The organism is Streptomyces sp. NPDC004031 (assembly GCF_053604375.1).
The window spans coordinates 1-49,615 of the sequence record NZ_JBSGHL010000065.1; the positions used below are offsets into that span (position 1 = coordinate 1).

Annotated in this window: 43 protein-coding genes; 33 read left to right on the plus strand and 10 right to left on the minus strand. The window is 73.2% G+C overall.

Annotation, left to right across the window (positions count from 1 at the left end; translation table 11 throughout):
- On the minus strand, positions 1-599 hold a 599-nt coding region (locus ACWERV_RS30720; protein ID WP_452939265.1), incomplete at its 3' end, for a hypothetical protein.
- A gap of 164 nt (positions 600-763) precedes the next feature.
- On the opposite strand from ACWERV_RS30720, the gene dnaE reads away from it, so the two are divergent.
- Positions 764-4,315, plus strand: a complete 3,552-nt coding sequence (gene dnaE, locus ACWERV_RS30725) for a DNA polymerase III subunit alpha (protein ID WP_452939268.1) — start codon at positions 764-766, stop codon at positions 4,313-4,315.
- A 116-nt stretch (positions 4,316-4,431) separates the two neighbouring features.
- Here dnaE and ACWERV_RS30730 read toward each other — a convergent pair whose 3' ends face one another.
- On the minus strand, positions 4,432-4,605 hold the full coding sequence (locus ACWERV_RS30730) for a hypothetical protein (protein WP_398187118.1): 174 nt from the start codon (positions 4,603-4,605) through the stop codon (positions 4,432-4,434).
- 281 nt (positions 4,606-4,886) lie between these two features.
- Here ACWERV_RS30730 and ACWERV_RS30735 point away from each other — a divergent pair, with 281 nt between their 5' ends.
- The 4 genes from ACWERV_RS30735 to ACWERV_RS30750 all read left to right on the plus strand — a co-directional run bounded on the left by ACWERV_RS30735 (position 4,887) and on the right by ACWERV_RS30750 (position 9,161).
- Positions 4,887-6,140, plus strand: a complete 1,254-nt coding sequence (locus ACWERV_RS30735) for an NYN domain-containing protein (RefSeq protein WP_452939271.1) — start codon at positions 4,887-4,889, stop codon at positions 6,138-6,140.
- A gap of 391 nt (positions 6,141-6,531) precedes the next feature.
- Complete coding sequence (locus ACWERV_RS30740; protein WP_452939274.1) at positions 6,532-7,566, plus strand: ABC transporter ATP-binding protein; 1,035 nt, start codon at positions 6,532-6,534, stop codon at positions 7,564-7,566.
- A gap of 58 nt (positions 7,567-7,624) precedes the next feature.
- Positions 7,625-8,440: an ABC transporter permease gene (locus ACWERV_RS30745; RefSeq protein WP_398187127.1), complete on the plus strand. Its 816-nt coding sequence runs from the start codon at positions 7,625-7,627 to the stop codon at positions 8,438-8,440.
- 34 nt (positions 8,441-8,474) lie between these two features.
- Complete coding sequence (locus tag ACWERV_RS30750; RefSeq protein ID WP_452939277.1) at positions 8,475-9,161, plus strand: hypothetical protein; 687 nt, start codon at positions 8,475-8,477, stop codon at positions 9,159-9,161.
- 288 nt (positions 9,162-9,449) lie between these two features.
- On the opposite strand, the gene ybaK is transcribed toward ACWERV_RS30750, so the two are convergent.
- Together ybaK and ACWERV_RS30760 are read right to left on the minus strand one after the other, a co-directional pair.
- Entirely contained in the window at positions 9,450-9,953 is a 504-nt protein-coding gene (ybaK, locus tag ACWERV_RS30755; protein WP_452939280.1) for a Cys-tRNA(Pro) deacylase, read from the minus strand.
- Between the two features lie 7 nt (positions 9,954-9,960).
- Entirely contained in the window at positions 9,961-10,683 is a 723-nt protein-coding gene (locus tag ACWERV_RS30760) for an LON peptidase substrate-binding domain-containing protein (protein ID WP_398187626.1), read from the minus strand.
- Positions 10,684-11,008: 325 nt separating this feature from the next.
- Here ACWERV_RS30760 and ACWERV_RS30765 point away from each other — a divergent pair, with 325 nt between their 5' ends.
- A complete protein-coding gene (locus ACWERV_RS30765) occupies positions 11,009-13,558 on the plus strand; it encodes an ATP-dependent Clp protease ATP-binding subunit (protein WP_452939283.1) in 2,550 nt (849 codons plus the stop codon).
- A 26-nt stretch (positions 13,559-13,584) separates the two neighbouring features.
- Here the strand turns inward: ACWERV_RS30765 and ACWERV_RS30770 are convergent, their stop codons facing one another.
- Positions 13,585-15,108, minus strand: a complete 1,524-nt coding sequence (locus ACWERV_RS30770; protein ID WP_452939337.1) for an oxidoreductase — start codon at positions 15,106-15,108, stop codon at positions 13,585-13,587.
- A 254-nt stretch (positions 15,109-15,362) separates the two neighbouring features.
- Between ACWERV_RS30770 and hisD the strand changes: the two genes are divergently transcribed.
- The 8 genes from hisD to hisF all read left to right on the plus strand — a co-directional run bounded on the left by hisD (position 15,363) and on the right by hisF (position 21,183).
- Entirely contained in the window at positions 15,363-16,676 is a 1,314-nt protein-coding gene (gene hisD, locus ACWERV_RS30775) for a histidinol dehydrogenase (protein WP_398187139.1), read from the plus strand.
- The gene (locus ACWERV_RS30780; protein WP_398187142.1) at positions 16,673-17,779 is read left to right on the plus strand and encodes a histidinol-phosphate transaminase; all 1,107 of its coding nucleotides are present in this window, start codon (positions 16,673-16,675) and stop codon (positions 17,777-17,779) included. Before hisD ends, ACWERV_RS30780 begins: the two co-directional genes overlap by 4 nt.
- A gap of 14 nt (positions 17,780-17,793) precedes the next feature.
- On the plus strand, positions 17,794-18,387 hold the full coding sequence (gene hisB / locus ACWERV_RS30785) for an imidazoleglycerol-phosphate dehydratase HisB (protein WP_398187632.1): 594 nt from the start codon (positions 17,794-17,796) through the stop codon (positions 18,385-18,387).
- A gap of 2 nt (positions 18,388-18,389) precedes the next feature.
- Positions 18,390-18,542 (plus strand): hypothetical protein, encoded by a 153-nt coding sequence (locus ACWERV_RS30790; protein ID WP_398187145.1) that lies wholly within the window; start codon positions 18,390-18,392, stop codon positions 18,540-18,542.
- Positions 18,543-18,553: 11 nt separating this feature from the next.
- Positions 18,554-19,189, plus strand: coding sequence for an imidazole glycerol phosphate synthase subunit HisH (hisH, locus tag ACWERV_RS30795; protein WP_452939287.1), 636 nt, complete (start codon positions 18,554-18,556; stop codon positions 19,187-19,189).
- 67 nt (positions 19,190-19,256) lie between these two features.
- Positions 19,257-19,991: a bifunctional 1-(5-phosphoribosyl)-5-((5-phosphoribosylamino)methylideneamino)imidazole-4-carboxamide isomerase/phosphoribosylanthranilate isomerase PriA gene (gene priA / locus ACWERV_RS30800; RefSeq protein ID WP_398187151.1), complete on the plus strand. Its 735-nt coding sequence runs from the start codon at positions 19,257-19,259 to the stop codon at positions 19,989-19,991.
- A complete protein-coding gene (locus tag ACWERV_RS30805) occupies positions 19,988-20,428 on the plus strand; it encodes a Rid family hydrolase (protein ID WP_452939290.1) in 441 nt (146 codons plus the stop codon). The genes priA and ACWERV_RS30805 overlap by 4 nt, the downstream gene beginning before the upstream one ends.
- The gene (hisF, locus tag ACWERV_RS30810; protein WP_398187157.1) at positions 20,425-21,183 is read left to right on the plus strand and encodes an imidazole glycerol phosphate synthase subunit HisF; all 759 of its coding nucleotides are present in this window, start codon (positions 20,425-20,427) and stop codon (positions 21,181-21,183) included. Before ACWERV_RS30805 ends, hisF begins: the two co-directional genes overlap by 4 nt.
- 6 nt (positions 21,184-21,189) lie before the next feature.
- Here hisF and ACWERV_RS30815 read toward each other — a convergent pair whose 3' ends face one another.
- The gene (locus tag ACWERV_RS30815) at positions 21,190-21,780 is read right to left on the minus strand and encodes an O-methyltransferase (protein WP_452939293.1); all 591 of its coding nucleotides are present in this window, start codon (positions 21,778-21,780) and stop codon (positions 21,190-21,192) included.
- A 150-nt stretch (positions 21,781-21,930) separates the two neighbouring features.
- Here ACWERV_RS30815 and ACWERV_RS30820 point away from each other — a divergent pair, with 150 nt between their 5' ends.
- Both ACWERV_RS30820 and ACWERV_RS30825 read left to right on the plus strand, forming a co-directional pair.
- Positions 21,931-22,506: a helix-turn-helix domain-containing protein gene (locus ACWERV_RS30820; protein ID WP_452939340.1), complete on the plus strand. Its 576-nt coding sequence runs from the start codon at positions 21,931-21,933 to the stop codon at positions 22,504-22,506.
- 42 nt (positions 22,507-22,548) lie between these two features.
- On the plus strand, positions 22,549-23,790 hold the full coding sequence (locus tag ACWERV_RS30825) for an MFS transporter (RefSeq protein ID WP_452939295.1): 1,242 nt from the start codon (positions 22,549-22,551) through the stop codon (positions 23,788-23,790).
- Positions 23,791-23,802: 12 nt separating this feature from the next.
- Here ACWERV_RS30825 and ACWERV_RS30830 read toward each other — a convergent pair whose 3' ends face one another.
- Positions 23,803-24,435 carry a TIGR03085 family metal-binding protein gene (locus ACWERV_RS30830; protein WP_398187166.1) on the minus strand — a complete coding sequence of 211 codons (633 nt, stop codon included), beginning with the start codon at positions 24,433-24,435 and terminating at the stop codon, positions 23,803-23,805.
- Between the two features lie 75 nt (positions 24,436-24,510).
- Positions 24,511-25,473, minus strand: coding sequence for a hypothetical protein (locus ACWERV_RS30835; protein ID WP_452939297.1), 963 nt, complete (start codon positions 25,471-25,473; stop codon positions 24,511-24,513).
- 259 nt (positions 25,474-25,732) lie between these two features.
- On the opposite strand from ACWERV_RS30835, the gene hisI reads away from it, so the two are divergent.
- Together hisI and ACWERV_RS30845 are read left to right on the plus strand one after the other, a co-directional pair.
- Positions 25,733-26,086: a phosphoribosyl-AMP cyclohydrolase gene (gene hisI, locus ACWERV_RS30840; RefSeq protein ID WP_398187172.1), complete on the plus strand. Its 354-nt coding sequence runs from the start codon at positions 25,733-25,735 to the stop codon at positions 26,084-26,086.
- An 11-nt stretch (positions 26,087-26,097) separates the two neighbouring features.
- Positions 26,098-27,618, plus strand: a complete 1,521-nt coding sequence (locus tag ACWERV_RS30845; RefSeq protein ID WP_398187175.1) for an anthranilate synthase component I — start codon at positions 26,098-26,100, stop codon at positions 27,616-27,618.
- 95 nt (positions 27,619-27,713) lie between these two features.
- Here the strand turns inward: ACWERV_RS30845 and ACWERV_RS30850 are convergent, their stop codons facing one another.
- Complete coding sequence (locus ACWERV_RS30850) at positions 27,714-28,961, minus strand: S53 family peptidase (protein WP_452939301.1); 1,248 nt, start codon at positions 28,959-28,961, stop codon at positions 27,714-27,716.
- Between the two features lie 297 nt (positions 28,962-29,258).
- Between ACWERV_RS30850 and ACWERV_RS30855 the strand changes: the two genes are divergently transcribed.
- The 14 genes from ACWERV_RS30855 (at position 29,259) to ACWERV_RS30920 (ending at position 45,722) form a co-directional block, all read left to right on the plus strand.
- Positions 29,259-30,011, plus strand: coding sequence for a TIGR02234 family membrane protein (locus tag ACWERV_RS30855; protein ID WP_452939304.1), 753 nt, complete (start codon positions 29,259-29,261; stop codon positions 30,009-30,011).
- 120 nt (positions 30,012-30,131) lie between these two features.
- Positions 30,132-30,398, plus strand: a complete 267-nt coding sequence (locus ACWERV_RS30860; protein ID WP_452939343.1) for an HGxxPAAW family protein — start codon at positions 30,132-30,134, stop codon at positions 30,396-30,398.
- Positions 30,399-30,760: 362 nt separating this feature from the next.
- Positions 30,761-31,186, plus strand: a complete 426-nt coding sequence (locus tag ACWERV_RS30865; RefSeq protein ID WP_452939307.1) for a DUF2752 domain-containing protein — start codon at positions 30,761-30,763, stop codon at positions 31,184-31,186.
- Positions 31,187-31,353: 167 nt separating this feature from the next.
- The gene (trpC, locus tag ACWERV_RS30870; protein ID WP_398187187.1) at positions 31,354-32,163 is read left to right on the plus strand and encodes an indole-3-glycerol phosphate synthase TrpC; all 810 of its coding nucleotides are present in this window, start codon (positions 31,354-31,356) and stop codon (positions 32,161-32,163) included.
- 71 nt (positions 32,164-32,234) lie between these two features.
- The gene (gene trpM, locus ACWERV_RS30875; protein WP_398187192.1) at positions 32,235-32,396 is read left to right on the plus strand and encodes a tryptophan biosynthesis modulator TrpM; all 162 of its coding nucleotides are present in this window, start codon (positions 32,235-32,237) and stop codon (positions 32,394-32,396) included.
- Between the two features lie 119 nt (positions 32,397-32,515).
- Entirely contained in the window at positions 32,516-33,772 is a 1,257-nt protein-coding gene (gene trpB, locus ACWERV_RS30880; protein ID WP_452939310.1) for a tryptophan synthase subunit beta, read from the plus strand.
- Positions 33,769-34,587, plus strand: coding sequence for a tryptophan synthase subunit alpha (trpA, locus tag ACWERV_RS30885; RefSeq protein WP_452939312.1), 819 nt, complete (start codon positions 33,769-33,771; stop codon positions 34,585-34,587). Before trpB ends, trpA begins: the two co-directional genes overlap by 4 nt.
- 91 nt (positions 34,588-34,678) lie before the next feature.
- Complete coding sequence (locus ACWERV_RS30890) at positions 34,679-35,512, plus strand: DsbA family protein (protein ID WP_452939315.1); 834 nt, start codon at positions 34,679-34,681, stop codon at positions 35,510-35,512.
- Positions 35,513-35,650: 138 nt separating this feature from the next.
- Positions 35,651-36,658 (plus strand): prolipoprotein diacylglyceryl transferase, encoded by a 1,008-nt coding sequence (gene lgt / locus ACWERV_RS30895; protein WP_452939317.1) that lies wholly within the window; start codon positions 35,651-35,653, stop codon positions 36,656-36,658.
- 116 nt (positions 36,659-36,774) lie between these two features.
- Positions 36,775-37,518 carry a VIT1/CCC1 transporter family protein gene (locus tag ACWERV_RS30900; protein WP_452939320.1) on the plus strand — a complete coding sequence of 248 codons (744 nt, stop codon included), beginning with the start codon at positions 36,775-36,777 and terminating at the stop codon, positions 37,516-37,518.
- Positions 37,519-37,844: 326 nt separating this feature from the next.
- On the plus strand, positions 37,845-42,392 hold the full coding sequence (gene gltB, locus ACWERV_RS30905; protein WP_452939323.1) for a glutamate synthase large subunit: 4,548 nt from the start codon (positions 37,845-37,847) through the stop codon (positions 42,390-42,392).
- The gene (locus ACWERV_RS30910) at positions 42,385-43,848 is read left to right on the plus strand and encodes a glutamate synthase subunit beta (protein ID WP_398187218.1); all 1,464 of its coding nucleotides are present in this window, start codon (positions 42,385-42,387) and stop codon (positions 43,846-43,848) included. Before gltB ends, ACWERV_RS30910 begins: the two co-directional genes overlap by 8 nt.
- Positions 43,849-44,034: 186 nt before the next feature.
- Positions 44,035-44,583: a sigma factor gene (locus ACWERV_RS30915; protein WP_452939326.1), complete on the plus strand. Its 549-nt coding sequence runs from the start codon at positions 44,035-44,037 to the stop codon at positions 44,581-44,583.
- A complete protein-coding gene (locus ACWERV_RS30920; RefSeq protein ID WP_452939329.1) occupies positions 44,580-45,722 on the plus strand; it encodes a zf-HC2 domain-containing protein in 1,143 nt (380 codons plus the stop codon). The genes ACWERV_RS30915 and ACWERV_RS30920 overlap by 4 nt, the downstream gene beginning before the upstream one ends.
- A gap of 28 nt (positions 45,723-45,750) precedes the next feature.
- Here the strand turns inward: ACWERV_RS30920 and ACWERV_RS30925 are convergent, their stop codons facing one another.
- Positions 45,751-46,674: a hypothetical protein gene (locus tag ACWERV_RS30925; RefSeq protein WP_452939332.1), complete on the minus strand. Its 924-nt coding sequence runs from the start codon at positions 46,672-46,674 to the stop codon at positions 45,751-45,753.
- 87 nt (positions 46,675-46,761) lie between these two features.
- On the opposite strand from ACWERV_RS30925, the gene pepN reads away from it, so the two are divergent.
- A complete protein-coding gene (gene pepN / locus ACWERV_RS30930) occupies positions 46,762-49,269 on the plus strand; it encodes an aminopeptidase N (RefSeq protein WP_452939335.1) in 2,508 nt (835 codons plus the stop codon).
- The last annotated feature ends 346 nt before the right edge of the window (positions 49,270-49,615 follow it).

Below are 49,615 nucleotides of genomic sequence, written 5' to 3' on the forward strand. Positions count from 1 at the left end.
ACGGCCGCCTTCGCGTCCGCGCCCGACACGTCGGCCTGCACCGCGTCGGCCAGCACGTCGGTGGGGAAGGCGAGCGAGGCCGTCGCCTCGCCGCGCCGCAGCCAGAACGAGGCGAGCAGCCCCGCCGCGACGTGCAGGGCCAGCAGCAGCCAGGGCAGCGCCCCGGCCGAGGCGACGGCCACGGTGCCCTGGGCACCGCCCGGGACGGCCGCGACCGAGGAGGCGAAGGTGGCGGCGTGCTCGGGACCCACGTGGCCGTGGCAGAGCACCGCCTCGTTGAAGGAGCGCCACGAGCCGGTCACGGGCCCGCCGGCCGGCCCGTAGCAGGCCTGCTGCCCGGTGGTCAGCAGGGTGTCCAGGGCCAGTTCCATCGGCACCATCAGGCCGGCCAGGGCCCAGAAACCGCACTCCGGGCGGGCCGTGACGAGATAGGCGAGGCCGAAGGCGGTGGCGAAGGCCCCGGCGACCGCGGGCAGCGGCAGCGGTTCCTTGGCCATCAGGACGTGCGAGGTGGAGGAGAGGGTGACGCACAGTGCGGCGAAGACGGCAGCGCGCAGCGCTCTCAGCGCCCGCAGCGCTTGCGGCCGTATCTCCTCCATGGGAGCAGAGTGTGCCACGGGAACCTGTATGCGTGACCTAAGGTGCCGGACTTCCGTGGAGACCCGGCGGCGGGCCCCGGATTGTCGGTGCCGGGTCGTAGACTCACCGACGCCGCCGGACAACCGTTTCCCGGTGGTCCGTTCCCCGCCGGAGGTGTCGCGCCTTGACCGATCAGCCCTTCGCTCACCTGCACGTCCACACCCAGTACTCGCTGCTGGACGGAGCGGCGCGACTGAAGGACATGTTCAAGGCGTGCAACGAGATGGGGATGAGCCATGTGGCCATCACCGACCACGGGAACCTGCACGGCGCCTACGACTTCTTCCACCAGGCCAAGGACGCCGGGGTCACGCCGGTGCTGGGCATCGAGGCGTATCTGGCGCCCGAGTCGCGCCGCTATGCCAAGCCGGTCAAGTGGGGCGCCCCGCACCAGAAGAACGACGACGTGTCCGGCGCGGGCGCGTACACCCACATGACGATCTGGGCGCGCAACAACACCGGCCTGCACAACCTCTTCCGCGCTCAGTCCCGCGCCTCCTTCGAGGGCTACTTCCGCAAGCCCCGGATGGACCGCGAGCTGCTCAGCGAATACGCCGAGGGCCTCATGGGCACCACCGGCTGCCCGTCCGGCGAGATCTCCACCCGCATCCGGCTCGGGCAGATGGACGAGGCGGTCAAGGCCGCCGGGGAGTACCAGGACATCTTCGGCAAGGAGAACTTCTTCGTCGAGATCATGGACCACGGCATCGACATCGACCGCCGGGCCCGTGCCGGTCTGGAGGAGATCGCCAAGAAGCTGCAGGCGCCCTTCGTCGTCACCAACGACTCGCATTACACGTACGCGCAGGAGTCCGCGGCGCACGACACGCTGCTGTGCATCCAGACCGGCTCGAACATGTCGGATCCGGACCGCTTCAAGTTCGACGGCTCCGGCTACTACCTGAAGTCGGCCGCCGAGATGTACGCGATCGACTCGTCCGACGCCTGGCAGGAGGGCTGCCGCAACAGCCAGCTGCTGATCGCCGAGCGCGTCGACACCGAGGGCATGTTCAAGTTCCAGAACCTGATGCCCAAGTTCGACGTGCCCGAGGGCTACACCGAGGTGACCTGGTTCCGTGAGGAGGTCGCCCGCGGCATGGCCCGGCGCTTCCCCGGCGGCATCCCCGAGGACCGGCAGAAGCTCGCCGAGTACGAGATGGACACCATCATCCAGATGGGGTTCCCCGGCTACTTCCTCGTCGTCGCCGACTTCATCATGTGGGCGAAGAACAACGGCATCGCCGTGGGCCCCGGCCGAGGCTCCGCGGCCGGCTCGATCGTCGCCTACGCGATGGGCATCACCGACCTCGACCCCGTCCCGCACGGCCTGATCTTCGAGCGGTTCCTGAACCCCGAACGCATCTCCATGCCCGACGTCGACATCGACTTCGACGAGCGTCGGCGCGGCGAGGTCATCCGCTACGTGACCGAGAAGTACGGCTCCGACAAGGTCGCCCAGATCGCCACCTACGGCACCATCAAGGCCAAGGCCGCGATCAAGGACTCCGCCCGGGTGCTGGGCTACCCCTTCTCGATGGGCGACCGGATCACCAAGGCGATGCCCGCCGACGTGCTCGGCAAGGGCATCCCGCTGTCCGGCATCACCGACAAGGACCACCCGCGCTACAGCGAGGCCGGCGAGGTCCGCTCGATGTACGAGAACGAGCCGGACGTGACGAAGGTCATCGACTCCGCGCGCGGCATCGAGGGCCTGGTCCGGCAGATGGGTGTGCACGCCGCCGGCGTCATCATGTCCGCCGAGCCGCTCATCGACCACGTGCCGATCTTCTCGCCGAAGAACGACGGCGCGGTCGTCACGCAGTGGGACTACCCGAGCTGCGAGTCGCTCGGCCTGCTGAAGATGGACTTCCTGGGCCTGCGCAACCTCACGATCATGGACGACGCGGTCAAGTCGATCAAGGCCAACAAGGGCATCGACATCGACCTGCTCGCCCTGCCCCTCGACGACCCCAACACGTACGCGCTGCTCTCCCGCGGTGACACCCTCGGCGTCTTCCAGTTCGACGGCGGACCCATGCGCGCCCTGCTGCGCATGATGAAGCCCGACAACTTCGAGGACATCTCCGCCGTCTCGGCCCTCTACCGGCCGGGCCCGATGGGCATGAACTCGCACATCAACTACGCCCTGCGGAAGAACAAGCAGCAGGAGATCACCCCCATCCACCCGGAGCTGGAGGAGCCGCTGCGGGAGGTCCTGGAGGTCACCTACGGGCTGATCGTCTACCAGGAGCAGGTGCAGAAGGCCGCCCAGGTGCTCGCCGGGTACTCCCTCGGCCAGGCCGACCTGCTGCGCCGCGCGATGGGCAAGAAGAAGAAGGAGGTCCTGGACAAGGAGTTCATCCCCTTCCAGGCGGGCATGCGCGAGCGCGGCTACTCCGACCAGGCCATCCAGTCCGTGTGGGACGTGCTGGTGCCCTTCGCCGGATACGCCTTCAACAAGGCGCACTCCGCCGCGTACGGCCTGGTGTCCTACTGGACGGCCTACCTGAAGGCGAACTACCCGGCCGAGTACATGGCGGGCCTGCTCACCTCGGTCAAGGACGACAAGGACAAGATGGCGCTCTACCTCAACGAGTGCCGCCGGATGGGCATCAAGGTGCTGCCGCCGGACGTCAACGAGTCCAACGCCAACTTCACCCCGCGCGGCGACGACACGATCGTCTTCGGCCTCACCGCGGTCCGCAACGTCGGCCAGAACGTCGTCGACTCCATCGTCAAGTGCCGCAAGTCCAAGGGCCGTTACGCGACCTTCCCGGACTTCCTCGACAAGGTCGAGGCGGTCGTCTGCAACAAGCGGACGGTCGAGTCGCTCATCAAGGCGGGCGCGTTCGACGCCATGGAGCACACCCGGCGCGGCCTGACCGAGCACTTCGAGCCGATGATCGACAACGTGGTGCAGGTCAAACGCAAGGAGGCCGAGGGGCAGTTCGACCTCTTCGGCGGCATGGACGAGGGCGGCGACGACGGACCCGCCTTCGGGATGGACGTGGTCTTCTCCGACATCGAGTGGGACAAGACCTACCTGCTCGCGCAGGAGCGCGAGATGCTCGGCCTCTACGTCTCCGACCACCCGCTGTTCGGCATCGAGCACATCCTCGGCGACAAGGCCGACGCGGCGATCTCCGCGCTCGCCGGCGACTACGCGGACGGTGCGATCGTCACCATCGGCGGCATCATCTCCGGCCTCCAGCGCAAGATGACCAAACAGGGCAACGCGTGGGCCATCGCCACCGTCGAGGACCTCGGCGGCTCGGTGGACTGCATGTTCTTCCCCGCCACCTACCAGCTGGTGTCCACCCAACTCGTCGAGGACACCGTCGTCTTCGTCAAGGGACGGCTCGACAAGCGCGAGGACATCCCGCGGCTGGTCGCGATGGAACTGGCCGTCCCCGACCTCACCGACGTCGGCGCCAACGCCCCCGTGCACATCTCCATCCCGACGGTCAAGGTCACCCCGCCGCTGGTGGCCCGGCTCGGCGAGGTGCTGGAGAGCCACAAGGGCAACACCGAGGTACGGGTGCGGTTGCAGGGCGCCCGCACCACCACGGTGCTGCGGCTGGACCGGCACCGTGTGACGGCCGACCCCTCGCTCTTCGGCGACCTCAAGGCGCTGCTGGGCCCGGCGTGCCTGGGGTCCGGCCAGCAGGCGGGCTGAACCCCGCCCGTCCCGGGCCCCGTCCCCGCCTTCCCGGGCCGGGCCGGACGCACGACGGGGGTGCCCCTCGGGTGAGGGGCACCCCCGCGTCATGCCGTACTACCGGCGCGGCAGGTTCAGTTGTGGCCGAACCGCTTCTGCTGGTGCTTGCGCGACACCTGGGTCGTCCCCGGCATCACGTGCTCCTCCGACTGCGGGCTCCGGCCCTGCTCCTGGGCCTCCGCGGAGGACCGCTGCGGGTCCTGCTGCGGGGAGCGGCGGTTCGGGTTCTGGTTGCGGTTCTTCGCCACTGTCGTGCCTTCCTCTGAGGGGAATGACGGCCGAAGGGCCTGCCTCCCTGCGGGCTTGCCGCCCCGGGGGCTCGTGGCCGAGCGGCCGAGATCAGACTTGCACGCCGGGACGAAGCGCGCATTTCGGGCAGTTGGCGCTTCGGGGTGCACCGCGTGTGACGGAAAACGGCCCACCGCCACGCCGAAGATCGCGTTCGGGCTCATAACGCCCCGGCATTCGGGCAGACTCGGGGGGACCTGGGGGGATTCACTGCCGAGGGGGCGACCGGAAGAGGAGCGATATGGACCGCTGCGTCGTCCTGGTGGACGCCGGTTATCTGCTGGGTGCAGCAGCGAGCCTCCTGGCCGGTGAACCCTCACGTTCCCGGATCGTCGTCGATCATGCCGCCGTCGTCGCTGGCCTGCGGGAAAGAGCCGAACGCGAGACCGGCCAGCCGCTGCTGCGGATCTACTGGTTCGACGGGGCGCCCGACCGCGTTCCGCAACCCGAGCACCGCAGGCTGCGCGTCATGCCCCGGGTGACCGTACGGCTCGGCGCGCTCACCCGTACGGACGGCCGCTGGGCGCAGAAGGGCGTCGACGCCGCCATGCACGCCGAACTGTCCGAGCTGGCCCGCAACCGGGCCTGCTCCGACATCGTGCTCGTCACCGGCGACGGCGACCTGCTGCCCGGCATGATGTCCGCGAAGGAGCACGGCGTCGCCGTGCACCTGTGGGCCGTGCAGGCCGCCGACGGCGACTACAACCAGTCCGAGGACCTCGTCGCCGAGGCCGACGAGCGCCGCGTCCTCGACCGCGAATGGATCACCGCGGCCATCCACGCCCGCGACGGCGTGTGTCCGCCGGTCGGCGCCAGCCACGGCGGGCTCGGCGCCGACATCGGCCCCGAGATCGCCGCGATCCTCTCCGCGCCGCTGCCCGACCCCGCCGCTTCCCCCGCGCGCCCCTCCGAACCGCGCCCCGCGCCGCCCGAGCACCCGGACGACGAGGACCCGCGGGCCGCACCCGCGGGGGCCGGCGGCAGCAACGGCACCGGCAAGGGTGTCCCCACGCCCAAGGACCTCGCGGGCTTCGGCAAGCACCACCCGCCCGCGGCCCACACCGGACCGCCCCCGCCCGCGCCCAGCGCGACCCTGCGGTGGTCCTCCGACAAGGGCTGGACCGACCGCGGCACCGCCGACGTCCCCGACACCAGCGGCCTGCCCACGCTCGCCCAGCTCACCACCGCGGAGCAGCGGTGGGCCGACCGGGAAGCCGACATCACCGCGGTGAGCGGCGACCCCTACGAGGTCGGCCAGGTCTTCGCACGGCGGTGGACCGCGCGGATCAGCGAGCCCGGACAGCTTCAGCAGCTGTCCGCGCACTATCCGCGGGTGCCGCACCGCATCGACGGCGAGCTGCTGCGGTACGCGGCGCGGTTCGGGCTGCTGGCGCACAAGGACGACCAGATCGACGAGCATGATCGCTACGCGATCAGGGCGGGGTTCTGGCGGGAGGTCGACGCGCGTACGGGGACGCCGCGGGCTGAGGCTTGAGCTTGAGCTGGCGCTCTGGGGCGCCTCTTGCGGTTCGCCGCGCGACCTTCTGCTGGTGGGGGCTGGTCGCGCAGTTCCTCGCGCCCCTTGCGCGGCGCCGCCGCTGGGTCGGGTGCCGCCACGGGGCACCTCCTCGGAATGCGCCTTCACCCCCCTACCTGGTCGGTGAGCCACCGACAGCGCATTCCTGCGGGGGCACCCCGCACCGTCCCCCTTCGGGACGGTTCGGCGGCTGCCTGCCGGTGGGGGTGAGCGTTTTTTGGGGGCGCGGGGAACTGCGCGGCAAGTTCGCCACCGGCGGAAGGGGGCGGGGCTCATCGCAAGTGGCAGCCTGAGGGGTGGGTGGGGACAACCCCGTTGCGGCGGTTGTCGCTCGCGCCGCGTAATCTCGATGTTCGTGAAGACGGGCACGGAGGACGAGGCGCCCCCCGCGGCAGCCGCGGTCCGCGACGCGGTGTGTACCGTGCGCGGTCTGGTCAGGACTTACCCGGCGGGTTCCGGGGCGCGCCGTCGTGCCGCCACGGCCGCCGTACGGGCGAGTGACGGGATCGATCTCGACGTGCGCCGCGGCGAGCTGTTCGGGATCCTCGGCCCCAACGGGGCGGGCAAGACCACGCTGGTGCGGCAGCTGACGGGGCTGCTGCGGCCGGACGCGGGGAGTATCGACGTCCTCGGCCACGATCTGGTGCGGCACCCGGACCGTGCCTCCCGGCTCATCGGCTACCTCGGCCAGGAGTCGACCGCGCTCGACGAGCTGACCGTCTCGCTCGCCGCCGAGACGACCGGGCGGCTGCGCGGCCTGGACGCGGCCGCGGCCCGTGCGGCCCGCGACGCCGTGCTGGACGAGCTGGAGCTCGGTCCGATCGCCGACCGCCCGCTCAAGCGGCTGTCCGGCGGTCAGCGCCGCCTCGCCTGCTTCGCCGCGACGCTCGTGGGGGAGCGGCCGGTGCTGATCCTCGACGAGCCGACCACCGGCATGGACCCGGTCGCCCGCCGCGCGGTGTGGGCCGCGGTCGGCCGCCGCAGGACCGAGCGCGGCACCACCGTGCTGCTGGTCACGCACAACGTCATCGAGGCCGAGACCGTCCTGGACCGGGTCGCGGTTCTCGACCGCGGCCGGGTCATCGCCTGCGACACCCCGGCGGGCCTGCGCGCGCTGGTCGCGGACGAGGCGCGGCTCGACCTGGTGTGGCGCACCGAGCCGCCGCTCGACCTGCCCGCGGTCGCCGCGCTCCAGCCGCTCGCCGACGTCTCCGGCCGCCGCTGGACGCTGCGCCTCCCGCACGCCCGCGCCCGCGCGACCATGGCCGACCTCACCGCGGGCCCCGCCTACGCGGCCCTCGACGACATCACCTTGGCGGCCCCGAGCCTCGAAGACGTCTACCTGGCCCTGGGCGGCCGCGCGAAGGGCCTGGTGAAGTCATGACCCGCCATGACGGCGCGACCTCCTGCGAGGGACCGTGCGCGGGGACGGGAGGGCGGGCGTGAGCGTCATCGCGCGGGACGAGGCCGGGACCGTGGTCGCGGAGGCCGCGGCGCCGCTCGCGCCGCGGGCGCGGCTGTGGCCCGCCTTCGCGGCCGTCTACCGGGCGCAGCTGTCGCGGGCGCGCGTCGCCCGCATCCCGCTGCTGTTCGTCGCCACCTTCCAGTCCGTCGGCATCATGGTCATGATGCGCGGGGTCGTGGACGCGGGCGACGGCGAGGCGGCCCGCGCGGTCGTCGCCGGGTCCAGCGTGCTGGTCGTGGCCTTCGTCGCGCTCAACCTGCTCGCCCAGTACTTCGGCCAGCTCCGCGCGTCCGGCGGGCTCGACCACTACGCGACACTGCCGGTACCGCCCGCGTCCGTGGTGCTCGGCGCCGCCGGGGCGTACGCGTCCTTCACCGTGCCCGGCACCGTGCTCACCGCGGTGATCGGCTGCGTGCTCTTCCACCTCACCCTCACCACCGTGTGGGTGCTCGCCGTCGTCATCCCGCTCGCGGGCGCCGCCCTGTCCGGGCTCGGCGCCGCGCTCGGGCTGCTCGCGCCCCGGCAGGAGATCGCCACGCTGCTCGGCCAGCTCGGCATGTCCGCCGCGCTGCTGCTCGGCGTGCTGCCCGCCTCGCACCTGCCCGAGGTCATCCGCTGGGTGCGCGACCTGCTGCCGTCCACGTACGGCGTGCAGGCCTTCGCCCGTACCCTCGGCGGCGCCGGCGGTACGGACTGGGCCGCGGTCGCCGGTGACCTCTCGGTCTGCGCCGGGGTCGGTGTGGTCTCGCTGGCCGTCGCCACCTGGGCCTACCGCAGGGCTGCCTGCCGGTGAGGCGTCCCGGTGACGGACCTGGCACGATGGGCAGGTGACCGCTCCGCTGACTCCCCACGACCACTCGTCGCCGCTGCCGCACCCCCCGGGCGCGGACGGCGGCTCGGGCAAGGGCGGCGACCTCAGGAAAGAGGTGCTCGCCGAGGCGGGAAGGGGCGCGCTCACGGCCGTACTCGTCGCCGTCTGCGGTGTCGCGCTCGGCCTGCTGTGGCTGTGGCTGTCGCCACGCGTGCCGCTGATCTCCGACGGCAAGGCGGTCTACCTCAAGGACACCGAGGGCGAGGAGGCGATCGGCGGCGACGGCACGTTCGCGCTCATCGCCGCGGGCCTCGGCGTGCTCACCGCCGCCGCGGTCTTCTGGCGGCGGCGGCAGGGCGGGATCGGCGTCGTCCTCGGCCTCGCGGCGGGCGGCGTGCTCGCGTCCGTCATCGGCTGGCGCATCGGCGTATGGCTCGGGCCCGACACGGATATTGCTGCGCATGCGATGCGGGTGGGGCCGAAGGTGGTCTTCGACGCGCCGCTGGAGTTGCGGGCCAAGTCCGCGCTCGTTGCCTGGCCGGCGGCTGCGATGGTCGTCCATCTCCTCCTGACCTCGGCGTTCGGTCCACGGGAGGACCCGCACCCCCCGGAGAAACCCTTCACCCCGTACTGGGCCCCGCCCGCGGGCCCGCCCGCCGCCACCGGCCCCGCCGCCCCACCCTCCCCGCCGGACGAGGAGTAGGCCCCTTCCCCCTGCGGGGGGCCGTGCCCCGCTGGGCACCCGTTTTTAGGGGCGCGGGGAACTGCGCGAGCAACCCACCACCGGCCGGTGGTCCGGTACGGACCGAACTGCCCCTTCGGGCCGGTGACGACCCGCGCCACGTATGTGGCTGAGCGCGCAGTTCCCCGCGCCCCTGAAAAACGGGTGCTGCGCGCCGCAGCCGTACCCGGGAAGCGGGCGGCTGCCCCACCGCAGCCGTACCGGAAAAACGGGTGCCCCGCGGCGCAGGCGCACCGGAAAGACGGGGGGTCAGGCGCGGGCGACCGGGGCGGGGGTCGCGGAGGTCAGCGCGAGGAGGACGGCGGGCGCAAGCTCGACCTCGAGGCCGCGCTTGCCCGCGGAGACGAAGACCGTGGGGAAGGCCAGCGCGGAAGCGTCCAGCACTGTGCGGAGGGGGCGGCGCTGGCCCAGCGGCGAGATCCCGCCGCGTACGTAGCCGGTCGTACGTTCCGCGGCGGCGGGGTCCGCCATCGCCGCGCGCTTGCCGCCGACCGCCGTGGCGAGTGCCTTGAGGTCGAGCGCCCCGGCGACAGGCACCACGGCGACGGTGAGCGTGCCGTCGACCTCGGCGACCAGGGTCTTGAAGACGCGTTCCGGGCTGGTCCCGAGCGCGTGCGCGGCTTCCTCGCCGTAGGACAGGCCCGACTCGGGGTCGTGCGCGTAGGCGTGCAGCGTGAAGTCCGCCCCGGCGTTCTCCAGCGCGACGGTCGCGGGGGTCCCGCCGCCGGGACCGCCCTTGCGTTTCTTCGCCATTGTCCCCTCAGTTCGCGCTGATCGGCTGGCTGGTCAGGTCGACCGCGGGCAGCGAGGGCAGTTTCTCGATCACCGCGGTCTCGCGGCGCAGCAGCTTCAGCTCGGCGGCCAGCCGGGCGGCGGAGTCCGGCTCCTCCAGCAGCGTCTGCTTGACGGGGGTCTCGGCGATGAGCGCGGCGGCCACCAGGTAGGAGAGCACGGTCGGATCGTCGGGGAATTCCTGGCCCGGCGCGAGGGTGCGTTCGCGGGCGCCCGCGAGGCGCTTCTGGTAGGTGGCGAAGACCCGGGTGACCTCGGAGGCGAGGGCGCCCGCGCCGCTGCCCGTGGTCTCGGGGATCTCCTCGATCTCCGCGGAGAGGTAGGGCCCGCTCAGGTCGAGGGAGAGGAGCTTGAAGCGGATGAGGCCGGTGGCGACCAGTTCGTAGCCGCCGCCGTCGCGCTCGGCGACGCCGGTCGCGTCGGCGATGCAGCCGATGCCGTGCAGTGCGGCGAGGGGTTCGGCGCCGAGCCCGGCGGCCGGGCCGGTCGCGCGGCCTTCCTGGCCGGTGGGCGCGACCTCCTGGCCGTTCCTGATCGCGACGACGCCGAACCTCCGCGGGGTGCCTTCCGGCAGGGCCAGCAGATCGGCGACGAGGGCGCGGTAGCGGTCCTCGAAGACGTTCAGCGGGAGGACGAGGCCCGGGAAGAGGGTGGTGCCCAGGGGGAAGAGCGGAATCCTGTCGGTCACAATGAGCCAGCGTACGGCGGCGGGCCGCCCCCGCGCGCCCCTGTTCGGCGGGACCGTCGTCCCGGCGGCGCGCGTGCGGCGGCGGTGGACGGACGGGGCGGGTGTGGCGCCGGGGGCCGTACGCCGGGCCGGTGGACCCGACCGTACCGGACGCCGCCGCGGGCCCGTGCCCGATATGCCGGGAAGGCCCCGGAGTGTCATCGTGGCATGAGGACGCCCCGCCCGGGTACGCGGCGGGAAGTCAGGTGCCGGCCGGATGCGGCACGCGCAGCCGCACCGGTCGGTCACGGCGGCGAGGGCCCGTGACGGGCCAGCGAGGGAAGCCACGATGACCAACGGATTCATGGGACCCGAGGACGACCCGTTCGGCGACTTCTTCGCCCGTTTTTTCGGCGGCCGTCCGCCCGCCCCCCGGCAGGTCGACATCGGCCGGCTGCTCAGCCGGCCCGCCCGGGAACTGGTGGAGGGCGCCGCGCAGTACGCCGCCGACCACGGGCGGCACGACCTCGACACCGAGCACCTGCTGCGGGCGGCGCTCGCCGCCGAACCCACCCGGGACCTGCTCAGCCGGGCGGGCGCCGACCCGGACGCGCTGGCCTCGCAGATCGACGAGCGCTCCGGGCCCGCGCACGAGCCCGACGACTCGGGGCCCGCGGCGCTGTCGCTGACCCCCGCGGCCAAGCGCGCACTGCTGGACGCCCACGAGCTGGCGCGGACCTCCGGCGCCGGGTACATCGGCCCCGAGCACCTGCTCGGCGCGCTCGCGGCGAACCCGGAGTCGGCCGCCGGGCACATGCTGAACGCCGCCCGGCTCGCCGCCTCCGGGCTGCCCTCCGAGCAGGGCGGCGGCGGACCCGCGGGCGGGGTGCGGACGCAGGGGCGGCCCGGCGGCGGCTCCTCCGGCACGCCCACCCTCGACCAGTACGGGCGGGACCTCACCGACCAGGCGCGGCAGGGCCGTATCGACCCGGTCATCGGCCGGGACCAGGAGATCGAGCAGACCATCGAGGTGCTGTCGCGGCGCGGCAAGAACAACCCGGTGCTGATCGGCGACGCGGGCGTCGGCAAGACCGCCGTCGTCGAGGGCCTCGCGCAGCACATCGCGGACGGGGACGTGCCCGACACCCTCACCGGCCGCCGGGTCGTGGCGCTGGACCTGACCGCGGTCGTCGCGGGCACCCGCTACCGCGGCGACTTCGAGGAGCGGATGAACGCCATCGTGGGCGAGATCCGCGCGCATTCCGACGAGCTGGTCATCTTCATCGACGAGCTGCACACCGTCGTGGGCGCGGGCGGCGGCGGGGGCGGCGAAGGCGGCGGCATGGACGCCGGGAACATCCTCAAGCCCGCGCTCGCCCGCGGCGAACTGCACATCGTGGGCGCCACCACGCTGGAGGAGTACCGGCGGATCGAGAAGGACGCGGCGCTCGCCCGCCGCTTCCAGCCGATCCTGATCCCCGAACCGTCCGTCGCCGACACGCTGGAGATCCTGCGCGGGCTGCGCGACCGCTACGAGGCGCACCACCAGGTCCGCTACACCGACGAGGCCCTCGACGCGGCCGTCGAGCTGTCCGACCGCTACCTGACCGACCGGCGGCTGCCGGACAAGGCCATCGACCTCGTCGACCAGGCGGGCGCCCGCGTCCGGCTGCGCTCGCGCACCAAGGGCACCGGTGTGCGGGCGATGGAACGCGAGGCCGAGCAGCTCGCCCGCGACAAGGACCAGGCCGTCGCCGCCGAGCAGTACGAGCGCGCCACGCAGCTGCGCGACCGGGTCGCCGAACTCCGCAAACGGATCGACGACGCCGGCGAGGAGGGGCGGGCCGACGACGGGCAGGACCTGGAGGTCACCTCCGAGGCGATCGCCGAGGTCGTCTCACGGCAGACCGGCATCCCCGTGAGCAGCATCACGCAGGAGGAGAAGGACCGGCTGCTCGGCCTGGAACAGCACCTGCACCAGCGGGTCGTCGGCCAGGACGAGGCGGTCGCCGTCGTCGCCGACGCGGTGCTGCGCTCGCGCGCCGGACTCGGCAGCCCGCACCGCCCCATCGGCAGCTTCCTCTTCCTCGGCCCGACCGGCGTCGGCAAGACCGAGCTGGCCCGCGCGCTCGCCGAGGCGCTGTTCGGCGAGGAGGACCGGATGGTGCGGCTCGACATGAGCGAGTACCAGGAGCGGCACACCGTCAGCCGGCTGGTCGGCGCCCCGCCCGGATACGTCGGCCACGAGGAGGCCGGGCAGCTCACCGAGGTCGTACGGCGGCACCCGTACTCGCTGCTGCTGCTCGACGAGGTCGAGAAGGCGCACCCGGACGTCTTCAACATCCTGCTCCAGGTCCTCGACGACGGGCGGCTCACCGACTCCCAGGGCCGCACGGTGGACTTCACCAACACCGTCATCGTCATGACCAGCAACCTCGGCTCCGACGCGATCGCCCGGCGGGGCGCGGGCATCGGCTTCGGCTCCGGTGGCGCCGACGCCGACGAGGAGGCCCGCCGCGAGCAGATCCTGCGGCCGCTGCGGGAGCACTTCCGGCCCGAGTTCCTCAACCGGATCGACGAGATCGTCGTCTTCCGGCAGCTCGACGAGCCGCAGCTGCGGCGGATCACCGACCTGCTGCTGGAGCAGACCCGGCGGCTCATGCGGGCGCAGGGCGTGGAGGTGGACTTCACCGTGGCCGCGGTGGACTGGCTCGCGCGGCACGGCTACCAGCCGGAGTACGGGGCGAGGCCGCTGCGCCGCACGATCCAGCGGGAGGTGGACAACCAGTTGTCCCGTCTCCTCCTCGACGGTCGCGTCCGCGAAGGTGGCCGCGTCACGGTCGACGCGCCCGACGACCGCCTGACCTTCACCCCCCAGCAGACCCCCGCCCCCTCCTGACCCTCAGACCGCGCCCCGCGGAGCGGTCATGCGCTGCGGCGCAGGAGGCGGGTGGCGCCCGCGGCGGCGGTCGTGGCGAGCATCCAGCCGAGAAGGGTGAGGCCGGACGCCACCCACTGGGCGAAGCCCACTTCGCGCCAGGCGTTGTCCTGGCCGAGGTCGATGACGGGGAGGAGGAGGTCCAGGGCGTAGAGCGCGGGGCTCCAGTGAGGGCGGTAGCCGCCCGCGTCGGCGGGCTGCGGGGTGGGGTGGAGGGCGAAGTACACCGCGCCGAGGGCCCACAGCAGGGCCATCCAGACCGCGGCGCGGCCGGGCCGGTAGCCGTAGCCGACCGTCACGTCCTGGACCCAGCCCCAGACGCGTCCGGCGAGCGGCAGCGTCTCGCGGCGGCGGCGCTGGCGGGCCAGCAGCACCTCGCGGGCCTCGGCGTCCTCGCCGGCGGCGCGCAGGGCGGTGGCGAGCCGTTCGTAGGGTTCGGGGCGGAATTCGGGGGTGGCGGCCTGGAGCCATTCCAGCCGGTCGGCCAGCGGGAATTCGGCGAGCGGGGTGAGGGTGTCGTACGTGAAGCTCGTCATACGCACCCGGCCGGGGCCGGGCCAGGCGCGGGGGATGTCGTTGAGCTTGCCGACGGTGCCGGAGACGACGACGGTGCAGTTCGGGGCCCGGTGCAGCCGCCAGCACAGTTCGGGGGTCTGGATGCGGCGCAGCGAGACCTGCTGCTCCGCGGTGGTGGTCAGGAAGCGGGCGCGGGAGATGACGAGGGCGTTGCCGAACCGTCCGTCGTCCAGGCGCAGGCCGCCGTGGCAGGTGAAGTCGCGGATCTCGGCGTCCGGGGCGGGCGGGGCCGAGGGGGCGGAGCCGGGGACGGTGTGGCGGCCGCCGGACAGGTAGAGGGTGTGCTCGACGGTGATGCGGGCGGCGTTGAGGGCCTGCCGTCCGCCGGGGTTGCGCAGGGTGGCGCCGCGCAGGCTGAGCCGGCCGCCGACGCGGGCGCTGCGCAGGCTCAGTTCGCCGGTGACGTCGATGAGTTCGGCGTCCAGGTCCTGTCCGACGATGAGCCCGTCGGCGGCGACGGCCCGCGCGGCGCGGCCGGGGCGGACGGTGACGTCGTTGAGCAGCAGGTCGGTGCCGATGTGCGCGTCGGTGAGCCGCACGCCCCCGGCGATGCGGCACTGCGGCAGGTGCAGGTCGCCGGTGATCTGCAGCCGGGCGGCCTCCAGGCGGGGTATGAGGCAGCGCACCAGCCGCATGCTGCCGGCCTGGCACTCCTGGAGCATCAGGTGCTCGTCGAAGCGGCAGTCGTCGAGCTGGACGTACGGGGTGACGGTGGCGCCCGACAGCATCAGCCGCCCGCTGATCCGTACCCCGGCGAGCTTGAGCGCGGCGACCCGCCCGGGAGCGGCGGGCGGCCCGGCGAGCAGCAGCTCGGCGACGACCTGGCCGCGTACCGTCCGGTCGGCGCCCCACGCGGGGCCGTCCAGCGGGTCGTCCTCGGCGGTGTCGCCGGTGCGCAGGTCCAGGGTGCGGCCGTGCCGGAAGGCCTCCCACATGCGCTGCTCGACCGCCGTCCAGTCCGACGGCGCCGCCGCCCCGCGCGCAGCGTCACTCACCGGCGTCCCCTCCCCGTAGCCCGATGCCGCTCACGCTAGCGCCGCGGGCCGGAAGGTTCACCGTTTCGCGAGGTCCGGCCGGGCGGACCGGCCGGGCCGCGGTGCGGGTTTCCGCCGGGCCGGGGCGGGACGGCTCGTATCACGGAGTGGATGGCGCGACCGGGGCGCGTGTCCGGGTCTCTACACTTGGCAGCGTGATCTCCCGAATCGATCTGCGCGGCGCCGCCTTCCCCGAGGGCGGGATCGACCGCGACCTGCTGCCCCGTGCCGACTTCGACGTCGAGGCCGCCCTTGAGGCTGTGCGGCCCATCTGCGACGACGTGCGGCATCGTGGCTCGGCGGCGGTGCTCGACTTCGGGGAGCGCTTCGACGGGGTGCGCCCCGCCTCGCTGCGGGTGCCGGGGCAGGCGCTCGCGGACGCCCTCACGGAGCTGGACCCGGCGGTGCGCGCGGCCCTGGAGGAGTCGATCCGGCGGGCCCGGCTGGTGCACCGCGAGCAGCGCCGTACGGACGTCATGACGCAGGTCGTGCCCGGCGGCACGGTCACCGAGCGGTGGGTGCCGGTGCGGCGGGTCGGGCTGTACGTGCCCGGTGGTCTGGCCGTCTATCCGTCCTCCGTGGTCATGAACGTGGTGCCGGCGCAGGAGGCCGGGGTCGAGGGCATCGCGGTGGCCTCGCCCGCGCAGAAGGAGTTCGGCGGTCTGCCGCACCCCACGATCCTGGCGGCGTGCGCGCTGCTCGGCGTCACCGAGGTGTACGCGGCCGGTGGCGCCCAGGCCGTCGCGATGTTCGCGTACGGCACCGAGGACTGCCGCCCGGTGGACCTGGTCACCGGCCCCGGCAACATCTACGTGGCCGCCGCCAAGCGCCTGCTCAAGGGCCGGATCGGCATCGACGCCGAGGCCGGGCCCACCGAGATCGCGGTCCTCGCCGACGACTCCGCGGACCCCGCCTTCGTCGCCGCCGACCTGATCAGCCAGGCCGAGCACGACCCGCTGGCCGCCGCGGTGCTGGTCAGCACCTCCGCGGAGCTGGCCGACGCGGTCGACAAGGAGCTGGACGTCCAGGTCGCGGCCGCCAGGCACCGCGAGCGGATCACCGCGGCGCTGTCCGGGCGGCAGTCCGCCACCGTGCTCGTCGACACCCTCGACCAGGGCCTGGAGGTGGTCGACGCGTACGCCGCCGAGCACCTGGAGATCCAGACCCGGGACGCGGCCGCCGTCGCCGCCCGGGTGCGCAACGCGGGCGCGGTCTTCGTCGGCCCGCACGCCCCCGTCTCGCTCGGCGACTACTGCGCGGGCTCCAACCACGTGCTGCCCACCGGCGGCTGCGCCTGCCACTCCTCGGGCCTGTCCGTGCAGTCCTTCCTGCGCGGCATCCACGTCGTCGACTACTCCCGCGAGGCCCTCGCCGAGGTCGCCGGGCACGTCGTGACGCTCGCCGAAGCCGAGGACCTGCCGGCGCACGGCGCCGCGGTGCAGATCAGGTTCGGAGGGGCCGAGCAGTGACCCGCATCGACGACCTGCCCATCCGCGAGGAGCTGCGCGGCAAGTCCCCGTACGGCGCCCCGCAGCTCGACGTGCCCGTGCGGCTCAACACCAACGAGAACCCGTATCCGCTGCCGGACGCCCTCGTGGCCCGGATCGCCGAGCGGGTCGCCGAGGCCGCGCGCGGCCTCAACCGCTACCCGGACCGGGACGCGGTCGAGCTGCGCACCGCGCTCGCCGCCTACCTCACCCGGACCGCGGGCCACCCGGTCACCGCGGAGCAGGTGTGGGCGGCCAACGGCTCCAACGAGATCATCCAGCAGCTGCTGCAGACCTTCGGCGGCCCCGGCCGCCGGGCGATCGGCTTCGAGCCGTCGTACTCGATGCACGCGCTGATCTCCCGCGGCACCGGCACCGGCTGGATCTCCGGGCCGCGGCACGACGACTTCACGATCGACCTGGCCGCCGCCGTCGCGGAGATCACCGAGCGCCGCCCCGAGGTGGTGTTCGTGTGCTCGCCCAACAACCCGACCGGCACGGCCGTCTCCGCCGACACCGTCGTCGCGCTGTACGACGCGGCGCAAGGCCAGGGCCCGTCGCTGGTCGTGATCGACGAGGCGTACGGCGAGTTCTCGCACCAGCCGTCGCTGCTGCCGCTCGTCGAGGGCCGCCCGAACCTGGTGCTGACCCGCACCATGTCCAAGGCCTTCGGTGCCGCCGGGCTGCGCCTGGGCTACCTCGCCGCCGACCCGGCGGTGGTGGACGCGGTGCAGCTGGTCCGGCTGCCCTACCACCTGTCGGCCGTCACCCAGGCCACCGCGCTGGCGGCGCTGGAGCACACCGACACCCTGCTCGGCTACGTCGAGCAGCTCAAGACCGAGCGCGACCGGATCGTCCGCGAGCTGGTCGCGACCGGATACGACGTGACCGCGTCGGACGCGAACTTCGTGCAGTTCGGCGTCTTCGCCGACAACCGCGCCGCGTGGGAGGCGATCCTCGCGCACGGCGTGCTGGTCCGGGACCTCTCGGTGCCGGGGCGGCTGCGCGTGTCGGTCGGCACCCCCGCGGAGAACGACGCGTTCCTGGACGCGGCGCGCGCGGTCTTCAAGGAGCACACAGCATGACGGAGGAGACGCGCATGAGCCGCGTGGGCCGTATCGAGCGCACCACCAAGGAGACCTCGGTGGTCGTCGAGATCGACCTGGACGGCACCGGGCAGGTGTCCGTGTCCACCGGCGTCGGTTTCTACGACCACATGCTCGACCAGCTCGGCCGGCACGGGCTGTTCGACCTGTCGGTCAAGACCGAGGGCGATCTGCACATCGACACCCACCACACCATCGAGGACACCGCCCTCGCGCTCGGCGCCGCCTTCAAGCAGGCGCTCGGCGACAAGGTGGGCATCTACCGCTTCGGCAACTGCACCGTCCCGCTCGACGAGTCGCTCGCGCAGGTCACGGTGGACCTCTCCGGCCGCCCGTACCTGGTGCACACCGAGCCGGAGCACATGGCGCCGATGATCGGCTCGTACGACACCACGATGACCCGGCACATCCTGGAGTCGTTCGTCGCCCAGGCGCAGATCGCGCTGCACGTCCACGTGCCGTACGGGCGCAACGCGCACCACATCGTCGAGTGCCAGTTCAAGGCCCTCGCCCGCGCCCTGCGGTACGCCAGCGAGCGTGACCCGCGGGCGGCGGGAATCCTGCCGTCGACGAAGGGCGCGCTGTAGCCGTGAACAAGGGATCGACCCTCTTCATCCTGCTGGGACTCTTCCTCGCCGGCGGGGTGTACTCGTTCTGGCAGCAGAAGCAGTCCAAGTCGCTGATCGCGCTGCTGGCCATCGGATCGGTGATGGCTCTCGTCACCGGTCTGCTCCAGCTCTAGGGGAGGCGGACATGAGCAAGAGCGTGGTCGTACTGGACTACGGCTTCGGCAACATCCGTTCCGCCGAGCGCGCCCTCGCGCACGCCGGGGCCGATGTCGAGATCACCGCCGACTACGACAAGGCGATGGCCGCCGACGGGCTGCTGGTGCCCGGTGTGGGCGCCTTCGCGGCGTGCATGGCCGGGCTGAAGGCGGTGCGCGGCGACTGGATAGTGGGCCGTCGGCTGGCCGGCGGGCGGCCCGTCATGGGCATCTGCGTCGGCATGCAGATCCTCTTCGCCCGCGGCATCGAGCACGGCGTGGAGACCGAGGGCCTGGACGAGTGGCCCGGCACGGTCGAGCCGCTGCGGGCGCCCGTCGTCCCGCACATGGGCTGGAACACGGTCAAGCCCCCCGCGGACTCCCGGCTCTTCGCCGGGATGGACGCCGACGCCCGCTTCTACTTCGTGCACTCCTACGCGGTGCGCCGCTGGGAGATGGACGAGCACAACGACCGCATCCGCAGCCCGCAGGTGACCTGGTCCACGCACGGCGAGCCGTTCGTCGCCGCGGTGGAGAACGGCCCGCTGTGGGCCACGCAGTTCCACCCGGAGAAGTCCGGCGAAGCCGGCGCGCTGCTGCTGCGCAACTGGCTCGGCACCTTCTAGGCCCGCGCGAGCCCGCCCGGTCCCTTTTCGACGCCCCACCGCTCACCGATCACCGAGGACGCCCCCGATGAACGCGCTGACCACGCTCGAACTGCTCCCCGCCGTCGATGTCCGCGACGGCCAGGCCGTACGCCTGGTGCACGGCGAGTCCGGCTCCGAGACGTCGTACGGCGACCCGATGGCCGCCGCGCTCGCCTGGCAGAGCGCGGGCGCCGAGTGGCTGCACCTGGTCGATCTGGACGCGGCCTTCGGCACCGGCGACAACCGGGCGCAGATCGCCGAGGTCGCCCGCAGCATGGACATCAAGGTCGAGCTGTCCGGCGGCATCCGCGACGACGACACGCTCGCCGCCGCGCTCGCCACCGGCTGCACCCGGGTCAACCTCGGCACCGCGGCGCTGGAGACCCCGGAGTGGGTCGCCAAGGTCATCGCGCAGCACGGCGACAAGATCGCGGTGGGCCTCGACGTGCGCGGCACCACGCTGCGCGGCCGCGGCTGGACGCGCGACGGCGGCGACCTCTACGAGACGCTGGCCCGGCTGGACTCCGAGGGCTGCGCCCGCTACGTCGTGACCGACATCAACAAGGACGGCACGCTCCAGGGCCCCAACCTGGAGCTGCTGTCCGGTGTGTGCGCGGCGACCGACCGCCCGGTGGTCGCGTCCGGCGGGGTGAGCAGCCTGGACGACCTGCGCGCCCTCGCCACTCTCGTCCCGCAGGGAGTGGAGGGGGCGATCGTGGGAAAGGCGCTCTACGCGAAGGCGTTCACGCTCGAAGAGGCCCTGGAGGCTGTGTCGCGATGACCCCGAACCCCGCAGTACGGCGTGAGCAGTCCGGCGACCCGCTGGAGGAGGCCTACGGTTTCGCGCACGCCGTCGCCGCGGGGGACAGGGTCCTGGTGTCCGGCACCCTGCCCGTCGTGGACGGCGAGGTGCGCGGCGAAGGCAGCCCGTACGAGCAGGCGCTGCTGGCGCTGCGCAACGCGCTCGCCGCGCTGGAGCCGTTCGGCCTGGGCGCGGACAGCGTCGTCCGCACCCGGCTGTACCTGAGCCACGCCCGGGACGCCGACGACGTGGGCCGTGCCCACGCCGAGGTGCTCGGCGCGGTCCGCCCGGCGGCCACCATGCTCGTGGTGGCCGGCTTCACGGACTCCCGGGTGCTGGTGGAAGTGGAGATCGAAGCGTTCCGCGCCCCGGCAGGGGACACGGGGGACGCAGAAGACAGAGGAGACCCCGCATGACACTCGCCGTACGCGTCATCCCGTGCCTCGACGTGGACGGCGGACGGGTCGTCAAGGGCGTCAACTTCCAGAACCTGCGCGACGCCGGCGACCCGGTCGAGATGGCCCGCCTGTACGACGCCCAGGGCGCCGACGAGCTGACCTTCCTCGACATCACCGCCTCCTCCGGCGACCGCGAGACCACCTACGACGTGGTCCGCCGCACCGCCGAGCAGGTCTTCATCCCGCTCACCGTCGGCGGCGGGGTGCGCAGCGCCGACGACGTCGACAAGCTGCTGCGGGCCGGTGCCGACAAGGTCGGCGTCAACACCGCGGCCATCGCCCGGCCCGAGCTGCTGCGGGAGATCGCCGAGCGCTTCGGGCGCCAGGTGCTCGTGCTGTCGGTCGACGCCCGGCGCGCCGCCTCCGGCGAGGGCTTCGAGGTCACCACGCACGGCGGCCGCCGCGGCACCGGGATCGACGCGATCGAGTGGGCCGAGCGGGCCGCGGAGCTGGGCGCGGGCGAGATCCTGCTCAACTCGATGGACGCCGACGGCACCAAGGACGGCTACGACACCGAGATGATCGCCGCGGTCCGCGCCCGGGTGTCGGTGCCGGTGATCGCCTCCGGCGGCGCGGGCCGCCTCGACGACTTCGCGCCGGCCGTCGCGGCGGGCGCGGACGCGGTGCTGGCCGCGTCCGTCTTCCACTTCGGCGATCTGCGCATCCCCGAGGTCAAGTCCGCGCTGCGGGAGGCGGGCCACCCCGTCCGGTAGCCGCCGCTAGCGGGCGGTCCGCGTGCAGACCAGGGTGGACAGGTCGGGCGCGAGCGGGATCTCCACCGTCCGCAGCGCCGGGTGGTCGAGCCAGTGGTGGCGCGGCGGGTCGTCGACCGGGGCGCCGCCCGACGGCGTGAAGTCGTCGATGACCAGGACGCCGCCGGGGCGCAGCAGGGTCAGCGGGTCGGCGGCGGGGCCGCCGTCCTTGCCCTGGCCGCCGCCGTCGAGGACCAGCAGGTCGAAGGGGCCGTGCTCGGCGATCGCCGTCCAGTCGTCCTGCCGCACGGTGATCCGGGGCGCGAGCGGCGCGAACAGCTCCGCCGCGGCCCGCGCGCGTCCCGCGTCCCGCTCGACGCTCACCGCGGTGGCGCCGCCGCGCATGCCGGAGACCAGCCAGGCGAGGCCGACCCCGCAGCCGGTGCCGGTCTCGCCGATGTGCTGCGCGCCCGCGGCGAGCGCGTGCAGCAGCCGGCCCTGCTCGGGGCGGCAGGAGTAGGGGAAGCCGAGCCGGGTCGCCGTCTGTGCCGCGCGCTCCACGAGGGGCGGCAGGTCACCGGGTCCGCTGAGGTGCGCGCGGGTGCCGTCGAGAGACATGGCGGCATCCTGCCCTCCCGCCGGGGGCGGAGGGGCGCGATCAGGTGAGAAAGAAAAGTTGCGCAAATATAGTTGTGCAATATTTCTTTCGTATCTAGTCTCGACAGGGTGAGCGACCAGGACAGCACCACCCCCGGCACGACCGGCGGCATGTACCAGATCACCGACCTCGACGCGCTCAAGGTCTTCACCCACCCCTTGCGCATCCGCCTCTACCGGGCCCTCCTCACCGCCCGCAGCGCCACCGCCTCCCACCTCGCCGACCAGGTCGACGAGGCCGTCTCGCTGGTCAGCTACCACCTGCGGAAGATGGCCGCGCACGGCTTCATCACCGAGGACCCGGGCCACGGCACGGACGGCCGCGAGCGCTGGTGGAAGGTCTCCACCGACCGCGGCTGGTCCTTCCGCAGCGCCGACTTCGCCGACCGCCCGGAAGGCGCCGCCGTCCTCGCCCAGGTCACCCGGCAGCTGCTCGCCACCCGCGCCGAGCGCTACGAGCAGTTCCTCGACCAGCAGGCGGCCTGGCCGCGGGAGTGGACGGACGCCTCCTTCTCCTCGGAGTTCATGCCGCTGCTCACCGCCGCCGAACTCCAGCAGATGGCCGACGAGGTCACCGCGCTGATGCAGCGCTGGGTCGACCGCGGCCAGGCCGCCGAGGCGGCCGGGGAGACCGCGGGCCGCGAGCACGTCGCGGTGCAGATGTACGGCTTCCCCTTCCGCCCCTGAGCCACCCGGGCCCCGGGCCCCCACGACGTCAGGAGACCGGCCATGGCCCAGACCGCGACACCCGGCACGACGCCCGCCGTCGCCGCCCGGCCCGCGTACCGAGACGGCAACGTGCTGCGCTGGCTCACCGCCTACACCGCCTCGATGCTCGGCGACTCGGTCTACTTCGTCGCCCTCGGGTTCGCCGCCGCCAGAGCCGTACCGCCCGCGCAGGTCGGCCTCGTCATGGCGGCGGGCGCGGTGCCGCGGGCGCTGCTCATGCTCGGCGGGGGCGTGCTCGCCGACCGCCTCGGGCCGCGCCGGGTGGTCATCGGCAGCGACGCGGTGCGCTGCGTGCTGATCCTCGCCGCCGCGGCCGGGCTCGCGACGGCCTCGCCCGGACTGTGGCTGCTGGTCGCGCTGGCGCTGGCCTTCGGCGTGGTGGACGCGCTGTTCATGCCCGCCGTCGGCGCGCTGCCGCCGCGGATCACCACCACCGACCAGCTCGTCCGCGTCCAGGGCCTGCGCGCGCTGGCGGTGCGGCTCGGGCAGGTCGCCGGGCCGCCCGCCGGAGGGCTCGCCATGGGCCTGGGCGGCGGGGCCACGGCCTTCCTGGTCGCCGGGCTGCTGTTCGCGGTCTCCGTGCCGCTGCTGCTCGGCACCCGGATCGCCCCCGGCCCGTCCGCCGCCGCCCGCGCGCCCGCGGGCAGGGAGCTGCGCGACGGGCTCGGCTACATCCGGCGGCACCCGCTGGTCGGCCCGCTGGTGCTGTCCGGCGCGCTGTGCGAGCTGGGCCTGGCCGGTCCGATGAACGTCGGCATGGTGCTGCTCGCCGAGCGGCGCGGCTGGGGCGCGAGCGGCTACGGCTGGGTGATCGCCGCGTTCGGCGCCGGCGCCGCCGCCGGGGCGGCCCTGCTGGCCACCCGCGGACGGATACGGCGGGCCGGGGCCGTGCAGATCGTCACCCTGCTGGCGGGGAGCGCGGCGCTCGGCGTCGTCGGGATCGTGCCGTCGCTCGCCGCCGCCGCGGCCACCGCGTGCGTCGCCGGGCTGGTCTGCGGGGTGTGCGGGGGGCTCGCGACCGCGCTCATCCAGTCCGCGACCGAGCCCGGCTACCTCGGCCGCGTCACCTCGGTCATGGGCCTGACCGGTTTCGGCCTGGCCCCGCTGGTCTACCCGCTCTTCGCCGCGGCCTCGGGCGCGCTGGGGCCCTCGCCGGTCTTCCTGGCGAGCGCCCTGCTGGCGGCCGTCGGCGGCGCGTTCACGGCCTTCCTGCCGGCCGTGCGCACCGCCGAACTCCGCTGACCCCGGGGGCCGTCAGACGCCCAGCTCGGCGACCGCGGCCTTGCCCACCGCCTCCGCCTCGCCCTCCGCGGTGACGTCCGCGACGGCCTGCCGCCCGAAGGCGTACATCGTCAGCTCGGCCGGTTCGCCGGTGACGGTCACGACGGGCGAGCCGCGGTGCGCCACCACCGTCTGGCCGTCCGGGCGGCGCAGCACCAGGCCGACGGGGGAGCGGCGGCCGAAGAGGCGGGCGGCGCGCTCCAGCCGCTTCCACAGGGCGTCCGCGAAGACCGGGTCGATCTCCCGCGGGGTCCACTCCGGCAGCGCGCGCCGCACGTCCTCGGTGTGGACGTAGAACTCCACGGTGTTGGACGCCTCGTCCAGCTGCTTGAGGGCGAACGGCGACAGCCGCGGCGGTCCCGTCCTGATGAGCCGGATCAGCTCGGCGTAGGGGCGCTCCGCGTACTCGCGGCGCACCCTTTCGAGCCGGTCCGCGAGCCGCGGTACGACCAGGCCGGCCGCCGCGTCGCCGCGGCGTTCGCGCACGACGACGTGGGCGGCCAGGTCCCGGGTCGTCCAGCTCCCGCAGAGGGTGGGCGCGTCGGGCCCGGACGCCTCCAGGAGGTCGGCGAGGAGCAGACGTTCACGCTGCGCATGGGTCGTCATGGCGCCAGGTTAGAACCCCGGCGCCGCTCCCGCCCGCTCCTCGCGCCCGGGGACGCGTTGTTCACCCGCTCCGCGTCACTTCAGCTTCTTGGTGAGCTTCTTGCCGTTGGTCCCGTCGTTGATGCTGAGCGCGCAGGTGACCGTCTTGCGGCCCTGGATCTCGTACGTCACCAACTGCGGGTAGAGCACGTACTCGTAGTACTCCTTGCCGTCCGCCGGGGCGTGCGCCTTGGCGTCGGCCTTGCACAGGTCGAACGCCTTGTCCTGGATGTCCTGCTCGGAGGCGAAGGTCCCGGACAGCGTCTTGGTGGCGACCGACTGGGCGTCGTGCGGCGTCGTGCAGGACACCACCTGGACCTCGTCGATGGTGTGCGTCATCGACGGGGCGTTGAAGCACTTGCCCGGGTCCACCACGATGTACGCGATGTCCTGGGAGTCCGAGGCCGACGGGTCCGGCTCGTCGGACGAGGTGTCGGTCGGGAAGTCGGTGGGCAGGTCCAGGCTGGGGAAGTCCGTCGGCAGGCTGAACGTCGGTGACGGGATGTCGGTCGGCAGACGCGTCGTGGTCGGCATCGATATCGACGTCGTGTCCTTGGCGCTCGGCTTCTTGTCGCCGTCACCGCCGCTCGCGGAGACCGCGATGCCGATGATCGCGCCGACGACCACGACCGCGCCGACGGCTATCCAGACGTTGCGCTTCTTGTTGTTCGGCGGCGGGGGCGGCGGCGGGAAGCCGCCCGGCCCGTAACCGCCCTGGCCGAAACCGCCGCCCTGCGGAGGGCCGCCGTAGCCGCCGCCCTGCGGGGGGCCGCCGTAACCGCCGTCACCGGGGTAGCCGTAGCCGCCGCCGGGAGGGGCCGGGGGTCCGGGAGGTCCGGGCGGTCCAAAACCGCCGCCCTGCTGCGGATAGCCGTAACCGTCGTTCGGAGGAGGGGGCGGGGGCGGGGGCGGGCCGAAACCCTGAGGCGGGCCAAAGCCGCCGCCCTGGTCGGGGGGCGGCTGCGGGCCGTTGTGCGGAGGCGGTGGTGGAAAACCCATGCACGAAGGATGCCCCATACGGGTGAGGGTCGCGAGTAACAACCCCGCGACAGCTTGGCTACAGTCAATCCGCTTATCCCCTTTGCCGGTTATTGGTATCGGTGTGCGCATTCCCGGCCCGTCCGGGAGCACGGATCCGGCCGCGCCCGGTGTGCCCCGGCCGCCGCGGAGGGACCCGGGCGCGTACCACGGAAGGAGCCGGTCCGGCATCCGGACACGTCATTTCCGCGCACACCCCGACCGGCGGCATCATGGACCCATGTCCCAGCTCGACCCCGCCATCGCCGCCCGCCTCAAGCGCACCGCCGACGGCCTGGTGCCCGCCATCGCCCAGCAGTACGACACCGGTGAGGTGCTGATGCTCGGCTGGATGGACGACGAGGCGCTGCACCGCACCCTCACCACCGGCCGCTGCACGTACTGGAGCCGCAGCCGCGGCGAGTACTGGACCAAGGGTGACACCTCGGGGCACGTGCAGCACGTCAGGTCGGTCGCGCTGGACTGCGACGGCGACACCGTGCTGGTGCGGGTCGACCAGGTCGGCGCCGCCTGCCACACCGGGGACCGCACATGCTTCGACGCGGACGTCCTGCTGCCCGCACCGGGCCAGTAAGGTCTGCGGCCATGGACCTGGACACGTTCCGCAAGCTCGCGGTCGACCGCCGCGTCATCCCGGTCAGCCGCCGCCTCCTCGCGGACGGCGACACCCCGGTCGGGCTCTACCGCAAGCTCGCCGCCGAGCGGGTCGGCACCTTCCTGCTGGAATCCGCCGACACCAGCTCCAACAGCGGCGCCGGCGGCGGCTCCTGGTCCCGCTACAGCTTCGTCGGGGTGCGGTCCGCGGCGACGCTGACCGTACGCGACGGGCAGACGCACTGGCTCGGCACCCCGCCGGTCGGCGTGCCCGTCGACGGCGACCCGCTCCAGGCGCTGCGCGCCACCGTCGAGGCCCTGCACACCCCGCGCGACCTCACCGCCGGCATGCCGCCCTTCACCGGCGGCATGGTCGGCTACCTCGGCTACGACATCGTGCGCCGCCTGGAGCGCATCGGCGACAGCACCCACGACCCGCTGGGCCTGCCCGAGCTGACCATGCTGCTCACCTCCGACCTCGCGGTGCTCGACCACTGGGACGGCACGGTGCTGCTGATCGCCAACGCGATCAACCACAACGACCGGGACACCGGCGTCGACGAGGCCTACGCCGACGCCGTCGCCCGCCTCGACGCGATGCAGGCCGACCTCGGCCGGGCGCTGCCGCAGCCGCCCGCCGAACTGCCCGCCTCCGTCGACTTCCCCGTCAGCTGGGGCTTCGGCGGCCCGGAGTACCAGGGCGCGGTCGTCGAGATCAAGGAGCGCATCCACGCGGGCGAGGCCTTCCAGGTCGTCGTCTCGCAGCGGATGACGACCGACTGCGAGGCGAGCGCCCTCGACGTCTACCGCGTGCTGCGCACCACCAACCCCTCGCCGTACATGTACCTGCTGCGGCTGGAGGGCTTCGACGTCGTCGGCTCCAGCCCCGAGGCACTGGTCAAGGTCGAGGACGGGCAGGCCATGGTGCACCCCATCGCGGGCACCCGGCCGCGCGGCGCCACCCCGCAGGCCGACGCGGCGCTCGCCGAGGAACTGCTCGCCGACCCCAAGGAGCGCGCCGAGCACCTGATGCTCGTCGACCTCGGGCGCAACGACCTGGGGCGGGTGTGCGAGCCGGGCAGCGTCGAGGTCGTCGACTTCATGTCGGTCGAGCGCTACTCGCACGTCATGCACATCGTCTCGACCGTCACCGGCCGGGTCGCCGAGGACCGCACCGCCTTCGACGTGCTCACCGCGTGCTTCCCGGCCGGCACGCTGTCGGGCGCGCCCAAGCCGCGCGCCATGCAGATCATCGAGGAGCTGGAGCCCGTCCGCCGCGGCGTCTACGGCGGCTGCGTCGGCTACCTGGACTTCGCCGGGGACTCCGACACCGCGATCGCCATCCGCACCGCCGTGCTGCGCGACGGCGTCGCGTACGTGCAGGCGGGCGCGGGCGTCGTCGCCGACTCCGACCCGCAGGCGGAGGACACCGAGTGCCGCAACAAGGCGGCGGCGGTACTGCGGGCGGTCGCGATCGCCAACCACATGACGCGGGCGGCGCGTTCCTCGTAGCGGATCGCGTGCAAGCGCCGGACGGATCTCGTGCGGGTGCCGGGGGCGGTGCGGGTCGTCACACCCGCGCCGCCCCCGGCCGTTCCTGCGGCCGGTCAGCCGGTGAAGGCGGCCAGGCCGTTCGGGGTGCCGACGCCGGTCGGGCCGTCGTAGCCGGCCGCGCCCGTGCACAGGTAGGAGCCCGCGCACTCACCGTTCGTGCCGCTCTGCACGTCGTTGAGCGCGTCGCCGTGCGCGTACGGGAAGGACGCCGGGTAGGAGCCCTCGGACGGCGGCCCGGCCAGCGCGTACGCCGACGCGATGAGCGGGGCCGCGGCGCTGGTGCCGCCGAAGACCTCCCAGCCGGTGTCGTTGCCGTAGGTGTCGTAGACCGCGACACCGGTCGCCGGGTCGGACACCGCGGAGACGTCGGCCACGGTACGGCCGGCGCACTCGGTGTCCTGCTGCCACGCCGGCTTCGGGTCGTACGCCGAGCAGCCCGAGCCCGCGCCGCCCCAGACCGACTCCGTCCAGCCGCGCGCGCTGTCGTCGGGCCGCAGCGAGCTGCCGCCCACCGCCGTCACGTACGGCGAGGCCGCCGGGTACAGCACGCCGTACCCGCCGTCCCCGGAGCTGGCCGTGATGGCGACGCCCGGGTGGTCGAAGTAGTCGCTGTCGTACGTCGTGTCCGCGGCCGACTCGGCGCCGCCGTAGCTGTTGGAGACGTACCGGGCGCCCAGCGCGACCGCGGTGTCGACGGCCTCGCCCAGATCGGTCAGGAACGAGGTGTCCGCCTCGACCAGCAGGATGTGGCAGGCCGGGCAGATCGCGCTGACCATGTCGAGGTCGAGCGATATCTCCTCGGCCCAGCCGGTGTTGGGCACCGGCACGGTGGCGCCGCCGCGCTGGTCGACCTTGCGGAAGCAGCCGTTGTCGGTGGTGCAGGGCGGCAGGCCGTACTGGGCGCGGTACGTGGCCAGGTCCGCCTCCGCGTTGGGGTTGTCGTAGGCGTCCACGATCGCGACGGTGGCGCCCTCGCCGCCGGTGTCGGGCAGCGCGTACGCCGCACGCAGCTCGGACGGTCCGTAACCCGACGGGATGGCCGCCGGGTGCGCGGAACGCGCCGCGGGCGCGAGGGTGTCGCTGCCGCTGGTGACCCGCAGCGCCTTGCAGGCCATCGCGTCCGGGGCGGTGGCGACCGCGCAGGAGCGCGCGGTGGTCAGCCGATGGGCCGGGGCGGCGTCCTGCGCGGCCCCCGCGGGCTGCGCGAGGCCCACCAGCCCGGCCGCGGCGAGACCTGCCGCCGCGACCAGGGCCGGCCAGGTATGGCGGGTGTGCGTACGGATGTGGGGGGTGTCGTGCACGTGCGTCCTCCTGTGGGGGAGTCGGTGGTGCGTGAGTGGAGAGGCCCCTGCGATATGTGGGGTGCGGGGGACTGGCCGAGAACGTAGGGTGACGGGCGCACGCCAACAAGGGCGCGAAGCGGACGAAAGCGGAAGGTCCGTCGCCGTTTTACCTTTTAATGGGCGGGGGTTGGCGCATTCTTGACCCGATCATGACGGGCCGGGGGGTGTGCCGGAGATGTGCCACGTTTCGTCCCCGCACCGCCGCCCCGGGCCCCCGGTCGCCGGTTCCGCCCGGCGGCAGGGGATAGTGGGGGAGTGACCTCCGTCCCGCGCCAGTCCGCCCCCGCCGCAGAAGCCGCCGCCGACGCCCCCGATCCCGCGTCCGACGCCGGGCCCGCGCCCGACGCCGCCGTGACCGTCTCCGCGCGCGACGACGCCAGGGCCGCGCGGCGCGCCGGACTGCGCACCCTCGCCGTCGCCCTGCCCGCCGGGGCGCTCGGGGCGAGCCTGGTCCTGGTCGCCGCGGGCAAGACCTGGTCGCGCGGCTACGCCGCCTTCGGCGAGACCAACCTCCCCGTGCACGCCAGCGGCACCGACACCACCGCGCTCCCCGGCGCCCTCGCCCTCGTCGGACTCGCCTCGCTCGTCGCCGTCTTCGCCGTCCGCCGCGCCGGACGCCACGTCGTCTCCGCGCTGCTCGCGCTCAGCGGCCTCGGCACCGTCGCCGCCGCGCTCGCCCGGCGCGGCAGCCACGCCGCCGTGAACGAGGCCGCCGCCTCCACCGCCGGCCTCGCACACGACACCGCCCGGCACGTCACCACCACCGGCTGGCCCTTCGTCTCCGTCGCCGGCGGCCTGCTGCTGCTCGTCGCCGGACTGCTGGCCCTGCGCCACGGACCCTCCTGGCCCGCGATGTCCAGCCGCTACGACCGCACCGACACCGCCCGCCCGGCCCGCCCCCGGGGCCCCGCCGCCCGCCGCCCCGCACCGCCCGTCGATCCCGACCGGGCGGAGGACCTCTGGAAGGCCCTGGACCGCGGCGAGGACCCCACCGGCCCCGCCGCCTGAGACCGGTACCACACCCCGGCGCGCCCACCCCGCTGCACGTTCCGCACCCGATACGCGCAACAATGGGAGCGGAGCAGGAGGCGAAGGTCGCCCCCGAGTGTGAGCATCAGGGAGTTCTTCATGGCGGCCCACTACGACCACGGACACACCCCGGCCGCCTGGACCGGCGTGATCATCTCCTTCATCGGCTTCTGCGCCGCCGGCGTCTTCATCGTCGCCGCGGACCCGATCCCGTTCTGGATCAGCATCGGCGTGACCGTGCTCGGCCCGGTGGTCGGCGGTGTCATGAAGACCATGGGCATGGGCCGCAAGTTCGACGTCACGGTGCCGGCGACGAGTGAGCGCGGTGAGCGCGGTGAGCGCGAGCAGGCCGCCGCTCACGCCTGACCTTCCCTCGGGGCTTTTGCCCCGTACCCCTCCGGCGCAGCCGTTCCCCTCGCGGGGTGCGTGCTGCGCCGCCGCGTTTCCGCTGCCGCGGGGCACTCGTTTTTGGGGTGCGGCTGCGCCGCGGGGCCCTCGTTTGTTCTTTTAGGGGCGCGGGGAACTGCGCGACCAGCCCCCACCGGGGCGCGGGTCGTCACCGACCCAAAGGGTCTCTTCGGTCCGATCCGGACCACCGGCCGGTGGTGGGTTGCTCGCGCAGTTCCCCGCGCCCCCAAAAACGGGTGCCCCGCGGCGGAGTCGCGCCCTCACTCGTATGGGGGCTTTCGGGGTGCGGGCCCGAGGAGCGTGAGGGGAGGATCGGCGGCGTGACCCACGCCGCAGCCGCACCCCCCACCCGCCTGCGCGGCAAAATCACCGTACCGCTGGGAGTGCTCGGCACGGTCCTCGCCGGGTTCGGGTACGTCGCCGCCGTCGATCCGAACCAGTCGGGGCACTACCCGGTGTGCCCGCTGCTGCACTACACGGGCCTGTACTGCCCCGGCTGCGGCGGCCTGCGCGGCGCGTACGCGCTCGCCCACGGGCACCTCGGCACGGCGCTGGGCTGCAACGCCGCCGCCGTCGCCGGATACGCCGTCTTCGCCGTCGTCTGGACGCTGTGGTTCCTGCGCACGCTGCGCGGCCGGCGCTTCGACCCGGCCCTGCCGCCCGCCGCGCTGTACGCCCTGTGCGGACTGCTGCTGGCCTTCACCGTGGTGAGGAATCTGCCCTTCGGTGCCGCGCTCGCGCCCTGAGCCGTACCGATGGTCTCCATGGCCGGGGCAAGATTGTCCAGGTGGTGGGACCGCGGATCACCGGATGCGGGCTGCCGGGCGCCTGCCCGATACCATCGTCTGAGCCGGTGGTCACCGCCACTGGCCTGATCATTTCGCTGTACGGCCGGCCGAAAGGGAGCTGTCGCGTGAGTGTGCTCGACGAGATCATCGACGGAGTCCGTGCCGACCTTGCCGAGCGGCAGGCTCGCGTGTCCCTCGACGAGCTCAAGGAGCGCGCCGCCAAGGCCCGTGACGCGAAGGACGGCGTCGCGGCGCTCCGCGGCGACGCCGTGAAGGTCATCTGCGAGGTCAAGCGGTCCAGCCCGTCCAAGGGCGCGCTCGCCGCCATCGCCGACCCCGCGGGTCTCGCCGCCGACTACGAGGCGGGCGGCGCGGCGGTCATCAGCGTCCTCACCGAGCAGCGCCGCTTCGGCGGTTCCCTCGCCGACCTGGAGGCGGTCCGCGCCAAGGTCGACATCCCCGTCCTGCGCAAGGACTTCATCGTCACCGCCTACCAGCTGTGGGAGGCCCGCGCCTACGGGGCGGACCTCGCGCTGCTCATCGTGTCGGCCCTCGACCAGCCCGCGCTCGTCTCGCTCATCGAGCGGGCGGAGTCGATCGGCCTCACCCCGATCGTCGAGGTGCACGACGAGGAGGAGGTCGCGCGGGCGGTGGACGCGGGGGCGCGGGTCATCGGTGTGAACGCGCGCGACCTCAAGACGCTCCAGGTCGACCGCGGGAACTTCGCGCGCGTCGCGCCGGAGATCCCGGACCACATCGTGAAGATCGCGGAGTCCGGGGTGCGCGGGCCGCACGATCTGATCGCCTACGCGAACGACGGGGCGGACGCGGTGCTCGTGGGGGAGTCCCTCGTCACCGGCCGCGATCCCCGGACGGCGGTCGCGGATCTCGTCGCCGCCGGCGCGCACCCGGCCCTGCGGCCTGGCCGGGACTGACCTCACCGCGGTTCCCCGCGCTCCTGAAACGCGCGCCCGGCGCAGCCGCATCGCACGGTAAGGTACGGGGCATGTCATTGGACGTACGGCTGGCACGCGGATGCCGCCCCCGAGGGTGCCGGGCGCCGGCGCGCCGGGTGCTGGGGCGGCGCGTGCGGTACGTCATCGGGTGTGAGCCCGGCCAGGTGAACGGCAGGCGATGGCGCCGCGGCTCAGCCGCAGCAGCCGCATAGGCAGCCGCACAAGCGGCCAAGCAGCCTCCGCCGTACGCGTACGGCTCCTTCACCGCGCCCGGCGCGCGGGGCACTCAGCCCGCGCGCGGCGCGTACGTACACCTGACCAGGGGACACCCATGCCAGCAGAGCAGGACTTCTTCCTCCCCGACCCGGAGGGTCGAACCCCCAGCGCCGAGGGCTACTTCGGCGCGTTCGGCGGCAAGTTCATCCCGGAGGCGCTGGTCGCCGCCGTGGACGAGGTCGCCGCCGAGTACGAGAAGGCGAAGGCGGATCCCGCCTTCGCCGCCGAGCTGAACGACCTCCAGGCCAACTACACCGGCCGGCCGAGCGCGCTCACCGAGGTACCGCGGTTCGGCGCTGAGGCGGGCGGCGCGCGGGTCTTCCTCAAGCGCGAGGACCTGAACCACACCGGCTCGCACAAGATCAACAACGTGCTGGGCCAGGCCCTGCTCACCAAGCGGATGGGCAAGACCCGGGTCATCGCCGAGACCGGCGCGGGCCAGCACGGTGTGGCCACGGCCACCGCGTGCGCGCTCTTCGGCCTGGAGTGCACGATCTACATGGGCGAGGTCGACACCAAGCGGCAGGCCCTGAACGTGGCGCGGATGCGCATGCTCGGCGCCGAGGTGGTCTCCGTCACCTCGGGCAGCCGCACGCTCAAGGACGCCATCAACGAGGCCTTCCGGGACTGGGTCGCCAACGTCGACCGCACCCACTACCTGTTCGGTACGGTCGCCGGCCCGCACCCCTTCCCGGCGCTGGTGCGCGACTTCCACCGGGTGATCGGCGTCGAGGCGCGCCGCCAGCTGCTGGAGCGCGCCGGGCGGCTGCCCGACGCGGCGGTGGCCTGTGTCGGCGGCGGCTCCAACGCGATGGGCCTGTTCCACGCCTTCCTGCCCGACGCGGGCGTGCGGCTGGTGGGCTGCGAGCCGGCCGGCCGCGGTGTGGCGACCGGCGAGCACGCGGCGACGCTGACCGCGGGCGAGCCCGGCATCCTGCACGGCTCCCGCTCGTACGTGCTCCAGGACGACGAGGGCCAGATCACCGAGCCGTACTCGATCTCCGCGGGTCTCGACTACCCGGGCGTCGGCCCCGAGCACGCCTACCTCAAGGACACCGGGCGCGCCGAATACCGCGCGGTGACGGACGACGCGGCCATGCGGGCGCTGCGGCTGCTGTCGCGCACCGAGGGCATCATCCCGGCGATCGAGAGCGCGCACGCGCTGGCCGGCGCGCTGGAGCTGGGCCGCGAGCTGGGCCCCGAGGCCCTGCTGCTGGTCAACCTCTCCGGGCGCGGCGACAAGGACATGGACACGGCGGCCCGCTACTTCGGGCTGTACGACACCGAGAGCGCTGAGGGGGCGGCCAAGTGAGCGGCACGATCGAACTGCTGGACAGCACGCTCGCGGCGGCGAAGGCCGAGAACCGCGCCGCGCTGATCGCGTACTTCCCCGCGGGCTTCCCGACCGTCGACGGCGGCATCGAGGCGATCAAGGCGGCCTGCGACGGCGGCGCCGACGTCATCGAGGTCGGGCTGCCGCACAGCGACCCGGTGCTGGACGGCCCGGTCATCCAGACGGCCGACGACATCGCGCTGCGCGGCGGCGTCCGCATCGCCGACGTGCTGCGCACGGTGCGCGAGGCGCACGCGGCGACCGGCAAGCCGGTGCTGGTCATGACGTACTGGAATCCGATCGACCGCTACGGCGCCGAGCGCTTCGCCGCGGACCTCGCCGAGGCGGGCGGCGCCGGGTGCATCCTGCCCGACCTCCCGGTCGAGGAGTCCGTGGCGTGGCGGAAGGCGGCCGCCGAGCACGGTCTCGGGACGGTCTTCGTCGTCGCGCCCTCCAGCCGCGACGAGCGGCTGGCGCGTATCACCGAGGCGGGCTCCGGCTTCGTCTACGCGGCCTCGCTCATGGGCGTGACCGGCACCCGCGCGAGCGTCGGCGAGCAGGCGGCCGACCTGGTGCGGCGCACCCGCGCCACGACCGGCCTGCCGGTGTGCGTCGGCCTCGGGGTGTCGAACGCCGCGCAGGCCGCCGAGGTCGCGGGCTTCGCCGACGGCGTCATCGTCGGCACGGCCTTCGTCCAGCGCGTGCTGGACGCCGGTGACGACCTGGCCGCGGGGCTCGCCGCGGTCCGCGCGCTGGCCGCCGAGCTGGCCGAGGGCGTACGCAAGCGGGCCTGACGATCACCCGGGGGAGCGGTTTTCGTCACTCCCGCGGGCGAAAAACGGCGGGGGGAGGCGCTGGGCGCCGCCCCCCGCCGTTGCGCTGGGCGTGAGTGAACGCAATCGAGACGGAAAACACAGCGCCCGCGAGGCCCTGCGCGAGCAGCGTGCCCGGGAGCAGGCCCGGCAGCGGCGCAAGCGGACCCTGATCGCCGTGGTCGTGGTGGCGGCCGTACTGGGTGTCGGTGCGGTGATCGGGGTCGTGGCGACCAACCACGGCTCGGGCAGCGGCGCCCTCCCCGGCACCCCCGCCGCCGCGCCGAGCGGCGCCACGGGTGACAACAGCCTGGTGATCCCGGTCGGCGCCGCAGACGCGCCCTCGGTGCTCACCATCTACGAGGACTTCCGCTGCCCGGCCTGCGACGCCTTCGAGAAGCAGTTCACGCCCACCATCCACTCGCTGGAGGACAGCGGGCAGATGCGCACCGAATACCACCTGGTCACGCTCATCGACGGCAATCTCGGCGGCAAGGGCTCGCTCAACGCCGCGAACGCCGCCGCCTGCGCCCAGGACGCCGGGAAGTTCCGCGCCTACCACGACGTCCTCTACGACAACCAGCCCGACGAGCAGGACGACGCCTTCGGCGACAAGGACAACCTGCTCACGCTCGCCGAGAAGGTGCCGGGGCTGAAGACGGCCGCCTTCACGTCCTGTGTGAACGACGGCACACACGACAACTGGGTGCGCAAATCCAATGACGCCTTCGGGAAATCCGGATTCAACGCCACCCCGACCGTGCTGCTGAACGGCAAGAGCGTCTACGGCAGCGGCCCGGCGCTGACCCCGGACAGCCTCAAGCAGAAGGTCGCGGACGCCAACAAGGGCAAGCCCGCCGGTACGGCAACGGCGGCGCCCACGGCGAGCGCCAGCCCGTCCCCGTGAGACCTCCGCGGCTCCGCTGACCTGCCCCGGCGGTCACGCGGAGCCGCCGGGGCACGACACTGCGCGCCCGGCCGTTATCCAGACGTAGCCGGGCGGGCTGCCGAGTTCGCGTCCGGCACGGTAGCGTCGGACATTGCCATGGAACTCGCATTCATCCCCAGCCCCTCGCACGGCGTCGTCCACCTTGGACCGGTCCCGCTGCGCGGCTACGCGTTCTGCATCATCATCGGCGTCTTCATCGCCGTCTGGTACGGCAACAAGCGCTGGATCGACCGCGGCGGCAAGGTCGGCACGGTCGCCGACATCGCCGTGTGGGCGGTGCCCTTCGGCCTCGTCGGCGGCCGGCTCTACCACGTGATCACCGATTACGAGCTGTACTTCACCGACGGCAAGGACTGGGTCGACGCCTTCAAGGTGTGGCAGGGCGGCCTCGGCATCTGGGGCGCCATCGCCATGGGCGCGCTGGGCGCCTGGATCGGCTGCCGCCGCCGGGGCATCGCGCTGCCGGCGTACGCCGACGCCATCGCGCCGGGCATCGCCTTCGCGCAGGCCGCCGGGCGCTGGGGGAACTGGTTCAACCAGGAGCTGTACGGCAAGCCCACCACGCTGCCGTGGGGCCTGAAGATCGACGCGGCGCACCGTCCGGACGTCACGCCGGACCTGGCCACGTACCACCCGACCTTCCTGTACGAGTCGCTGTGGTGCGTCGGTGTCGCGCTCCTGGTGATCTGGGCCGACCGCCGCTTCAAGCTCGGACACGGCCGCGCCTTCGCGCTCTACGTGGCCGCGTACACGGTGGGCCGGTTCTGGACCGAGCACATGCGCGTCGACTACGCGCACCGCATCCTGGGCATGCGTCTCAACGACTGGACGGCGATCGTCCTCTTCGTCGCGGCGGTGGCGTACCTGGTGCTGTCGAACAAGCTGCGTCCCGGGCGCGAGGCGGTCGTGGAGCCCGGCGCGGTGGAAGCGGCGGAGGTCACGGAGGGCGCGAAGGACGGCGCCGAGTCCGTCGGGGCCGCCGACGCGGACGCCGAGGACGCTCCCGCGGCCGGGACCGGCGCTGGGTCAGAGGCCGCCGATTCCGCCTCCGAGCAGCCGGAAGAGGATGCGGCGGAGCCCGCGGGCAAGCCCGTCGCGGGCTAGTTTTCGCAGGTCAGGGCAGCCTTTCCTTGCTGGCGGGAGGCTGCCCTCGCCTTGTACGGTCGAACCTGTTTCCGGATTCCGCGGTCCTGCGACCGCACGGGGGAGGGGTGGACCGTATGACCAGCGCAGCCGTCGAGGGCGTCACCGGCACCCCGTCCGCGCCCTACCACGTACCCCACCACAAGCACCGGGACGTGTCCGGCGGATGGCTGCGGCCCGCGGTCTTCGGGGCGATGGACGGCCTGGTGTCGAACTTCGCGCTCATGACCGGTGTGGCCGGCGGTGACGTCAGCTCCCGCACCATCGTCGTGACGGGCCTGGCCGGGCTCGCGGCCGGTGCCTTCTCCATGGCCGCCGGTGAGTACACCTCGGTCGCCTCCCAGCGTGAGCTGGTCGAGGCCGAGCTGGCCGTCGAGCGGATCGAGCTGGACCGGCACCCCGAGGACGAGCTGCGCGAGCTGGCCGAGATCTACGTGGCGCGGGGTGTGGAGCCGGAGCTGGCGTACGAGGTGGCCCGGCAGCTGTCGAAGGACCCGGAGCAGGCGCTGGAGATCCACGCCCGCGAGGAGCTGGGCGTGGACCCGGGCGACCTGCCGTCACCGCTGGTGGCCGCGTCGTCGTCCTTCGTGTCCTTCGCGCTGGGCGCGCTGCTGCCCGTGCTGCCCTATCTGCTGGGCGCGGAGTCGCTGTGGCTCGCGGTGCTGCTGGCGCTCGCCGGGCTCTTCGGCTGCGGTGCGGCCGTGGCGCGCGTCACGGCCCGGTCGTGGTGGTACAGCGGTCTGCGGCAGCTGGTCTTGGGTGCGGCCGCCGGTGGAGTTACCTTCGTACTCGGAAGCCTGATCGGCACCGCCGTCGGCTGACCGAATTCCGTCCGCGGGCACATCTGTACAAGTCTTGTGTTTCGTGGCCGTTTCAGTCAGCGCCGCACGGGGCATCACTCGGTAACCCAACCGGCAGAGCAGCCAGGGCACCCCTCGGCGACGTCGGTCACCCCCGCGGAACGAGGACGGCCCGAAATGGCCGTTCCATCCCTTCGGTATGTCCATATGATGAAACCGAGTATCCGGTTCTCGAACACTCGGCCATCATGTAACCTGCACGAAATCGCAGAGGGCCAACGTCGTCCCTGTTGCGCATGCCTGGAGACAGGCGATGCTTTCAAGCCAATGACGACGACGGGAGAGCCATGCGTTCGCGTTCCGCGTTCATGGACGGGCACCCCGCCCCGCAGGGGATGTACGACCCCCGCAACGAGCACGACGCCTGCGGTGTCGGCTTTGTGGCCACCCTCACCGGCGAGGCCAGCCATGCCCTCGTGGAGCAGGCGCTCACCGTCCTGCGCAATCTGGAGCACCGCGGAGCCACCGGCGCCGAGCCCGACACGGGTGACGGCGCGGGCATCCTGCTCCAGGTCCCTGACGCGTTCCTGCGTGACGCCGCCGGCTTCGACCTGCCCGCCGCCGGGCACTACGCGGTCGGCCTGGCCTTCCTCCCCGTCGAGCTGGACGACCGCGCCAAGGCCGTCGACGCCATCGAGCGCATCGCCGCCGAGGAGGGCCTGACCGTCCTCGGCTGGCGCGAGGTCCCGGTCGCCCCGGACATGCTGGGCTCCAGCGCGCGCGCCACCATGCCGTTCTTCTCCCAGCTCTTCGTCGCCGACGCCGACGGCGCCGCGAAGTCCGGCATCGAGCTGGACCGGCCCGCCTTCGTCCTGCGCAAGCGCGCCGAGCGCGAGGCCGAGGTCTACTTCCCGTCGCTGTCCGCGCGCACCCTCGTCTACAAGGGCATGCTCACCACCGGGCAGCTGGAGCCGTTCTTCCCGGACCTGTCCGACCGGCGCACCGCCACCGCCATCGCTCTCGTCCACTCGCGCTTCTCGACGAACACCTTCCCGAGCTGGCCGCTCGCACACCCGTACCGTTTCGTGGCGCACAACGGCGAGATCAACACCGTCAAGGGCAACCGCAACTGGATGCGCGCCCGTGAGTCGCAGCTGGCCAGCGAGCTGTTCACCGGTGACCTGGAGCGGATCTACCCGATCTGCACGCCCGGCGCCTCCGACACCGCGTCCTTCGACGAGGTCCTGGAGCTGCTGCACCTCGGCGGCCGCTCGCTGCCGCACAGCGTGCTCATGATGATCCCCGAGGCGTGGGAGAACCACGAGTCGATGGACCCCGCCCGGCGGGCGTTCTACCAGTACCACTCCACTCTGATGGAGCCCTGGGACGGCCCGGCGTGCGTCGCCTTCTCCGACGGCTCGGTCGTCGGCGCGGTCCTGGACCGCAACGGTCTGCGCCCCGGCCGCTACTGGGTCACCGACGACGGCCTGGTCGTGCTCGCCTCCGAGTCCGGTGTGCTGGACATCGAGCCCTCCCGCATCGTGCGCAAGGGCCGGCTCCAGCCGGGCCGGATGTTCCTGGTCGACACGGTCACGCACCGTATCGTCGAGGACGACGAGATCAAGGCCGAGATGGCCGCGCAGAACCCGTACGCCGACTGGCTGGACGCCGGCCTCATCGACCTGGCCGACCTGCCCGAGCGCGAGCACATCGTGCACACCCACGCCTCGGTCACCCGCCGCCAGCAGACCTTCGGCTACACCGAGGAGGAGCTGCGCGTCCTGCTCGCGCCCATGGCGCGCACCGGCGCCGAGCCGATCGGCTCGATGGGCACCGACACGCCGATCGCGGCGCTGTCCGACCGGCCGCGGCTGCTCTTCGACTACTTCACCCAGCTCTTCGCGCAGGTCACCAACCCGCCGCTGGACGCGATCCGCGAAGAGCTGGTCACCTCGCTGATCTCCACGATCGGCCCGTCCGGCAACCTGCTGGAGCCCAGCCCGGCGTCCTGTCGCAACATCACGCTGCCCTTCCCGGTCATCGACAACGACGAGCTGGCCAAGCTCATCCACGTCAACGCCGACGGCGACATGCCCGGCATGAAGGCCGCCACGCTCTCCGGCCTCTACCGGGTCACCGGCGGCGGCGAGGCGCTGGCCGCCCGGCTCGCCGAGATCTGCGCCGAGGCCGACGCCGCGATCGAGGACGGCGCCCGGCTGATCGTGCTGTCCGACCGGCACTCCGACGCCGAGCACGCCCCGATCCCGTCGCTGCTGCTCACCTCCGCGGTGCACCACCACCTGATCCGCACCAAGCAGCGCACCCAGGTCGGCGTGCTGGTCGAGGCCGGCGACGTCCGCGAGGTCCACCACGTCGCGCTGCTCATCGGCTACGGCGCCGCGGCCGTCAACCCGTACCTGGCCATGGAGTCCGTCGAGGACCTGGTCGCCGCGGGCACCTTCCTCAGCGGCATCGAGCCCGAGGCCGCGATGCGCAACCTCATCAAGGCGCTCGGCAAGGGCGTCCTGAAGGTCATGTCCAAGATGGGCATCTCCACCGTGGCCTCCTACCGTGGCGCCCAGGTCTTCGAGGCCGTCGGCCTGGACCGCGACTTCGTGGACACCTACTTCCACCTCACCGACACCAAGATCGGCGGCGCGGGCATCGACGTCGTCGCCGCCGAGGTCGCCGCCCGGCACGCCAAGGCCTACCCGCTCTCCGGCATCCAGGCCGCGCACCGCCGGCTGGAGATCGGCGGCGAGTACCAGTGGCGCCGCGAGGGAGAGCCGCACCTGTTCGACCCCGAGACGGTCTTCCGCCTCCAGCACGCCACCCGCACCCGGCGCTACGACATCTTCAAGCAGTACACCGGCCGGGTGAACGAGCAGTCCGAGCGCCTCATGACGCTGCGCGGCCTGTTCGGCCTGTCCTCCGACCGGCAGCCGGTGCCGTTGGACGAGGTCGAGCCGGTCTCCGAGATCGTCAGGCGCTTCTCCACCGGCGCCATGTCGTACGGCTCGATCTCCCGCGAGGCGCACGAGACGCTCGCCATCGCGATGAACCAGCTCGGCGGCAAGTCCAACACCGGCGAGGGCGGCGAGGACCCGGACCGGCTGTACGACCCGGCCCGGCGCAGCGCCATCAAGCAGGTCGCCTCCGGCCGCTTCGGCGTCACCTCGGAGTACCTGGTCAACGCTGACGACATCCAGATCAAGATGGCCCAGGGCGCCAAGCCCGGCGAGGGCGGCCAGCTGCCCGGCCACAAGGTCTACCCGTGGGTCGCCACCACCCGGCACTCCACCCCGGGCGTCGGCCTGATCTCCCCGCCGCCGCACCACGACATCTACTCCATCGAGGACCTCGCCCAGCTCATCCACGACCTGAAGAACGCCAACCCGAAGGCGCGCGTTCACGTCAAGCTGGTCTCCGAGGTCGGCGTCGGCACGGTCGCCGCGGGCGTCAGCAAGGCGCACGCCGACGTGGTGCTGATCTCCGGCCACGACGGCGGCACCGGCGCCTCGCCGCTCACCTCGCTCAAGCACGCGGGCGGCCCCTGGGAGCTGGGCCTGGCCGAGACGCAGCAGACGCTGCTGCTCAACGGGCTGCGCGACCGCATCGTGGTGCAGACCGACGGCCAGCTCAAGACCGGCCGTGACGTCGTCATCGCCGCGCTGCTCGGCGCCGAGGAGTTCGGCTTCGCGACCGCGCCGCTGGTCGTCTCCGGCTGCGTCATGATGCGGGTGTGCCACCTGGACACCTGCCCGGTCGGCGTCGCCACCCAGAACCCGGTGCTGCGCGACCGCTTCTCCGGCAAGCCGGAGTTCGTGGTGAACTTCTTCGAGTTCATCGCCGAGGAGGTCCGCGAGCTGCTCGCCGAGCTGGGCTTCCGCAGCATCGAGGAGGCCGTCGGCCACGCCGAGGTCATCGACGCCGGCCGCGCGGTGGACCACTGGAAGGCCCAGGGCCTGGACCTCGCCCCGCTGCTGCACGTGCCCGAGCTGCCCGAGGGCGCCGTCCGGCACCGCATCACCGAGCAGGACCACGGCCTGGCCAAGGCGCTCGACAACGAGCTGATCAAGCTCGCCGCCGACGCCCTGGACAGCGGCGCCCCGGTCCGTGCGCAGGTCGCCATCCGCAACGTCAACCGCACGGTCGGCACCATGCTCGGCCATGAGGTGACGAAGAAGTACGGCGGCGCGGGCCTGCCCGAGGGCACCATCGACATCACCTTCACCGGCTCCGCGGGCCAGTCCTTCGGCGCGTTCCTGCCCAAGGGCATCACCCTGCGGCTGGAGGGCGACGCCAACGACTACGTCGGCAAGGGCCTGTCCGGCGGCCGGGTCGTCGTCCGCCCGGACCGCGGCGCCGACCACCTCGCCGAGTACAGCACCATCGCGGGCAACACCATCGCCTACGGCGCTACCGGCGGCGAGCTGTTCCTGCGCGGCCGCACCGGCGAGCGGTTCTGCGTCCGCAACTCCGGCGCCACCGTCGTCTCCGAGGGCGTGGGCGACCACGGCTGCGAGTACATGACCGGCGGCCGGGCCGTCGTCCTCGGCCCGACCGGGCGGAACTTCGCGGCCGGCATGTCCGGCGGTATCGCCTACGTCCTGGACCTGGACCCGGCGGCCGTCAACCGCGGCATGGTCGAGGTCGAGGCGCTGGACGCCGACGACATCACGTGGCTGCACGACGTGGTGCGCCGTCACGCAGAGGAGACCGGCTCCACGGTCGCCGAGCGGCTGCTCGCCGACTGGGGCGGTGCCCTCACCCGCTTCGGCAAGGTCATGCCGAGGGACTACAAGGCAGTGCTCGCCGCCAAGAACGCCGCCGAGCAGGCCGGACTCTCCGAGTCCGAGACCACCGCGAAGATGATGGAGGCGGCAAATGGCTGACCCCAAGGGCTTCCTCACCACCGGCCGCGAGGGCGCGCCCACCCGCCCGGTCGAGGAGCGCAAGCAGGACTGGAACGAGGTCTACGTTCCCGGCGGGCTGCTGCCGATCATCACCAAGCAGGCCGGCCGCTGCATGGACTGCGGCATCCCGTTCTGCCACAACGGCTGTCCGCTCGGGAACCTGATCCCGGAGTGGAACGACTACGCCTACCGCGAGGACTGGCAGGCCGCCTCCGAGCGGCTGCACGCCACCAACAACTTCCCGGAGTTCACCGGGCGGCTGTGCCCGGCGCCCTGCGAGTCCGCGTGCGTACTCGGCATCAACCAGCCGGCCGTCACCATCAAGAACGTCGAAGTCACCATCATCGACAAGGCCTGGGACGCCGGTGACGTCACCCCGCAGCCGCCCGAGCGGCTGTCCGGCAAGACCGTCGCCGTCATCGGCTCGGGCCCCGCGGGCCTGGCCGCCGCCCAGCAGCTCACCCGCGCCGGGCACACCGTCGCGGTGTACGAGCGGGCCGACCGCATCGGCGGGCTGCTGCGCTACGGCATCCCCGAGTTCAAGATGGAGAAGCGGCACATCAACCGCCGCATCGAGCAGATGCGCGCGGAGGGCACCAAGTTCCGCACCGGTGTGCAGATCGGCACCGACCTGGACGCCGCGAAGCTCGCCAAGCGCTACGACGCGGTCGTCATCGCGGCCGGCGCGACCGTCTCCCGCGACCTGCCCGCCGAGGGCCGTGAGCTGAACGGCGTGCACTACGCCATGGAGTACCTGCCGCTGGCCAACAAGGTGCAGGAGGGCGACTTCGTGACGTCCCCCATCACCGCCGAGGGCAAGCACGTCGTGGTCATCGGCGGCGGCGACACCGGCGCGGACTGCGTGGGCACCGCCCACCGCCAGGGCGCGCTGTCGGTCACCCAGCTGGAGATCATGCCGCGCCCCTCCGACGACCGCCCCGCCGGCCAGCCCTGGCCGACGATGCCGGCCGTCTACAAGGTCACCTCCGCGCACGAGGAGGGCGGCGAGCGTGTCTACGCCGTCAACACGGTGAAGTTCACCGGCGACGAGGAGGGCAACGTCCGCGAGCTGCACCTGGTCGAGGTCGTCTTCCAGGACGGGAAGTTCGTCCCCCAGGAGGGCACCGAGCGGGTCGTCCCGGCCGACCTGGTCACCCTCGCGATGGGCTTCACCGGCACCGACCAGTCCAACGGCCTGGTCGACCAGCTGGGCCTGGCGCTGGACGCCCGCGGCAACATCGCCCGCGACGCGAACTACGCGACCAACGTCGACGGTGTCTTCGTCGCCGGCGACGCGGGCCGCGGCCAGTCCCTCATCGTGTGGGCCATCGCCGAGGGCCGCTCCGCGGCGAAGGCGGTCGACTCCTACCTGACCGGCCTGCCCTCCGCGCTCCCGGCCCCGATCCGCCCCACGGACCGGCCGCTGACCGTCTGACGGTCCCCTGTGTGTCCCGCACAACGACGTGCGGTGCAGTAACACCACAGCGTCCACCCCTCCCCGACCACGGAGGTGGGCGCTGTGTGTTGTTTCCGGGACCGTTGCCGTCTCCCGGCGGACGGGGGTGCCGGCGACGCCACGGCGCTACAGTGGTACTGCCTGTAACCGGGAGTGGAGGCAGCGATGGCGGATCCGCCGGACGACCCGAGGCTGTGGGAACGGCGGATCCAGCAGCGTCTCGCCCGCGGCGAGGCCGCCGCGCTGGGCGAACTCTACGACCGGCACGCGCGGTTGGTGCACGGTCTCGCCGTCCGCCTGCTCGGCGAGGAGAAGGCGGCCCAGGAGGTCGTCGTCGAGGTCTTCCGCGACGTCTGGGAGGATCCGGCGCAGTTCGAGCCGCAGCGCGAGCGGCTGCCGAAGTGGCTCGCCGCGCGGACCTACCAGCGCGCCGCCGCCCGCGCCGCCAGGGACTCCCGGCCCGCGGACGACGCCGACCGGGCCGCCGGGCCCGCGGGGACCACCCCCGCCGGACTCTTCGCGGCCGCCGCCGTGGCGCGCTCGCTGCCCGAACCGGTGCGGTCGGCGCTCCAGCAGGCCCTGGTGCGCGACGTGAACTACCGTCAGCTGGCCGCGGAGCTGGGCATCAGCGGCGAGGAGGCACTGCGCCGCCTGCGCGCGGGCCTGCAGGTCGTGGCGGCCCGGACGGGCGCGGCGGGGAAGGGCGGGCGATGAGCGACAGGACCTACGACGACCACCCCCGGGTGCGGCCGCTCCTGGAGGCCTGGGCGCTGGGGGTGTGCGCACCGGAGGAGGCCGCACTCGTCGAGGAGCACCTCGGCGGGTGCGACGGGTGCGGCGCCGAGCTGCGGGAACTGGACGCCGCGCTGTCCGCGCTGTACGCGTCCGAGGAACTCGAACCGCCCGCCACGCTGCGTTCCGAGGTGCTCGGCGTCTGCCTGAGCAGCCGCTCCCCGCAGGTCGCCGTCCCGGACTACGCCCAGCCCTACGACAACGAGACCGCGCGGCTGGACACGCTCCTGCGCAACCTGACCGGCGAGCAGTGGGGCGCGCCCGTCGATCTGGAGTGGCGCCAGGAGGAGAAGAGCGCCGAGCGGCGCACCTCCGTGTCCGGTGTCCTCGGCCATCTGCTCGCCGTCGACGGCATGGTCTCGGCCTCGCTGGGCCTGCCCGACCCGCTGGGCGACCAGGACAAGACCGTGGGTCCCGACCTGCGGACGGAGGAGATGTGGCGGCAGCTCGACGGCGACGGGCCCGGCTCCGCCGATCCCGCCGCGGGCGACGACGCGCGCCGGACGTGGCGCGAGCACGCCTACGAGCTGATCCGCACCTGCGCCTTCGGCGGCGGCGGGGTCGCCGACATCCCGGTCCCCTACGGCGAGGGCGTGGTGCTGCCGCTGCGCCTCGCCATGCTCGACCGGGCCTTCGAGACATGGATCCACGCCACCGACATCGCGGACGCGGTGCAGCACCCGTATCCGCCGCCCGTTCCCGAGCACCTGAGGACGCTCATCTCCGTGGCCGTGCAGATGCTCCCCTCGGTGCTGTCGGCCCGCCGGCAGGCCGGACTCGCCGCGCCACCGCGTCCGGTGACCGACCCGGGAGCCCCGGCCCGCAGCGTGCGCCTGGAGATCGAGGGCGAGAGCGGCGGCGCGTGGTATCTGCCGGTGGACGTACCTGAAGGCCCGGCGGGGGCCGACAACTGCGTCGGCCGCGTCACGCTGCCGGAGGTCGTCTTCTGCCGGCTGGCGGCCGGGCACATCGACCCGGAGGCCGCCGCCGCGGACCACACCGGGGACAGCGCGGCGGTGCGCGAACTGCTCTACGCCGTGGCCTCGATGAGCAGACTCTGAGCGGAGCGCGGCGGGCCGCCCGCCGCGCTCAGGTGTCGAGCGCCAGCTCCGCCCGGCACAGCGTGCACCTCGCCCGCACCCGCCCCCGGCAGGGGAGGCGGAGGCGCTGGAAGCAGTGCGGGCACGGGAAGGAGACCTTGACGCCCGTCGGTCCCGGGGCGAAGTCGTAGCCGGGCGCGGAGGCCGTCGCGCGGCGGTCGCGGGCGTAGCGGCGGCGGGCGGTCCAGGGCGCGGCGGCGAGGGGAGCGGCGCGCAGGTCCGCGTCGTGGCGCTCGCGCCCCGCGCGGTAGGCGTCGACCGCCTGCGGGGAGCGGAACCACGGCTCGGGGTCCTCCGCGAAGAGCGCGGCCCGCTTGGCCAGGACGTAGCCGAACTCCTCCGGGGTGAGGTAGCCGAGTTTGTACGCGGCGCGCGTGACGCGGTCGCCGACCACCGCCGCGTCCTCGCGGTAGGCGTCGAGCAGCAGCCACCCGGCCCCGAGGTAGGTGGTCGCGGTGTCGGTGAGGATCTCGTTGTCGCGGGTGCCGGGCAGGAAGAGGCCGAGCCGGTGCAGGTAGACGTGCATGACCTCGTGCGCGAGTGCCGCGCCGATGTCGCGCCGGTCGGTCTTGAAGCGGGCGTGCAGTTCGACGAAGTACTCCGGTCCCGCGGCGAGTTCGACGTTCCCGGCGTGGACCATGTCGCGGAAGCCCACGACCATGCGGGCGTCCGGCAGCCGGAAGTGCTGGACCATCGCGTGGGCGATCCGCTGCGCGCCGAGGTAGAGGTCCTCGTCGGCGGGGAAGGCGGCGGTCTCGGGGCCGACGGGGGCGGCGAAACGCCGTACGCCGTCCGCGGACAGCCGCCGGTGGAGCGCGGTGAGCGCGGTCCGTACGGTGTCCAGGTGCGGGAAACCGTGCACGATCGGCCCGCCCCCGGCGCCCTGCTGCGTGTCCTCGGCGTGCCCGGCCATGGCCACCTCCCCCTACGCCGACGAGCCTACGCGCCGCCCGGCGGCAGCGCTTACCGGGCGGCGGCCCGGTAGGGCAGCATGAGCCGCATGCCTGTTCTGACGCACGCCGAGGCCGAGACCCGCGCCCGTGACCTGTCCGTCCACCACTACGCCCTCGACGTCGACCTGACCCGCGGGGACGAGGTGTTCGCCTCCACCGCCGTGATCCGGTTCGAGGCCCGGCGCGGGTGCGACACCTTCGCCGAGATCCGCCCCGCCGCGCTGCGCCGCGTCGTCCTCGACGGCCGGGAGCTGGATCCCGCGCTGCTCGACGACAACCGGCTGCCGCTGACCGGCCTGACGGCGGGCGAGCACGAGCTGACCGTCGAGGCGGACATGCCGTACTCCCGTACCGGCGAGGGCGTGCACCGCTTCACCGACCCCGCGGACGGTGAGGCGTACGTCCACAGCCAGCTGTTCATGAACGACATGCAGCGCGTCGCCGCGTCCTTCGACCAGCCGGACCTGAAGGCCGTCTTCGACGTGACGCTGACCGTCCCGGAGGAGTGGACGGTGCTGGGGAACGGCGTCGCGACCCGTACCGCGCCCGGCCGCTGGCAGCTCGCGACGACCCCGCCGCTCGCGACGTACTTCGTGGCGGTCGCCGCCGGGCCCTGGCACTCGGTGCGCACCGAGCACGCCGGGCTGCCGTTCGGCCTGCACTGCCGCCGCTCGCTCGCGGAGTACCTGGACCGGGACGCGGCCGCGCTGTTCGACATCACCCGGCGCTGCTTCGACCGCTACCACGAGCTGTTCGACGAGCCCTACCCGTACGACTCCTACGACCAGGCGTTCGTGCCGGAGTTCAACGCGGGCGCCATGGAGAACCCCGGCCTGGTGACCTTCCGCGAGGCGTACCTGCCCCGGTCGGCCGTCACCCCGGCCGAGGAGCAGTTCCGCGCGGTGGTGATCGCGCACGAGATGGCGCACATGTGGTTCGGCGACCTCGTCACGCTGCGCTGGTGGGACGACATCTGGCTGAACGAGTCCTTCGCCGAGTACATGGGCTTCCAGGTGCTGTCGGAGGCGACGTCCTTCACCGGCACATGGACGGACTTCGCAGTCGCCCGCAAGGCGTGGGGGTACGACGCCGACCAGCGGCCCTCGACGCACCCGGTCGCGCCCGACCCGGCGGACGTGCCCGACACCGCGTCCGCGCTCAACAACTTCGACGGCATCTCGTACGCCAAGGGCGCCTCCGCGCTGCGGCAGCTCGTCACCTGGCTCGGCCCCAAAGCCTTCACCGCCGGGCTCAACACGCACTTCGCCCGGCACCGCTTCGGCAACGCCGACCTCGCCGACTTCATCGACTCCCTCGGCAGCGCCACCGACCGCGACGTGCCCGCGTGGGCCGCGGCCTGGCTGCGCACCTCCGGCATCGACACGCTCACCCCCGACACCCCGCCGGGCGCGCCCGAGGGCCACTGGCGGCTGGAGATCCGCCACCGCGGCACCCGCCCGCACCGCGTCGGCGTCGGACTCTACGACCGGGCCGTCGCCGACCCCCGCACGCTGGTGCTGCGCGAGCGGCTCACGGTGGACGTCGCCGCCGGGTCGGTCGGCGAGCACCACGACCTGCCCGGTCCGCGGCCCGACCTGATCCTGCTCAACGACGGCGACCTCACGTACACCAAGGTCCACTTCGACCCCCGGTCGTGGCAGACGCTGCGCGACACCCTCGGCGGCCTGCCCGACCCGCTGGGCCGGGCCGTCGCCTGGAACGCCGCGCGCACCCTCGTCCGCGACGGGGGCCTGCCGCCCGCGGACTACCTGGACCTGGCCGCCGCCCACCTGCCGGGCGAGCCCGAGCCCGCGATCGTCGAGGCCGTCCTCACCTTCGCCCGCGCCCTCGTCGCCGACCAGTACCTCACCCCCGACGCCCGCCCCGCCGCGCTGCGCACGCTGGCCACCACCGCCCGCCGGCTCCTCACCGCCGGGCTCGACGGCACCCGCCTGACCGCGACCCGCGCGCTGGTCGACTGCGCGTACGACGAGGAGTCCGTGACGGAGCTGCGCGGCTGGTACGACGCCGGCGAGATCCCCGGCGGCGCCCCGCTCGACCCCGAACTGCGCTGGCGGATGCTGCTGCGACTGGCCGTCCTCGGCGCCGCCTCCGCCGCCGAGATCGACGCGGCGCTGGCCGCCGACCTGAGCGCCACGGGCCGCGAGGGCGCCGCCCGCTGCCGGGCCGCCCTCCCCACCGCCGCGGCCAAGGCGGCCGCGTGGGAGGCGATGTTCACCGACGACACCCTCTCGAACTACCTCTTCGCGGCCCACGCCCAGGGCTTCTGGCAGCCCGAACACACCGCTCTGACCGCGGAGTACGTCCCCCGCTACTTCACCGACGCCCCGCCGCTGGCCGCCCGCCGCGGCACGGCGATCGCCTCGGAGGCGGGCCGGGCGGCCTTCCCGTCCACAGCGGTGTCCCCCTCGACCCTTGAGCTGGGCAGCGCATGCCTGGAGTCCGGCGGCCTGACCCCCGCACTTGCGCGTGCGCTGGGCGACAAGCTGGACGACCTGTCCCGCACGCTGCGCGTCCGCGGGGCCGCGGGGTAGCCACCCCGTGGCTGCCCCGCGCGGTGCCCGCCGCGACCGTCCCCCGGCGGGGGCCGAGCGCGCAGTTCCCGCGCCCCTGGGTGGTTGCCACTTGCGGTGGCAGTTCGCCGTCCGCCCGGTGGGGGCTGAGCGCGCAGTTCCCCGCGCCCCTGGGTGAGTGCCACTTGCGGTAGCAGTTCGCCGTCCCCGCGGTGGGGGCTTGTCGCGCAGTTCCCCGCGCCCCTAAAAACGGCAACTCTCTCCCGGCAGGTAGCCGCTGAACCGGCCTGGAGGGGGACGGTGCGGGGTGCCCCCGCAGGAATGCGCTGGGAGGGGCTCACCTACTACGGGTGAGGGTGAAGGCGCA

Coding starts and splice junctions, on each gene's coding strand:
- ACWERV_RS30735 (WP_452939271.1), top strand. CDS start 4,887: ATGGACCGCTGCGTCGTCCTGGTGGACGCCGGTTATCTGCTGGGTGCA.
- ACWERV_RS30740 (WP_452939274.1), top strand. CDS start 6,532: ATGTTCGTGAAGACGGGCACGGAGGACGAGGCGCCCCCCGCGGCAGCC.
- ybaK (WP_452939280.1), bottom strand. CDS start 9,953: ATGGCGAAGAAACGCAAGGGCGGTCCCGGCGGCGGGACCCCCGCGACC.
- ACWERV_RS30765 (WP_452939283.1), top strand. CDS start 11,009: ATGACCAACGGATTCATGGGACCCGAGGACGACCCGTTCGGCGACTTC.
- ACWERV_RS30770 (WP_452939337.1), bottom strand. CDS start 15,108: ATGTGGGAGGCCTTCCGGCACGGCCGCACCCTGGACCTGCGCACCGGC.
- hisB (WP_398187632.1), top strand. CDS start 17,794: ATGAGCCGCGTGGGCCGTATCGAGCGCACCACCAAGGAGACCTCGGTG.
- hisH (WP_452939287.1), top strand. CDS start 18,554: ATGAGCAAGAGCGTGGTCGTACTGGACTACGGCTTCGGCAACATCCGT.
- priA (WP_398187151.1), top strand. CDS start 19,257: ATGAACGCGCTGACCACGCTCGAACTGCTCCCCGCCGTCGATGTCCGC.
- ACWERV_RS30805 (WP_452939290.1), top strand. CDS start 19,988: ATGACCCCGAACCCCGCAGTACGGCGTGAGCAGTCCGGCGACCCGCTG.
- hisF (WP_398187157.1), top strand. CDS start 20,425: ATGACACTCGCCGTACGCGTCATCCCGTGCCTCGACGTGGACGGCGGA.
- ACWERV_RS30815 (WP_452939293.1), bottom strand. CDS start 21,780: ATGTCTCTCGACGGCACCCGCGCGCACCTCAGCGGACCCGGTGACCTG.
- ACWERV_RS30820 (WP_452939340.1), top strand. CDS start 21,931: ATGTACCAGATCACCGACCTCGACGCGCTCAAGGTCTTCACCCACCCC.
- ACWERV_RS30825 (WP_452939295.1), top strand. CDS start 22,549: ATGGCCCAGACCGCGACACCCGGCACGACGCCCGCCGTCGCCGCCCGG.
- ACWERV_RS30830 (WP_398187166.1), bottom strand. CDS start 24,435: ATGACGACCCATGCGCAGCGTGAACGTCTGCTCCTCGCCGACCTCCTG.
- ACWERV_RS30835 (WP_452939297.1), bottom strand. CDS start 25,473: ATGGGTTTTCCACCACCGCCTCCGCACAACGGCCCGCAGCCGCCCCCC.
- hisI (WP_398187172.1), top strand. CDS start 25,733: ATGTCCCAGCTCGACCCCGCCATCGCCGCCCGCCTCAAGCGCACCGCC.
- ACWERV_RS30845 (WP_398187175.1), top strand. CDS start 26,098: ATGGACCTGGACACGTTCCGCAAGCTCGCGGTCGACCGCCGCGTCATC.
- ACWERV_RS30860 (WP_452939343.1), top strand. CDS start 30,132: ATGGCGGCCCACTACGACCACGGACACACCCCGGCCGCCTGGACCGGC.
- trpM (WP_398187192.1), top strand. CDS start 32,235: ATGTCATTGGACGTACGGCTGGCACGCGGATGCCGCCCCCGAGGGTGC.
- trpB (WP_452939310.1), top strand. CDS start 32,516: ATGCCAGCAGAGCAGGACTTCTTCCTCCCCGACCCGGAGGGTCGAACC.
- lgt (WP_452939317.1), top strand. CDS start 35,651: ATGGAACTCGCATTCATCCCCAGCCCCTCGCACGGCGTCGTCCACCTT.
- ACWERV_RS30900 (WP_452939320.1), top strand. CDS start 36,775: ATGACCAGCGCAGCCGTCGAGGGCGTCACCGGCACCCCGTCCGCGCCC.
- gltB (WP_452939323.1), top strand. CDS start 37,845: ATGCGTTCGCGTTCCGCGTTCATGGACGGGCACCCCGCCCCGCAGGGG.
- ACWERV_RS30910 (WP_398187218.1), top strand. CDS start 42,385: ATGGCTGACCCCAAGGGCTTCCTCACCACCGGCCGCGAGGGCGCGCCC.
- ACWERV_RS30915 (WP_452939326.1), top strand. CDS start 44,035: ATGGCGGATCCGCCGGACGACCCGAGGCTGTGGGAACGGCGGATCCAG.
- ACWERV_RS30920 (WP_452939329.1), top strand. CDS start 44,580: ATGAGCGACAGGACCTACGACGACCACCCCCGGGTGCGGCCGCTCCTG.
- ACWERV_RS30925 (WP_452939332.1), bottom strand. CDS start 46,674: ATGGCCGGGCACGCCGAGGACACGCAGCAGGGCGCCGGGGGCGGGCCG.
- pepN (WP_452939335.1), top strand. CDS start 46,762: ATGCCTGTTCTGACGCACGCCGAGGCCGAGACCCGCGCCCGTGACCTG.